Source organism: Streptomyces xylophagus, assembly GCF_000716435.1.
Classification (GTDB): domain Bacteria; phylum Actinomycetota; class Actinomycetes; order Streptomycetales; family Streptomycetaceae; genus Streptomyces; species Streptomyces xylophagus.
The window spans coordinates 1-57,671 of the sequence record NZ_JNWO01000039.1 but is presented as its reverse complement, the minus strand read 5'-3'; the positions used below and the strand labels follow the sequence as shown (position 1 = coordinate 57,671).

Genomic DNA, 57,671 nt, shown 5'->3' with positions numbered 1-57,671 from the left:
TGACGTTGGTGTACGCCCGCTCGTTCGCGCCGCACGAGGACCGATACGGTGACGGGCATGAGCGGGCGCGCACAGCTGATGTGGGACGAGGCAGTAACGGGCTATGACTTCGGTCCGGACCATCCGATGGATCCGGTCCGGCTCGACCTGACCCGGAGACTCGTCGACGCCTTCGGGCTCGACAAGGACGTGGATGTCGTAGCGGCGAAGGCTGCTGGTGATTCGACGCTGCGGCTCGTCCACCGGGAGGACTACGTCGAGGCGGTGAAGGCGGCCTCGGCTGATCCTGAGTCGGCGGACGGGGCGTATGGGCTCGGGACCATGGATGATCCTGCCTTTGCCGGGATGCATGAGGTGTCGGCGTTGATTGCCGGGCAGTCGGTGGGGGCGGCTGAGGCTGTTTGGGCCGGGGATGTGTCGCATGCCGTGAACTTCTCTGGTGGGCTGCATCATGCGATGCCGGGGGCTGCCTCAGGGTTCTGTATCTACAACGACGCCTCGCTGGCTATTGCCCGGCTGTTGGAGCTGGGGGCCGAGCGGGTCGCGTATGTCGATGTGGACGTGCATCACGGGGACGGGGTCCAGGCGGCGTTCTGGGAGGACCCCCGGGTGTTGACGATCTCCCTGCACGAGCATCCTCGGACGCTGTTCCCGCAGACCGGGTGGCCGGAGGAGACCGGGGCGGGGGCGGGGGAGGGTTCGGCGGTCAATGTGGCGTTGCCTGCCGGGACCGGGGACGCGGGGTGGTTGCGGGCCTTTCACGCTGTCGTACCGGAGTTGATCGCGGACTTTCGGCCGCAGGTGTTGGTGACGCAGCACGGGGCCGATACGCATTTCGAGGACCCGCTCGCGCATCTCGCGGTGTCGTTGGACGCGCAGCGGGCCGTGCAGGTCGCGTGTCATGAGCTGGCGCACGAGTACGCCGACGGGAAGTGGGTCGCGCTCGGTGGGGGCGGTTATGCCGTGGTGGAGGTGGTGCCGCGGTCGTGGACGCATCTTGTCGCTATTGCCGCGGGGCGGGAGATCGCGCCGGAGGCGGTGATTCCCGAGGGGTGGCGGCAGGAAGTGTTCGCGCGGACGCGGCAGTTGGGGCCGCAGCGGATGACTGATGGGCGGTGGCCGGTGGCCTACGGCGACTGGGAGTCGGGGTATGACCCCGCCGATCGTCTTGACCAGGCGGTGTTGGCTACTCGGCGGGCGGTGTTTCCGTTGCGTGGGCTGTTGGCGTAGGTGGGTGGGGGTGGACGTCCCTGGGTGCTGTGCCCCCCCCGTGCCGCCTCTCGTTTTCCGGTCGGGGCCTCCCGCAGCGGCTGCCCGGACGAGGTAGGTGTTTGCCTACCTCAGAAGTAGGTTTCGGCCCATGGTGTCTGTTGGTCCCCTCGCAGCAGCATGATCTCCAGGACACGGGGCGTGGCCTGGAGGACGAGACGAGGGGCTGATATGTGGCCGTTTCCGGTGGGCGGGTCGCTCTGGCCGCAGGGCGTGATCGGGGCTTTCATCGCGGTCTGCGCCGTGCTGGCCTTCAGAGCGGAGCAGTCGCGGGACCGGCCGGCGCGTACCGGGCGGCCGGCCGAGTGGATCGGCTGGCCGGTCGTGGCGGGGCTGGTGGGTACGGCCGCGTACGGCAGTGTGAGGGTTCTGCTGCTCGCCCTGCACAGCTCGGCCGGGTTGCCCGGCTACGTCGTCACCCTGCCGGACATGGAACCCGTCGGTCTGCCCGTGGCGTCGCTGCTGATGGCCGGCCTGCTGGCCACCGTGCTGCTCAACTCGGCGCGGGCGCCCGGACGGTGGGTGCTGCCCGTGGTCGCGGGGGTGACGGGTGAACTGCTCGAATGGACGTACTGGCTCACGTACCCCGCTGCTTCCTCCGGGCGGACACCGCTGAATGTCCTGGTGGGCAGTGTGGGTGTCCCCCTTCTCGCCGCCCTCGCTGCTACGGGTCTGGTCCGTCTGGCGAACGGCAGACCCGTACGGCTGGCCGGAGCCGACGCGGTGAGGTCCGCGCGCTGGGCCCTGCTGCTGCCCGCGGTCGTGGTGATGACAGGTCCCCTGCTCGGCCTCGATCTGTGGCAGTCCGTGCCGCCGGACGCCGGGACCGGGCCGGCAGTGGTGGCTTACCTGGCGGGGCTGGCGCTGCTGGCGGCCGTCGTGGTCGGGCTGACGCGGTGGCCGAGGGCGGCGGCGGACCTGGCGGCCCTGGGGCTGGTGGGGATCGGGGCGCACAACGTCGTGCAGAGCGGGTTCGGGCGTTACCTGGTGGTGGTGCGGAAGGTCGGCGACCCGCACGGACCGGCGCCGTCCCTCCCCGCTGAGGTGGCTCACCATGCGTCGGTCCTCGGTGGGATCGAGGGGGTGGTGCTGCTGGCCCTGGGGCTCTGGCTGCTGCCACTGACCGTACTGCCGGACGCCAGGCGGCTGTTGGGGCGGGAGCCGGATCCGGCGCTGACCCGGCGGGTGCGGGAGCTGACCGAGACACGGGCCGAGGCGGTCAACTCCGCGGCTGCGGAGCTGCGCCGGATCGAGCGCGATCTGCACGACGGCGCGCAGGGACGGCTCGTCACGATCGGGATGAACCTCAGGGTCGCCGAGGAGATGATCCACAGCAGTCCGCACGAAGCCGCCGCACTGGTCGTGGAGGCCCGCGTCGCCTCGGCGTCGGCGCTGGAGGAACTGCGCGGCCTGATCAGGGGGATGCACCCGCCGATGCTGGCCGACCGGGGCCTGGGGGAAGCGGTCCGGGCGCTGGCACTGGACCTGCCCCTGCCGTGCGAGACCGAGATCGAGCTGCCCGAACGGCTCGACGCCCCGCTGGAATCGGCCTGCTATTTCGCCGTCGCCGAGGTGGTCACCAACGCCGTCCGGCACGCCTCGGCGCGCGGCCTCCAGATCCGGATGGCCCAGGCGGACGGGCTGCTGCGCATCGAGGTGGTCGACGACGGGATGGGCGGCGCGGATCCCGCCCGGGGCAGCGGACTGGCCGGGGTGGAACGACGGCTCGCGGCCTTCGACGGCATCCTCGCGGTCAGCAGCCCGCCCGGAGGGCCGACGATCGTGGTCATGGAGGTACCGTGCGGATAGTCGTCGCGGAAGATCTCTTTCTGCTCCGGGAGGGGCTGGTCCGGCTTCTCAAGGCGCGCGGGTTCGAGATCGCGGCGGCCACCGACAGCGCGCCGGGCCTGCTCGACGCGCTGCTGGAATTCCGGCCGGACCTCGCGATCGTGGACATCAGGCTGCCGCCCACCCACACCGACGACGGACTCCGTGCGGCACTCGCCGCCCGGGAACGGATACCCGGACTGCCGATCCTGCTGCTCTCCCAGTACGTCGAGCAGATCTACGCTCAGGAACTCCTCGCCGACCAGGCGGGCGGGGTCGGCTACCTGCTCAAGGACCGGGTGTTCAGCGACGACCAGTTCGTCGACGTGATCCGTACGGTCGCCGCGGGCGGCACGGTCATGGACCCCGAAGTGGTCACCAAGCTGCTCGGCCGCCGCGGCCGTGGCGCACGCGAACCCCTCTCCAGACTGACCGAGCGGGAACGCCAGGTCTTGGAGCTCATGGCCGAGGGACGCTCCAACAGCGCCATCGCGAACCGGCTCTTCATCAGCGAGAAGGCCGTGTCCAAGCACAGCACCAGCATCTTCACCAAGCTGGAGCTCGCTCCTTCCGACGACGACAACCGGCGCGTGCTGGCCGTGCTCGCCCACCTCATGTCCGTACCGCGTGCAGACCGCTCAAGGACCGGGCGGGGCCCGGCAGTTCAGAAAACAGGGGAGGGTCCGTGACCACCACACCGTTCACGAGCCGAGACGGAATGACGCGCCGTCGCATGGTCGGGGCCGCGCTGGCAGTCGGGGCCGCCGTGCCGACCGGGGTCGCGGGCCGGGCGTGGGCGGCTTCGCCCGCCTCGGGCCCGGTGCGGCTTACCCTGCCGGCGCCCACCGGACCGTACCCGGTGGGCACGGTACCTCTGCACCTCGTCGATACTTCACGTACGGATCCCGTACTCGGCCCCGGGCATCACCGCGAGTTGATGGCCGGCGTCTGGTACCCCGCGCGTGACGTCCGGCGGTTTCCGCGGGCGCGCTGGACGTCACCCGCCGTGCTCCGGCCGCTCCTCGTGTCGGGGGGCTTCCCGGCCGATGTGGCGGTGGCGCCGCTCACGGCCGGACACGAGGGCGCACCCGTGCGGCGGCGACCGGTCGACGAACGGCTGCCCGTCGTCGTGTTCTCGCACGGCGCGCACGATCACCGGGCGGACACCACCATCGTGGTGCAGGAACTTGCCGGCCACGGGTTCGTGGTGGTCACGGTGGACCACACCTACGACGCGTTCAGCGAGATCCCCGACGGCCGGCTGACCGTCCCGGTCGACGTCCCGGCGTTGGGAGCACGCGACTTCGCCACGGACATCCTGTTCGTCCTGGACCGCGTCGACGACCTCGCAGCCGGACGCAACCCCGACGCCGAGCACAGACCGTTGCCGGCCGGCCTGCTCGGTGCCCTCGACCCCCGTCGCATCGGCATGTTCGGCTGGTCGAAGGGCGCGACGGCGACCGCCCTCGTCATGAGCGAGGACCTACGTGTCCGGGCCGGGCTGAGCCTCGACGGCCCCATGCAACCGACGGTCACCACCGACCTGGACCGGCCGTTCATGCTGATGACCGCCGCGTTCCCCCGTGCCGAGGAGCCGAGCGTCGCCGAGTTCTGGTCGCACCTGCGGGGCCGGCGGCTCAACGTCCAGGCCGACGGCGCCGTCCACTCGTCGTACGGCGACTACCAGGTGCTGATCCCGCAACTGGCGAAAGCGGTCGGGATGAGCGACGAGGACCTCCGGAGCTGGATCGGAACCCTCGCCCCGGCCCGGGCGGCACGGATCCAGCAGGCGTATCCACTCGCGTTCTTCGACCTGCACCTCCGGCACCGTCAGGGGCGCCTGCTCGACGGCCCGAACGCGGCGTTCCCAGAGGTCACGTTCATTCCATGAAGTTCAACTCGGCGCCGTCGGCGTGCTGGCTCACCAGCCCAAACGCCGGACGGGCTGGATGTGCCCGTCCGGCGTTGGATGCTTGGCCCGGTGGGTCAGCCGCAGTGGCCGGCGTCGCCGCCCGAGGCCGAGCCGATGGTGCCGTACCACTCGGCGCAGTGGCCGCGGCCGTTGATGTAGACGGGGCCGGCGTACGACGTGTACTGGCCGTTGTCGCGGACCGGGGTGCTCTCGTGGTCGGAACTGACGTTGAGTTCGACGGCCATGTAGATCTTGGCGCCGGGGGTGTTGCGGATGGTCACGGCGCAGTTCTTGCCGGTGGACTCGTTCCAGGTCAGGAAGACCTTGCCGACGTTGCCGACCGGCGTGGAGTCGATGACCTTGTAGCCGGTGCCGCAGACGCCGTTGTAGGTGGCGGCGGCTGCCGCCCTGGTGGTGGCCGCCGAGGCCGGAGCCGTGGCGGCGACCGTGCCGCCGAGCGCCAGGACGGTGAGTGCGGCAGCGGTCGTGGTGCGACGGGACAGCTTGATCATGATGTGTTCCCCCAGTTGATGACGCGTTGGTCAACTCGCTTGGGACGGTTGGTCGTTCCGTCCACGCAAGATGAGACCCGGGAACCCGTACGACAGTTGTGGTCGCTTTTGTCACTGTCCTGTCACCGGTGTTACGCCAACGGTGCGGTGTTTCCCGCATTTCCGCAGTGCACGGTGCCGGGGTCCGTCACCATCGCTCCCGTGTTGACCACCGGCGCGCTTCGCGCGCATCTGCTGGCCGCTCGGCTGGCCGGACCCGTGGCGACCTCGCGGGAGGAGAGCCTGCGGAGTTATCGGGCCTTTGCTGCCCGTGATCCCCGGGTGCTGATCGGACTCGATCCCGAATGGACGTGGGGACAGCGGGACTTGATCGAGTTGATGGCGGATAAGTGTGGGGTTTCGGCCGATCCCTCGCACACTTCCGGGCATGATGTGATCGATCCTGAGCGGACGTTGACCGCTCTGGATGCCTTCGCCGACCGGTTGGGCGCGGTAGCGCAGCGCAGCGGGCCCGTGCTCCTCGGTACCGGGCATCCGCATCGACTGCTCGGGTTCTACGCCGCGTTGGCGGACGCGCTGTCGGCGGCGGGGTGTGCTGTTCTCACCCCTGCGCATGGTCGCTGTGTCGACATAACGACCCGGTTCGGTCTACGCACCTACAACCTTGCCTACGTACGAGGTGTCGCGCTCGTCCGCGATCCGGGCCCCGAACGCCCCGGTTGTGAGCCCGGCGCACACACGCACTCACCGCTCCCGGTTCGTACCGTGCTGGGTGCGGCGGCGGAGGCCGGCGGGGTGCTTCCGGAGCTGGTGATCGGGGACCACGGATGGGTCTGCGGAGCAGGTCAGCTGGGGTTTGAGGCCATTGGGCTGGCGGATACCGACGACCCCGCGCTGTTCGTGGGGGAGGCCGAGGGGTCGGTGTCCGTCGTCGTTCCACTTGATGACGCCGTGCGGTCCGATTACTACCGGCCGCTTACCCGCTACGTACTCAATCGAGCGTGTCTGTCACAGTAGGCCGCCGATGGTCGCCGATGGGTGCACCTCTTCCCCACTCGCATCACACGCCCCTACATTGGGGAGTGAGCACGCAACGACGAAGAGTCACCGGAAGGGGAAGCCGGTGACCGTCGAGTGCGGAAGGTTCAGGTGTGTCATGGCTGCAGCTGGCGAGAGGCCTCTGAACGAGGTTCAGTTCCTTACCGTGGCGGAGGTCGCCTCGGTGATGCGAGTGTCGAAGATGACCGTGTACCGGTTGGTGCACAGCGGTCATCTGCCCGCTATCCGGGTGGGGCGGTCCTTCCGCGTCCCCGAGCAAGCGGTACACGAGTACCTTCGCGAGAGTTATGTGGGGGTGGAGACAGCCTGAGGCGATCCCTCGATTACGACCTCAGCGCTCGGACGGGTAGGCTGGCCCCTTGTAGGTCGTATGGGCCCATGATGCCCAGCACCGAGTGATGAGAAGTGAGCGAGGGTAGTCGTGGGCTCTGTTATCAAGAAGCGGCGCAAGCGGATGGCTAAGAAGAAGCACCGCAAGCTGCTGAAGCGCACGCGCGTTCAGCGTCGCAACAAGAAGTAGGCGACGCAGCGCCGCGAGAGCGTCTCCTGTGGCCCCCCACCGAATTCGGTGGGGGGCCACAGTTATGCCCGTGTCCGTGTCATGTGCCGAATGTGGGTACTCGGGTTCTCGTGCGTCAGGCGGTCATCACAGCGCAACACCCAACCGCTAGGTTGGCCGCATACGGGTAACTCAAAAGGAAGGCGCTGATCTTGGGGAAGGTCGTGCTCGTGACCGGAGCGGCCCGTCAGTTGGGGGGCCGGTTCGTACGACGCATTCAGCGTGACCCGGAGGTCGACCGGGTGATCGCCGTGGACGCGGTCGTGCCCGGGCACCATCTCGGGGGCGCGGAGTTCATCCAGGCCGACATCCGGCAGCCCACCATCGCGCGCGTGCTCGCCGAGTCGGGCGCCGACACGGTCGTCCACATGGACGTGACGGGCACCGCGCTGGGCAGCGGCAGCCGGACCACGGTCAAGGAGACCAACGTCATCGGCACCATGCAGCTCCTCGGCGCCTGCCAGAAGTCGCCGGTGGTGAAGCGGCTGGTGGTGAAGTCCAGTACGAACGTCTACGGCTCGGCACCGCGCGACCCGGCCGTCTTCACCGAGGGCACCCCGCCGAAGTCCCTGCCGAGCGGCGGCTTCGCGAAGGACACCGTCGAGGTCGAGGGATATGTGCGCGGCTTCGCCCGCCGCCGGCCCGACGTCGCGGTGTGCGTGCTGCGGTTCGCCAACATCCTTGGTCCTACGGCGGATTCGCCGCTCGCGTCGTACTTCTCGCTGCCGGTCCTGCCGACGGTGTTCGGCTACGACCCGCGGCTGCAGTTCGTCCACGAGGACGATGTGATCGAGGTGTTGCGGATCGCCTCGCACGACCCGGAGCGGGGCACGCTCAACAGCGGCACCTTCAACATCGCCGGGGACGGCGTCCTGTTGCTCTCCCAGTGCTCGCGGCGCCTGGGCCGCCCGACGGTGCCGCTGCTGCTTCCCGCGGTCACCTGGGCCGGTTCCCTGGTGCGTACGCTGGGGATGACGGACTTCTCCCCCGAACAGATCCGGTTGCTCACCCACGGCCGGGTCGTCTCGACGGTCCAGATGCGCGAGACGCTGGGGTACGGGCCGAAGTACACGACCGCCGAGACCTTCGCGGACTTCGCGCGCAGCCAGGGCCCGGGGCTGCTGCCGCCGCAGGTCCTCGCGGGGGCCGTCGACCGGATCGCCGCGCTGTCCCGGCCGGGCAGTGGCCACCCCCCGACGCCGAGCGCCAACTGAGGAGCGCATCAACGATGGCGGATGCCAAGGTCATTCCGTTCGACGACGACCGGTCCCGTGCGAACAACGTGCAGCGGCCGCAGCGGCGCCGGAGCGCGGGGAACCGACGCAAGAACGGCGAGCCCGCGCTGGTCCGTGAGGTCCAGCCCCTGCCCGGCCAGCACTTCGCGCAGGATGATGTTCCTGTGACGCGTGAGGAGCAGGAGCCGGAGCAGGCCCCGGACGACGAGGTCGGCCAGGGCGGGCAGAGCGGCCTGGAGCGCCGTATCGCCCACGGCCTGTCCTTCCTGCGCCGCCGGCTGACCGGGGACTACGACGTCGACGACTTCGGCTACGACGAGGAGCTCACCGACGAGGTCCTGATGCCGGCGCTGCGCCCGGTGTACGAGAAGTACTTCCGGGTCGAGGTCAAGGGCATCGAGAACATCCCGGCGGAGGGCGGCGCGCTGATCGTCGCCAACCACTCCGGGACGCTGCCGCTGGACGGCGTGATGATGCAGATCGCCGTCCACGACAACCACCCCGCGGCCCGTCACCTCCGCCTCCTCGCGGCGGACCTCGTCTTCATGCTGCCGGTGGTCAACGAACTCGCCCGCAAGGCCGGTCACACGCTCGCCTGCGCGGAGGACGCCGAGCGCCTGCTCGCGCGCGGCGAACTTGTCGGTGTGATGCCGGAGGGCTTCAAGGGCATCGGCAAGCCGTTCAGCGAGCGCTACAAGCTCCAGCGGTTCGGCCGGGGCGGCTTCGTCTCCACGGCCCTGCGCCAGGGCACGCCGATCATCCCGTGCTCGATCGTGGGCGCGGAGGAGATCTACCCGATGATCGGCAACTCGAAGACCCTGGCCCGCATCCTGGGCTTCCCGTACTTCCCGATCACGCCCACGTTCCCCTGGCTGGGCCCGTTGGGCGCGATCCCGCTCCCCACGAAGTGGACCATCCAGTTCGGCGAGCCGATCCCCACGGACGGCTACCCGCCGGAGGCGGCCGAGGACCCGATGCTGATGTTCAACCTCACGGACCAGGTGAGGGAGCAGATCCAGCACACGCTGTACAAGTTGCTGGTGCAGCGGCGGTCGGTGTTCTTCTAGAGTTTTTTGGCTGCGGGCCGGTGGGGGCTTGTCGCGCAGTTCCCCGCGCCCCTAAAAGCAAAGACGATGGGCGCCCCTCGCTAGAGGGGCGCCCCAACTTGCCTTTACGTACTGCTAGTTCGCGTCCTCGCTGTCGATGCCCAAGCCCGGCAGCAACCCCGGGAGCAGCGGCGGCAGTGTGACGTCCGGTTCTGTGATCGAGGGCTTGCTCGTGGACGGGGACGCCGTGCCCGAGGACTTCGGGGGGTCCAGGAGGCCGCCCGTGTTGCCGTCGAGGAGGCCGTCGCCGGTGGTGGACTCGCTGGGGGTGCTGGAGTGGCCGGTCTCCGCGGAGCCGTCGGTCGTGCTCGGGGGCGTCGAGCGGTGGGAGCCCGTCGAGCCGCCCGTGGACGTCGTACCGGGAGCGCGGTGTTTGCCTGTTCCACCGCCGCTGGTCTTCGCCGGAGGCTGGGGGAGCAGGGACTGGAGCGGGGCGACCTCTTCGTCTATGGCGTCGAAGACCGAGGAGACCTGGTCGCTGACGTCGCCGAGCTGGACGGGGAGGCGGTCGCGCAGGGCGCCCCAGGCCTCGCGGTGCGAGCGGGAGAACGCGGAGAGGGCCTGGATGGGGCCCAGCGAGTTCGGGTCCTGCTCGTACGCCTCGTGCAGCAGGCGGTGGCCCTCGGACGCGTCGTGCGTCATCCCGGACAGCGTGCGGCGGATCTCGCCGAGCTGCTCGTGGTCGAGGTGGCCGCCGCGGTCCCGCTCGATCAGCCGGCGTGCCTCGCTCAGGCGGTTGGACGCCTGGTCGAGGTAGGCCACACCGCGCTGGTCGTCGCCGTCGGACAGGTAGTTGAGCTTGAAGTCCTCGATGCCGCGCTTCAGGCCGTAGAGCGAGTCGCCGGGCAGGGCACCCGAGCTCGCCGCGGCCACTCCGCCGAAGGCACCCGCGGCGACCCCGACACTCAGGCCGCCGGCCGCGAGGCCCTTGCTGAGCCGGGACCGCGGTCGCAGCTTGCCCAGACCGGTGGCCCGGTGAGCGCCCCGGGACCGGTGGGAACGCTGCTCCGGTACCGAAGGTTCTGGTGCCTCGCCTTGCAGCATGGCCTCGAACGCGGCGACCAGCTGGGCCCGCTGGACGACCTTGACCTCGGGGTCCAGTACGGGTTTGGGCAGCTCGCCGAGACCGGTGGCGAAGGCCAGCATGCGGCCCTGCTCGGTCTGTTCCGCAGCAGTCGGGGCCGGGGCCGGTCCTTCGGACTGCTCGGCCGCCGTACCCCGGTCGGACTGCTCCTCATCCAGGGCCTGGGCGAAGGCGTTCGCCCGCCGGTGCGCCGATACGTTCGCGATCACTGGCGGCACCTCCTCTCGTCATGACGGTCGACTCCCCAGGGGGTCCTGAGGGTTGCACAGCCTGACCGCATCCACACGATCGAGTGATCGGGGTGGGTCAGGTCGTGACCACAGGGAGCCTGTATCCCGCACAACGAGTGGCGCGGCACTTGGGTTACGGACGACGGATGATCCGACCGCGAACTCAACGGACTTTCACTGAGCGCGAGTTGGGCGCTACCGAACGTGTGCCGTCAGCGGGCGTCGTCCGGGAGGAGCCGCGCGAGAGTGCGCACGGCCCGGTACTGGAGGGTCTTGATCGCACCCTCGTTCTTGCCCATCACCCGGGCGGTCTCCGCGACGGAGAGGCCCTGCAGGAAGCGGAGCGTGACGCACTCCTGCTGCTGGGGGTTGAGCCGTCGTACGGCGTCGAGCAGGGCCGCGTTCGACAGGGACTCCAGGACGGAGTCCTCGGGGGAGCGCTCGACCTCGTTGGCGTCGAGCATCTCGCCGGTGGTCACTTCCAGCCGGAAGCGGCTCGACTTGAAGTGGTCGGCGACCAGGTTGCGGGCGATCGTCACGAGCCAGGCGCCGAAATCCCGACCCTGATAGGTGAACGTGCCGATGCGGCGCAGGGCGCGCAGAAAGGTCTCGCTGGTGAGGTCCTCGGCGGTGGCTTTGCCTCCCACTCGGTAGTAGATGTACCGGTACACAGTGTCGCTGTACTGGTCGTAGAGGCGGCCGAAGGCGTCGGCTTCGCCGGCCTGGGCACGCTCCACGAGGTCCATCATCCGGGCGCTGTCGCTGTCAGCGGCCGGACGGCGTGCGGTGGCGGCGCCGGCCGAGCGCCCTCGTCTGCCCACCGCGGCGCCACCGTCGGCCAGTGCGTAGCACGGACCGACGGGTGCGGTGGTGGCGAAGGCGGCGGGGACGGCGTACGCGGTGGGGACGAAGCCGCGCAACAGGTCTTGGACCGTTGCGCGCAGCGTAGCCAGGCCCGAGGCGTCAACCCCGACGTGTGGGTACACGGGACTCCCAGAGGCAGAGCTTCCATCACGTGCAGTACCGGAACATTCACCCGTCGTAGCGACGGAGGGGTACCGGATTGCGTCTGAGGAGAATAACGCTTCGTGCAGGCACTGCTACACCCAGTTGCTCAAATCATCGATTACGTCGCTTCTGTAACCGGTTGACGCCCGATCAAGTACCGCAGAGTGACCGGTTGTTGATCAGAACGGTCCGAATTCAGTCAGGGACCGGGGCGTGTTGTGGCCGTGTGCAGCCAACGTGACTGGACAGGGGGTTACGCGGGTACGACCCGTGGATTGGCTGTGTTTACCGCGTCACCGGCGTCGGCGGTGCAATGCGATCGCCGCGGCCGTGCCACCGGCCACCGCGCCCACGCCTGCCGCCGCCGGGATGCCGACCTTGGCCGCCTTGCGGGCCGTTCGGTAGTCGCGCAGCCGCCAGTCCAGCTCGCGCGCGTGCTTGCGCAGCTTGGAGTCCGGGTTGATGGCGTAGGGGTGGCCGACCAGCGAGAGCATCGGGATGTCGTTGTGCGAGTCGCTGTACGCGGCGCAGCGGGACAGGTCCAGGCCCTCCGCCGCCGCCAACGCCCTTACGGCCTCCGCCTTCGCGGGGCCGTGCAGCGGTTCGCCGACCAACTTGCCGGTGTAGACGCCGTCGACGGACTCGGCGACCGTGCCGAGCGCGCCGGTGAGGCCGAGGCGGCGGGCGATCACATTGGCGATCTCCACCGGGGCGGCTGTGACGAGCCACACCTTCTGACCCGCGGCGAGGTGCGCCTCGGCGAGGGCGCGGGTGCCGGGCCAGATGCGCTCGGCCATGTACTCGTCGTAGATCTCCTCGCCGATCGACTGGAGTTCGGCGACGCGGTGGCCCTTGACGATGGACAGCGCGGAGTCGCGCGCCTCCTGCATGTGCTCGGGGTCCTCGGAGCCGGCGAGCCTGAACCACGCCTGCTGCCAGGCGAACTTGAGGAGGTCGCGGGTCTCGAAGAACTTCCGTTTGTGCAGGCCGCGGCCGAAGTGGAAGATCGACGCGCCCTGCATGACGGTGTTGTCGAGGTCGAAGAAGGCCGCGGCTCTGTCGTCGCCGAGGACAGGGAACTCCGGTTCCTGCGCGTCTTTGGAGAGCGCATCGGCGTCCTGTATGTCCTGGACGTCCTGCGACGACTTGCGCGCTGCCTCCGCAGAGGCCTCGCCTGCCAACACACTGCGCGCCGTGGCGGAGCGCCTACGGGGAGTGAGCCATCCGAGAGCGGCCATGTCGTGAGCATAGCCAGTTTGTTCGGTGGTTCCGGAGCCGAGAGGTTCGGAGGCTGTGAACTCTCCGCGACCGGGCCGTTAAAGAAGTCCTCGGACGGCGTGAGAATGGTGCGCATGAGTCATCTCGTCACCCTCATCCAGAAGCCCGGCTGTCATCTGTGCGAGGACGCGCAGCTCGTCGTCGAGAAGGTGTGCGCCGACCTCGGAGTCCCCTGGGAACAGAAGGACATCACCGAGGACCAGCGTCTCCACGACGAGTACTGGGAGCAGATTCCGGTCGTTCTCGTCGATGGCAAACAACACACGTTCTGGCGGGTGGACGAGGGGCGGTTGCGCCGGGAACTGACCAAGTAGTTCAACGCGCACCGGAACGTCGCTTAGGATCGACGGCGGTTTGGTCTCGGGGGCGGGAATTACGAGGAGTGTGGCGGTTTTGCCCCCTGGAATGCGCCTGGGACGCGTGTGCGTGACCCCGGTCACGTTGGCCGGGCAAATCGGACACCATCTTTGTGCACGCGTTCACAAAGACATAGCCTGCTTCCGACGGGGCGGTCTGGGTACGTGTGACCGCCCACAGCCCCGCTCTACCCGCAGGAGCACCGTGGCAACTGGCCGAACTCACCGACCGGCGAGCCGTAGCCGAGGGATTCCCGAGGCCACCGTCGCCCGTCTCCCGCTGTACCTCCGCGCGCTGACCGGACTCTCGGAGCGCTCGGTACCCACGGTCTCCTCCGAGGAGCTCGCGGCCGCCGCCGGGGTCAACTCCGCGAAGCTGCGCAAGGACTTCTCCTACCTCGGTTCCTACGGCACCCGCGGTGTGGGCTACGACGTCGAGTACCTCGTCTACCAGATCTCCCGCGAACTGGGCCTGACCCAGGACTGGCCGGTCGTGATCGTCGGCATCGGAAACCTCGGCGCCGCCCTCGCCAACTACGGCGGGTTCGCCTCCCGCGGCTTCCGCGTCGCCGCCCTCATCGACGCCGACCCGGCGATGGCCGGCAAGCCCGTCGCGGGCATCCCGGTGCAGCACTCGGACGAGCTCGAGAAGATCGTCAGCGACAACGGCGTCTCCATCGGCGTCATCGCCACCCCCGCCGGTGCCGCCCAGCCGGTCTGCGACCGGCTCGTGGCCGCCGGTGTCACGTCCATCCTGAACTTCGCGCCGACCGTGCTGACCGTCCCGGACGGCGTCGACGTCCGCAAGGTCGACCTCTCCATCGAGCTGCAGATCCTCGCCTTCCACGAGCAGCGCAAGGCCGGCGAGGAGGCCGCGGCGGCAGCCGACGGCGCGCACGCGGCCGCCGCGCACCGGGGCGACTCCGCCGAGCAGGGCCCTGACGGGGACGTCCCCGCCGTGATGCCGGCATGAGTCTCCTCGTCGTCGGGCTGAGCCATCGCAGCGCGCCGGTCAGTGTCCTGGAGCGGGCGACGCTGAACGCGGACGCCCAGTTCAAGCTTCTCCAGGACACGGTCGCCGCCGAACCGGCCGCCGAGGCCGCGGTGTTGGCCACCTGCAACCGCATCGAGCTCTACGCCGACGTGGACAAGTTCCACGCGGGTGTCGCCGAGTTGTCCACGCTGCTGGCCCAGCACAGCGGGGTCGGCCTGGACGAGCTCACTCCTTATCTCTACGTGCACTACGAGGACCGGGCCGTCCACCACCTCTTCTCGGTGGCCTGCGGTCTCGACTCGATGGTGGTCGGCGAGGGCCAGATCCTCGGCCAGATCAAGGACTCGCTGGCCAAGGCGCAGGAACTGCACTCCGCCGGGCGGCTGTTGAACGAGCTGTTCCAGCAGGCCCTCAGAGTCGGCAAGCGCGCCCACTCCGAGACCGGCATCGACCGTGCGGGCCAGTCCCTGGTCACCTTCGGCCTTCAACAGCTCTCTTCCGGTACGGCAGTTGAGGCCTGGGCGAAGGGGAAACGCGCCCTGGTGATCGGCGCCGGCTCCATGTCGTCGCTGGCCGCCGCGACCCTCGCCCGCGCCGGGGTCGCCGAGATCGTCGTCGCCAACCGCACGTCCGACCGCGCCGAGCGCCTCGCCCAGATCATCACCGAGAGCCCCGAAACGGACGTGTCGGCCCGCGCGGTACCGATGGATTCGGTGCCGTTCGAGCTGACACGTGCCGATGTGGCCGTGTCCTGCACGGGCGCGACGGGGCTGGTCCTGGCGGCCGAGACGGTCGCCGGAGCGGTCGAGGGCCGGGTGTCGCAGGACGCGACGGTCGGTCGGACGGCGGTGAAGGACGACGTACGCGAAACGCTTCCGCCGACCTCCGTCGGGGCCGAGGACGGCTGTCCGCTGGACCTTTCCGCGGTGCAGGGGGCGACCGGCTTCTCCGTGATGGGGGAGGCCGCCGTGGCCGGGATGGACGCGGCGACGCTCGAGCAGCACGCGGCCTGGGCCGGGGGTACCGCCCTTGACCGGCGTGAGGCGGCCCGGCGTACGCCCGAGGCCGAGGCGGAGACCATCGCCGAACTCGCCGCCATGGCCGCGACCGTCGGACGCATTCCCGAGCGGCGCAGGCCCGAGCCCGTCGCCCAGATCCCGCGCCCCGCGCCGGTGTTGTCGTTCCTCGACCTCGCGATGCCGCGTGACGTCGACGCGGCCGTGCACCGGCTGGCCGGGGTGCGGCTGGTGGACATCGAGTCGCTCGCCGAGGCCTCGGCGGACGCACCGATGGCGGCGGACGTGGACGCGGTCCGGCGTATCGTCTCCGACGAGGTCGCGGCCTTCGGGGCAGCCCAGCGGGCCGCGCACATCACGCCGACCGTGGTCGCCCTGCGCGCCATGGCCGCCGAGGTCGTGGCGGGCGAGATCGCCCGGCTCGACGGACGGCTGCCCGGCCTCGACGACAAGCACCGCGCCGAGATCACGCAGACCGTACGACGGGTCGTCGACAAGCTGCTGCACGCGCCGACCGTACGGGTCAAGCAGCTCGCGGCCGAGCCCGGCGGCGCCGGGTACGCGGACGCGCTGCGCACCCTGTTCGACCTCGACCAGGAGACGGTGGCCTCCGTCTCCCGGGCCGAAGAAGACTCTGAGAACGAGAACAGCAAGAACCGAGGGCTCGCATGAGTAGCAAGACACTGAGACTGGGGACGAGGCGAAGCAGACTCGCCCTGGCCCAGTCCGGGTTGGTGGCGGACGCCGTGAGCCAGGTGACCGGACGGCCCGTCGAGCTCGTCGAGATCACCACCTACGGCGACACCTCCCGCGAACACCTCGCGCAGATCGGCGGCACGGGAGTCTTCGTGACCGCGCTGCGCGACGCGCTGCTCGGCGGTGAGGTCGACTTCGCGGTTCATTCGCTGAAGGACCTGCCGACCGCGCAGCACCCGGAACTGGCGCTCGCCGCCGTCCCGGAGCGCGAGGACCCGAGGGACGTGCTCGTCGCCCGGGACGCCCTGAAGTTCACCGACCTGCCCCGCGGGGCACGCATCGGTACGGGCTCCCCGCGCCGCACGGCCCAGCTGAACGCGTACGCGCGCAGCCACGGCCTCGACATCGAGACGGTCCCGATCCGCGGGAACATCGACACCCGGATCGGCTTCATACGGGACGGTGAGCTGGACGCCGTAGTCCTGGCCGCCGCCGGACTGAGCCGGATCGGCCGGCTCGACGAAGTGACCGACTTCCTGTCGGTCGACACGGTTTTGCCCGCCCCCGGCCAGGGGGCCCTGGCGATCGAGTGTGCCGCGGACAACGCGGACCTCATCGCGGCGCTCGGTGAGCTCGACGACCCGTTCACGCGGGTCGCCGTGACCGCCGAACGGTCCCTGCTCGCCGCCCTGGAGGCCGGCTGCTCCGCCCCTGTGGGCGCGCTGGCCGACCTTCTGGCCGACGGGCAGATTGTCAAGGAAATGCGCCTGCGCGGGATAGTCGGCACGACCGACGGTTCGCGTACGGTGCAGCTGTCCACCACCGGTCCCGTGCCCGAGACGCATGACCAAGCACTGGCGCTCGGTCGCGAACTCGCCGCCGAGATGCTTGCCCAGGGCGCGGCCGGTCTGATGGGGGAGCAAGCCAAGTGAGCCCCACCACTCTTCCCGCCGGTCCTGAACACGGGCACGTCACCTTCCTGGGTGCCGGACCCGGAGATCCGGGACTGCTCACACTGCGCGCCGTAGAGGCGCTGGCGAACGCGGACGTCCTCGTCGCCGAGCACGAGGTGCTCGACGTCGTACGTCCGCACGCCCGACCCGGCGTTGCCGTCGTGCATCCGGATCCGAGTCCCTCTTCGGACTCGTTCCCGGGCACAGGCACGCCTCAACTAACGGTTGTTGACGGTGCGTCAACAACCGTTGGCCTACCCGCTGTGCGGGATGCGGCACATCTTGTCATGGAGGCCGCGAGGGGCGGCAGGCGGGTCGTGCGTGCGGTGTCCGGGGACCCCGGACTAGATACGTACGCCGCCGAGGAAATGCTCGCCTGCGTCGCCGCGGGTGTGCCTTTCGAGGTCGTCCCCGGTGTCGCCGCGGCCGTCGGCGTCCCCGCGTACGCCGGTGTCCCGCTGCGGGACGCGCAGGGTGCGGACGTCCGGTTCGTCGACGCCCGTACCGCGTCGGACCGCTGTTGGACGGAGGTGGGGGCGTCGGACGGCACGGTGGTCGTGTCGACGTCCCTGGACTCCGTGGCTTCGGCCGCCGGCGAGCTGGTGGCTGCGGGCCGTAAGCCCGATACGCCCATGACCGTCACAGTGGCTGGTACGACCACTCGTCAGCGGACCTGGTCCGCGACGCTCGGCACCATCGCGCAGACGCTGAAGCAGGCGAAGGTGCTGCCCTCGCCTGAAGGTGGCCGGCCGGTGATAGCCGTGGTCGGTGAGCGTTCCGCCGCCGCCCAGCGCGACCAGTTGTCGTGGTTCGAGTCCAAGCCGCTGTTCGGCTGGAAGGTCCTCGTCCCGCGTACGAAGGAGCAGGGGGCTGCGCTCTCCGACCAGCTGCGTTCGTACGGGGCCGTGCCGCACGAGGTGCCGACGATCGCCGTCGAGCCGCCGCGGACGCCTCAGCAGATGGAGCGGGCGGTCAAGGGGCTCGTGACCGGGCGGTACGAGTGGATCGCCTTCACCTCGGTGAACGCGGTCAAGGCCGTGCGGGAGAAGTTCGAGGAGTACGGGCTCGATGCGCGGGCGTTCGCCGGCATCAAGGTTGCTGCTGTGGGTGAGCAGACGGCCAAGGCGCTCGTTGCCTTCGGCGTGAAGCCGGATCTTGTGCCGAGCGGGGAGCAGTCTGCGGCCGGGTTGCTTGAGGACTGGCCTCCGTACGACCCCGTTTTCGATCCGATCGACCGGGTGTTCCTGCCCCGTGCGGACATCGCTACGGAGACGTTGGTCGCCGGGCTCATCGAGCTCGGGTGGGAGGTCGATGACGTGACCGCCTACCGGACCGTGCGGGCCTCGCCGCCGCCTGCGGATACGCGGGAGGCGATCAAGGGGGGTGGCTTTGATGCCGTTCTCTTTACGTCGTCTTCTACGGTGCGGAACCTGGTGGGTATCGCCGGGAAGCCGCACAACGTCACGGTCATCGCGTGCATCGGTCCTGCTACGGCGAAGACCGCTGAGGAGCATGGGCTGCGGGTGGATGTGATGGCTCCGGAGCCGTCTGTGCAGAAGTTGGCTGAGGCGTTGGCGAACTTTGGGTTGCGGAGGCGCGCGGCGGCTCAGGAGGCGGGCGATCCTGTTACGCGGCCGAGTGAGCGTCGGCCGGGGGCTCGGCGGCGTCGGACGACCTGAGGTTGTGGAGTGAGGTTGCGGTGAGTGGGGGCGTGGGTCCGTGGGGGCTGCGCCCCCACACCCCGCTTCGGCCCTGAAGGGGCCTCGTCCTCAAACGCCGGACGGGCTGAGATATAGCGGCCGGTGTTTGCAGGGCGCCGGATGGGCTGGGTGTGGTGGCGTGCGCTGGAAAGGGATCGGACGGGCTGGATGATGCCGACCGGGGCTGGAAAGTGCACGAAGTGCGTCGAGATGTGCACCGACTTGGCGCGCCCCGATCACCGACTCCCCGTCGGCAAATGCGCCCCCGCCCCAGGCGTAGCGTAGATGTCATGACGACGTACGGATCCTTCCCCGGCTCGCGGCCCCGGCGGCTGCGGACCACCCCCGTCATGCGGCGCATGGTCGCTGAGACGCGGTTGCATCCTGCTGACTTCATCCTCCCGGCGTTCGTGCGCGAGGGTGTGTCCGAGCCGGTGCCGATCTCCTCGATGCCCGGGGTCGTGCAGCACACGCGGGACAGTCTGAAGAAGGCTGCCGCTGAGGCGGTGGCCGCCGGGATCTCCGGGATCATGCTGTTCGGGGTGCCGGAGGAGAGCAAGAAGGACGCCCTCGGGACGGCGGGGACCGACCCGGACGGGATTCTGCAGGTCGCCCTTCGCGATGTGCGGGCCGAGGTCGGGGACGAACTCCTCGTCATGTCCGATCTGTGTCTCGACGAGACCACCGACCACGGGCATTGCGGCGTGCTTGATGAGCACGGGCGCGTCGACAATGACGCCACCCTTGAGCGGTATGCCGAGATGGCCCAGGTGCAGGCCGACGCGGGGGCCCATGTCGTGGGGCCGAGCGGGATGATGGACGGGCAGATCGGGGTCGTCCGGGACGCGCTCGACCAGATCGGGCGTGAGGACGTCGCGATCCTCGCCTACACCGTCAAGTACTCGTCCGTGTTCTTCGGCCCGTTCCGCGAGGCCGTCGGTTCCTCGCTCAAGGGGGACCGTAAGACGTACCAGCAGGACCCGGCCAACGCCCGTGACGCGCTGCGGGAGTTGGCGCTCGACCTGGAGGAGGGCGCCGACATGGTGATGGTGAAGCCGGCGGGACCCTATCTGGACATCCTGGCCAAGGTCGCCGAGGTCTCGGACGTGCCCGTCGCCGCCTACCAGATCTCCGGCGAGTACTCGATGGTCGAGGCCGCCGCCGAGAAGGGCTGGGTCGACCGGGACCGCGCGATCTTCGAGACGCTGACCGGGATCAAGCGGGCCGGGGCGCGGAACATCCTGACGTACTGGGCGGTGGAGGCGGCGCAGAAGCTGCGCGACTGAGGCCCGCCGATCGCCGGTCGGTCGGCAACGCTTCGAGATCGTTCCGGCGTCGGGGCGATCTCGGTCGGGGGCGTGAAGGGGCCTTGGCTCGAATTCGTTGGTGGTCATGGGCTGTTGTGTCCCGATAGGGCCGCTCGTGTCCCGCGCTTATATGGATTTGACGCGTCCGCATCAGTGTCCTTACCTTCTGCGCCTGGCCTGATCCGTTCTGGATGGTCCGAACGTCGATCCCTGGGGGACACCATGAGCTGGTACATCGAGGCACTGAAGAAGTACGCGGTATTCAGCGGGCGCGCGCGTCGTAAGGAGTACTGGCTGTTCGGCCTGTTCTCCGGGCTCATCGCCCTCGTGCTGGTCGTCGTCGCCCTGGTGGCCCAGTCGTCGGCCCTCTTCGCCCTCGTGGGCGTCTACTACCTCGGCACCCTGCTGCCCAGCCTGGGCGTCAGCGTCCGTCGCCTGCACGACACGGGCCACTCCGGCTGGTGGCTGTTCTTCTACCTCGTCCCGATCGCCGGCCCGATCACGCTGCTGGTCTTCAACTGCACCGACAGCGCGCCCGGCCCCAACGCGTACGGCCCGAACCCGAAGGAAGCCGCCGCGATTCCGGCGCACGTCTGATCGCACGCGCTCCGAGGCCCGTCAGGGCGTGGACCCCGCTGAGGTGGGGTTCACGCCCGACGGGCCTTCGTCGCGTACGCCCATGCCGTCCTTGCATCCCGAGAGCAGCAGTGCCGCGGTGAGCACGGCCGTCGTGGTGGCCAGGACACGGACGCGGATACGGGTGCGGGTGCGGGTGTGGATGCGGGTGTGGATGCGGGTGGTGCGGGCCGGCATGGGTCTCCCCTGTGGAAGCGAAGCGTCATCGGGTGCAGCTTGGGTCGTCGTGCCGGGTGGGCGCTACGGCTGTTACCGGATTCGGGACGCCGGGACCGTCCCGCTCGCGCTGACCTGCGGGGATGCCGGGTCTCCCGGGCACGTCGCGGGACGCCGGGAAGGGGGCCGTCGCCCGTCCCTCCGACTTGGGCACCATCAAGTCCCGGTGGGAGTTAGGTTGTTGACCACTGCACTTGATGAACACTGCTCCGGTTGTCCTTCGAACGACCCACTCTTCCGGGAGACGCCCATGTCCGGTGACGCCCTCAGCCAAGACCCCGCCGAGCTGAGAAGGAGGATCGACACCACCAAGGCGCACCCGGCCCGTGTCTACGACGTCTTCCTCGGCGGCAAGGACAACTACCCCGTCGACCGCGAGGCCGCGGCCGCCGCGCTCGCCGCCAACCCGCGCGGCTATCTCGACGTACGGCACAACCGGGACTTCATGCGCCGCGCGGTCACCCGGCTGTCGCAGGAGCACGGGGTGCGCCAGTTCCTCGACATCGGCACCGGGCTGCCCACCGCGGAGAACGTGCACCAGATCGCCCAGGGCATCGACCCCGAGTCGCGGATCGTCTACGTCGACAACGACCCGGTGGTCCTCGCGCACGCCCGCGCGCTGCTGACCAGCAGCCCCGAGGGCCGTACCGACTACATCGACGCCGACCTGCGCCGCCCGGACGACATCCTCGAACAGGCCGCCAAGACCCTCGACTTCAACGAGCCGATCGCCCTGCTGCTGGTGGCGATCCTGCACTTCGTCGAGGACGAGGAGGCGTACCCGCTGGTGCGGGAGCTGGTGGACGTGCTGCCCGCCGGCAGCCACGTGGTGCTCAGTCATCTCACCGACGAGATGCATCCGATCCCGACCCGTGCGGTCCAACGGACGTACACGGAGCGGGGGTTCACCTTCGTGTTCCGTACTAAGGACGAGGTCGAGCGGTTCTTCACCGAGACCCCGGGCATCACGTTGGACGAGCCCGGCGTGGTCCCGGCCCACCAGTGGTACCCCGGTCCGGCGCCCGCCCCGCCGGTGGTGGACCAGGCGTACTTCGAGAGTCTCGACGACATCGAGAAGATCACCTACCGGGACATCAATGATGTGACGGACGACGACATCAACGTCTATGGGGCGACCGGCAAGAAGGCCTGAGCAGACCGGTGGAGGCCGTCCGGATCGCGGAAAGGTGTTTGTAGGCGGCAGGTATCTTCCTACGCTGCGGGGCATGACTGTCACCGAGCCGACCCTCAGCGCCCTGCCCCCGCTCGCCGCCCGCTCCCGCGCCATCGGCGGTTCGCCGGTGCGGGACATCCTCGCCGTCACCGCCCGCCCCGAGGTGATCAACTTCGCGGGCGGGCTGCCGGCCCCCGAACTCTTCGACGCGACCGGCATTGCCGCCGCGTACCAGGCGGTCCTCACCGAGACGCCCGCGCGGGCGCTCCAGTACGCGACGACCGAGGGCGAGCCGGTGCTTCGGGCCGCGCTCGCCGCGCGGACCTCCGTCCGCGGGCTGGCCACCGACGTCGACGACCTTCTCGTCACCACCGGATCGCAGCAGGCGCTCTCGCTGCTGGCGACCGCTCTGCTGGAGCCGGGGGACGTCGTCCTGGTCGAAAGTCCCTGTTATCTGGCGGCACTTCAGGTCTTCGCGTTCGCCGGTGCGCGGGTCGTCGGTGTGTCCGGCGACTCCGACGGGCTGGACCCGGAGGCGCTGGACGAACTGGTCGTGCGGGAGCGGCCGAAGCTGCTCTACACCGTGCCGACCTTTCAGAACCCCACCGGCCGCACCCTGCCCGCCGACCGCCGGGCCGCGGTCGCCGCCGTCGCCGCGCGGCGCGGGCTGTGGATCGTGGAGGACGATCCGTACGGTGAACTCCGTTTCGAGGGCGAGCGGTTGCCGTGGATCGCCGCGCAGGAGGGCGCGGCGGACCGTACGGTCCTGCTCGGCTCCTTCTCGAAGGTGATGGCCCCCGGGTTGCGACTCGGGTGGCTGCGCGCGCCGGCCGAGCTGCTGCGGGCCTGTGTCGTCGCCAAACAGGCCGCCGACCTGCACACCCCGACCGTCAACCAGCTTGCCGCCGCACGGTACTTGGCGGACAACGACCTCGACGCCCATGTGGCGCGGGTGGCCGGTGTGTACCGGGAGCGGCGTGACGCCATGCTCGGCGGTCTTGCCAACTCGCTGCCGGAGGGGTCCAGTTGGGAGCGACCCGAGGGCGGGATGTTCCTGTGGGCGCGGCTCCCGGAGTCGTACGACACGACGGAACTGCTGTCACGGGTGGTGCGGCAGGACGTGGCCTATGTGCCGGGGGCGCCCTTCTACGCGGGGGAGCCCGACCGGTCGACGATGCGGTTGTGCTTTGTGACGCAGACGCCGGAGGAGATCCGGGAGGGGCTCAGGAGGCTGGGGGAGGGGCTGCGGGACGGACTCGGGGCGGGCGGCTGAATCCCCTTGGTAACGGGTCGAGTTGGCCTCTGGAATACTTGATCACGCAAGCATAGAGTCGAAGTGTCTCAGCGCTGCTGATGTCATCACCCCTGAACATCCTGAAAATCCTGGTAGTCCGGGAAGTCCTGGAAGGAAGTGCCATGGCACCGGTGCTCGTCGGACGCGAAGGCCTGCTCGCGGGAGAGCGCATCCCGATCGTCGACACCCGCGTCACCTTCGGACGCAACGCGGGGAACACGGTCGTCATCGCCAGTCCGAGTGTCTCCCGCTTCCACGCGGAGATCGTCTTCGACCAGGACACGGGATACGTCCTGAGCGACCTCGGCAGCAGCAACGGCACGGAGGTCAACGGGGAAGAGGTGGAGTCCCGGCTGCTGCAGCCCGGCGACGAAATCACCATCGGCGACCAGGAGTTCCGCTTCGAGGTCGCGGACGCCATGCAGACCCTGATGGCGCTCAACCTGCCCCGGTCCGTGACCCATCCGGAGGAGGGCGAGGACGGGTCGGTGCTGCGCGTCACCGTCGTGGGCGGGGGTCCCGTCGGGCTGACCACCGCCCTGCTGCTCGAGCACTTCCTCGGCGCCCAGGTGAAGGTCACCGTCTACGAGGGCCGGTGGCGCAGGGCCGGCCGGACCGTCGTCTGGAAGAGCCAGGAGGAGGGCAATGTGCGGCGCCAGCAGGTGGTGACCGTGCAGAGCCGGCAGTACCTCGCCTGGCCGCAGTACGTGCAGGACCGGCTCTTCGACCCGGAGCACTACACCGAGATGTGGCCCTCGGGCCCCGACTCGATCGGCGACCATCATCCGCGCAACATGCGGATCGCCTACATCGAGGACAAGCTGCTGGAGCTGGCGAACGAGAAGCGGGACCGGATCCGGCTCATCCCCGCCAAGTTCGACCCGGCGGACCAGCGGGACGAACTCGCCTCGCAGCATGTGCTCGCCATCTGCGACGGCGGACGCTCGCGCACGCGGGAGCACTTCGCGGCCCGGTTCGGCAAGGCCGACGAGTCCATCTACTCCCTCGACGGCGTCCATCTGCGGGACGTGGTCCTCGGCCTGAGGGTCAAGTCGGAACTGCCCGACCCCATGGCGATCCTGTTGACGGTCGCTCAGAACCGGTTCCTGCTCAACTCGTTGCGCGGCGAGGGCTTCCTCAACATGCGGCTCACCGACAGCGAGTTGACGGAGGTCATCGGCATCGACCCGGTGCGTCGCGTCTTCGAGGAGTGCATCGCCTCGCGGCCCTGCCTGATGAACCGCGACGAGCACGGCGACTTCCAGTGCGCCACCCACGGCACGCTGTTCCTGCCCGCCCTCATCAAGGGTTCGCCCTTGTGGAAGCGCGTGCACGAGGGGCTGCGGCTGTTCAACGTCTCGGACCAGGACCTGTCCGCGGTCACCAGTTTCCGCCTGGACATGGTGCAACGCCCGCGTTTCTCCGCCGAGTTGCTGCCCCCGACCGTCAACACCCCCGGCACCTACGGCTTTCTCCTCGGCGACGCGGCCAACGCCATCCACTTCTGGCCGGGCCGGGGCCTCAACAGCGGCCTGGCGTCGGCCATTTCACTGGCCCGCTCCCTCAACAGCGCCTGGAACGGCCGCCCCTTCCGGGACGCCGACTTCCTACGGCACGAGGCCGCCATGTCGATGCTCCAGTACCGGCACAAGAGCCGCGCCTGGAAGGCCATGGTCACCACCGACGACCAGGGCGTCACCTGGGCGATCAAGGACATCATCGACCACGGCATCGACGGCATCACCGAGGAACCCGACCGCGAGGCGGACACCGCGACCCTGCTGGCACGCATGGGCGCCATCCGCGACCGGCTCGCCGCCCGCCTCCCCGGAATGCCGGACGACGAGGCGATCCTGGAACGCCTCCAGACCCTGGAGTCCCGAACCCTGCGCATGCTCGTCCTCAGCGGCGCCTGGGACACCCTGACCATGGGCGGCGAGGAGGTCGACATCGACATCTTCTACGGCCCCGACTCGTCGGCGGCGGCAGCGGCGGTGGAGGCGCTGGAACCGGCCACGCAGCAGTGAGCCGCTGAGGGTTTCGGCGGGTGATTCCGTGAGGTGATTTCGTAGGGTGGGGCCATGTCCGACAGCGATGCTTCCGCCCCCGACCTGGCCCCCGACCTGGCCCTCGACCTCGACGACTACCTCGCGCACATCGGTTGGGTGGAGGAGCGGCGGCCCGACCTGGCGACGCTGCGGGGGGTGCACCTCGCGCACATGCGAGGCATCCCCTTCGAGAACCTGGACGCACTCCGTCGTACGGCCCCCTCCCTCGAACTCCCGGACCTGATGGCCAAGTTGGTGCACAGCCGGCGCGGCGGCTACTGCTACGAGCAGAACACGCTGCTGGCGACCGTGCTGAGGGCGCTGGGCTTCGGGGTGACGCTGCTGGCGGCGCGGGTCGTCGTGGGCGCGGCCGATATCGCGTCCCGCCCCCGCACCCATATGACGCTCCTCGTCGAGGTACCGGGCGACCCGCAGCCGTATCTGGCCGACGTCGGGTTCGGGGCGATCGGGGCGCTGCTGGAACCGGTGCCGTTGAAGGTCGGCGCGGAGTTCGAGGACGCGGGGCGCCGGCACCGGTTCGTCCAGGTGCCGCACCGGGGGCCGCTGGAGCTGTGGGTGCTGGAGGCGCACGTCGGGGACAAGAACGGGGGTTCCTGGGATGCGCAGTACGCCTTCACCCTGGAGCCCTACGAGCACGTCGACTTCGACGTCATCAACTGGCACATCGCCACGAACCCGCGCTCACCCTTCACCCAGCGCCTCTTCGTCCAGCGTGTCACCCCCGAACGCCATCTCCTGCTCCACGGCCGCAAGTTGACCGACACACGGGCCGACGGCGAGGTGCACGAGCGGGAGTTGGTGGACGAGGGGGACGCGCGGCTGGTGCTGGAGGTGGAGTTCGGGATCGAGGCGCCGGAGGGGATGACACTGCTGAGCTGACGTGACCTCATCGGTCAGGACAGCAACTGCTGACCGCCGTCGATGTCGTACGTCGCGCCCGTCAGCGCCTCGTTGCGCATGATGTGTACGGCAAGAGCGGCGACGTCCTCCGGGCCGACGACCCGGCGGATGGGGAGCGAGGAGCGGAGCTCTTCCCGCCGTGCGTCGATCTGGTCGCCCAGGAGCGAGGCCGACAAAGGGGTGTCGACGAACCCGGCGGCGATGAGGTTGACGCGGATCGGTGCCAGCTCGAGTGCGAGGTTCGCGGTGAGGGCGGGAAGGGCCGCGGTCATCGCCCCGGTGACGGACCTGCCGATGCCGGGCCGGCGACCGCCCGTACCGCCGATGAACAGCAGCGTTCCCGCGTCCCGGACTCTGCCCCGGCTGTACTTCGCTATCCCGAGGGTCATGGCGAGGCGTTCGCCGAAGTGCCGGCTGGTCTCCGCCAGGTCCATGTCGGCCAGGGGCGCGTACAACGGGCCCCCGGCCGTCGAGATGACGTGATCGACCACGTACGGCAGGTCACCGAAGAACTGCTGGAGCCGCTCCGTGTCGGTGGCGTCGAGGACGGCGGTGCTCCGGGGCCGGACTTCCTCGGCCGCCGCCTCCAGCCGCTTCGGATCGCGCGCGACCATGACCACCTGGCCACCGGCGGCGCGGACCTGACGTGCGGTTTCGAGTCCGATTCCCGAGCTCGCGCCGATCACGACGACGGTCTGGTCGGCCAGGTCCTGGTGGTGGGTCGGCTCGCTTCCGCTCATCATTGCCTCCCGCGGGCGCCCCATGCGACGGGCCTTCCGAACGTACCTCGGGCGGCCCGCCCCCACCACCGGGAGTGCGTTCACGTCCCAGGTGTCAGTCCCACCAGAAGGTCCAGGTGGGCTGGTCGATCAGCTTCTGGGCGTACGTCTCCAGGTCGCCGATGTCGTCCGGGCAGAAGGCGAAGTGCTCGGCGGCCACTTCCTCGGCCTCGTCGAGGTCGGCGGGCGGCGCTGCCACGGACACGGTCAACCGGTCGAAGCCGAGTGCCACGAGCCGTACGCCGAAGCGGTCCTCCCAGGAACGGAGAACCGCGCAGAGGCGAGCCGTGTCGTTCTCGTGGTTGGCGGGGCCCATCCAGCCGATGGCCGCCGGGATGTCCGCGCTGCGGCGGGCCGGTACCAGGGAGATGTGCGGTGCCTTGAACCCCGGCCTGCCGCCCGCCAGGGAGTCAGCGACCTCGGCGGCTCGCTCGTCGGGATCGGCGACCAGGGTGAGCGGTTCGGCGAGACCTGGCCACTCGTTTCCCGCCTCGGTGTACGCCTCCCAGAATTCCTCCAACACCTCATCGGCGTCGTGGTCCCCGGGATACGACATCTCGTCGGGGCTCAACTCCCATTCGTCCGGGCCGCCTTGGGGGCCGCTCACGTCCAACAGCACAGGGAGCAGTCCGGCGGCCCGGCGTGCGGGCTGGAGCGCGTCGTAGTCACCGGGCCTCGCGGGCCCGTCCGCACACCACAACAACGGTTCGTCCGACGGGCCTTCGGCGGTCACGTCGATCAGTCTCCCGGCAGGGAGTTCAAGCCCGAACGAACTACCGCTCGGGTCGGCCGCCAGCTTCGGCAGCGGGTTGGGAAGGGTCGCCATGCCAGAAACTCTAGAGGCGACCACTGACACTCACCGGCTGGCGGTGAACGCGGCCCAGGCGGTGGGGGTGAGTTGGAGCGTGGGGCCGCTGGCTTCCGGGTTCTTGGAGTCGCGGATGTGGATCGTGTGGGGGCAGGCGGCGACCTCGAGGCACTGGCCGCCTTCACTGCTGCTGTAGCTCGACTTGAACCACTGAAGTCCGGTGCTCATTGATCTCCTAGCAGACGGTCCAACAGGCTTCGTGAGTCCTCGATCGTGAGGGCCTGCGTCCGCAGCATCGCATATTTGCGGGTCAGGATGGACACCTCATCCGGGTCGGAAACCCACTGGCTGCCGCGCTGAGATTCGGTGTAGGCGAGGTGCTGGTGATCGGGCGTTTCCAGCAGGGTGAAGGGTCCCGCGTCTCCTGCATGCGAGGTTCGATTCAGCGGAAGGATCTGGAAGGACAGGCCTGGGAGTTCGGAGTACTCGCGCAGCGCGCGCAGTTGGGCGTGGTGCGTCTCTCGGCCTCCGTTGGGCCAGAGCAGTGCGGGCTCCCAGACCACGAAGCTCATCGTCGGCGGCACCTTGCGCTGCATGATCTCCTGGCGACTGAGGCGACCTGCAAGCTTCGTCTCCAACTCCTCGTCGTCGTAGGCCGGAATGCGACTGCTCAGCAGTGCGCGGGCGTACGCCTCGGTCTGCAGCAGGCCAGGGACAACCAGCGCGTCGTACCAGGACAGGGCGATGGCCTCCCGCTCATGCAGCATGCACTCCTCCGCGAACAGCGGGAATTGGTCGATCTCGGGGAGGTTGTCGACGCCCGCCTCCAACGTCCCCTTCGTGTCGAGGATGACGTCGAGCGACCTGGAGAGGGGCATCATCAGTCGCCGCCTGCCCTGTTCGATCGACGCGATGGTCTCCTCGTCGACCAACGCCGTTTCCGCGAGGACGCGTTGAGTGAAACCGGCCCTCATCCGGGCCGCCTTCAACTGCGCGCCCAGCATCCGCATCGTCGAGCGGTTCTTCTTGGAGTTCATTCTGTGGTGCTCCCCACATCCACCCGTTCCGGACCCCGCACGCACCCGTACTCCACCCGTACAAAATCGGGAGCAGGGCTCACGCCCTGTCAACAGTAGTGACGCTGCGCAACTCTTGTCCCGTGAACCCGAGTGAGAAGTTCTTCCGGCGCGAACGCCGGTCCGTGCCCGCCGCCAGGCGCTTCGCGCACGCGTTCCTCGTCGAGTGGGGGCTCGCGGAGGCCGAGCGCAGCGGCGATGTGCTGCTGTGCGTCAGCGAGTTGGCGACCAACGCGTTGGTGCACGGGGTGCCGGCGGGGCGGCAGTTCAGGGTGTTCCTGCGGTACGACGGTCATGTGCTGCGGGTCGAGGTGCACGACAGCGGTGGGGGTGTTCCGCGCGTCGACGTCCACCCCGAGGACACCGACGAGGGCGGGCGCGGACTGCTGCTGGTGTCGGCGCTGGCCGACAAGTGGGGTGTGGGGGAACGGGAGTTGGGCAAGGTGGTGTGGGCCGATTTCGGGTGCGAGGGCGGCGCGTTTTCAGCCTGTGGAAGGCAGCGGTCGTTGTCAGAATGAGTGGCCCACTCGACGTATCCACGGGGAGCCGACCATGCGTAGACCCGCTGTCCTGCTGGCTGTTGCCGCCGCGCTGAGCGTCCCGCTGACGGCGCCGGCCGCCACCGCCTCGGCCGCTGCCCCGATCACCGAGGTCGTCTGCCAGGACATGTCCATTTTCCCGCAGTACATCCGCCACATCTACCTCAGCACGGACAACCCCACGGCGGTCAGGGACTTCGACGAGGACCCGGTGTACCTCGACTGCTACGAGTGGTCGGGTTCGACCCCGGCCACGGTCTCGTACACCATCAGCTACGTCATGAACGACGTGGACCATCCCGACGGATACACCGACATCCTCACCATGGGGCACGGCTTCGCCTGGACACCCGTCATGCCGGGCTATGTCTACCGGGCGAGTTTCACGCTCGTCCCCTGACGAGTCGAACGGACGCGATGAAGCTTCTCCTCACCGACTCCGGCGTCAGGAACGCGAGCATCCTGGCCGCGCTGGTCGATCTCCTGGGCAAGCCGGTCGCCGAGGCCAGCGCCCTCTGCATTCCCACCGCGGGGTACGGGGGGCCGTACGCCGAGCCGGGCGGGCCATGGCGTTTCATCAGCGGACAGGCGGCCGGTCCCATGACCGGGCTGGGATGGAAGTCGGTGGGCGTGCTGGAGCTCACCGCGCTGCCCGGCATCGACAAGGAACGCTGGGTCTCCTGGGTCCGGGAGGCGGACGCCCTGCTGGTGAACGGCGGCGACGCGCTGTACCTGGCCCACTGGATGCGGGAGTCCGGACTGGCCGATCTCTTCCCGTCGTTGCGGGACACGGTCTACGTGGGGATCAGTGCCGGGAGCATGGTGCTGACCCCGCGCATCGGGGAGGCCTTCGTCGACTGGACGCCGCCCTCCGGTGACGACCGCACGCTGGGAGTCGTCGACTTCTTCCTCTTCCCGCACCTCGACAGCCCGGGTCGTCCGGAGAACACCATGGCCGAGGCGGAACGGTGGGCCGCCGGGATGGCGGGTCCGGCGTACGCCATCGACGCCCAGACCGCCGTCAAGGTGACGGACGACGGCGGCGTCGAGGTCGTCTCCGAGGGGCACTGGAGGCTGTTCGACCCGGCATGACGTACGTCGCGGCGGCGTCGCTGAACACTGCCCCACGGAACCATGAACTCCGCAGGCAGGCGCACAACCTCCCCTACGCACCGGCGGTCACTCGTGACAGTCGGAATGCCCTGCGTTGTACGGAGGTTGCGCCATGCCCACGTTCCCTATCGGCCGAAGAACGGCCCTGAGCCTCGCCCTCGGCACGGCGCTGGCCATGCCGGTCGCCCTGCCCGGTACGGCGAGTGCCGCGACCGCACCGGCGACCGTCAAGAGCCGGGCCGCCGCGGGGACGTTCGAGTACGACGCGGCACCCGGCCAGACCAACCACGTGAGCGTCGTCGCGAAGTCGAGCGACGGCGTTCACCTCACCTACGCCATCGACGACCTGGTCCCGATCACTATCGCGCCGGGAGCCCCCTGCACCCACCCCGACAGCGCGGACCTCACGAGAATCTCCTGCACGGGCACCGGCAGGACGAGCGGCCACCGCTTCACCGTCCTGGCCGTGGTCCTCGGCGACGGCGACGACTACTTCACCTACGACAACGGCACCGGCCAGGTCCGCAACTCGGTCTTTCTGAGCCTGGGTTCCGGCAATGACGGCGCGATCGACTCCGGCGAGATCGACGGCAACGAGATCGACGGCGGGGCGGGCAACGACAGCGTCTTCGCCGGCACCGACGCGCTCGTCTTCGGCGACGAAGGCAGTGACACGATCTATGTCGGTGCCCGGTCCAACGCGTTGGGCGGGACCGGTTCCGATGTGTTCTACCCCAGCGGTGACGGCAGCCGCGTGGACGCGGGCGCGGGCGACGACCTCATCTACGGCGGCGGGGGCCGACAGACCCTGATCGGCGAGGCCGGCAACGACGAGATCCGCGGCGGCGCCGGCAACGACCTCATGTACGGCGGCGCCGGCAACGACACCCTGCTGGGCAGCTACGGCAACGACCTCATGTACGGCAACCAGGGCAACGACACCCTCTACGGCAACAGCGGCAACGACAAGCTCTACGGCGGCCCGGGCCGCGACACGCTCTCGGGCGGGCCGGGGCGGAACGTCGTACGCCAGGACTGACCTAGCCGAACTCCCGTACTCGCGAGCCTCCGTACTCCCGAGCCCCCGAACTCCCGAGCCTCGGAACCCCCTAACTCCCGTACTCCTGAAGAAGGTTGAGCCACGCGCATGCCCGATTCCACGTCCCGCATCAGCCGAAGAACCGCCCTGAGCCTCGCCCTCGGCACGGCGCTGGCCGCGTCGCTCGCCCTGCCCGCCACCGCCGGAGCCGCGACCAAGTCGGCCACCGTGGCGGTCGAACCCCTCGGCTGGACGATCGACTACACGGCGGCGCCGGGCCAGATCAACAAGGCGGTCCTCAACGAGGCCTTGTACGACCACGGGAAGGTCACCTTCGTCATCGATGACGTGGTCCCGATGAGCATCCAGCCGGGAACTCCCTGCACCTATCCCGTCAGCAGGGACCACACCAAGGTCTCCTGCACGGTGCCCGGCCAGCAGACCGAACTCACCTACAGCGTCGTGAAGTTGGACCTCGGTGACGGCAACGACACCGTCACCTACAACAACTCCAACACTCTGCCCACCTACCACGCCACGCTGATCCTGGGCGACGGCAAGGACACCGCGACCAACACCGGCAGCTTCGACGGCAACGAGATCGAGGGCGGGCCGAACGCCGACACCATCAGGGCGGGCCGCGAAGCGGTCGTCAACGGCCAGGGCGGCAACGACGTGATCCACGGCGGTGCCCTGGCCGCCCTGCAGGGCGGCAAAGACGCCGACCATGTCTACGCCGACGGCAGCGACAGCCGCGCCGACGGCGGCGCCGGCAACGACTTCGTCTACGGCGGCGCGGGCCCGCAGACACTCCTCGGCGGCACCGACGCCGGCAAGGACACCATCCTCGGCGGCCCCGGCAACGACACGATCTTCGGCCAGCCGGGCGACGACATCCTGTACGGCAACAGCGGCGTCGACACGATCTTCGGCAACGACGGCAACGACAAGCTGTACGGCGGCCCAGGCAAGGACACGCTCGACGGCGGGCTGGGGCGGAACGTCGTACACCAGGACTGAGCCGAGCCGTACTTCCGTACTTCCGAACTCCCGTACTCCTGAAGAAGGTTGAGCCATGCCTACGCTCCGCACCAGTCGAACAACAGCCCTGAGCCTCGCCCTCGGTACCGCGCTGGCCGCGTCGGTCGCCCTGCCCGTCACCGCCTCGGCCGCGACGGCGCCGGCCACGATGACACGCGGTGACGGTGGCAGGTCGGTCATCTACACGGCGGCGCCCGGCCAGACCAACAAGGCGACCGTCACCGCGACGGTGACCGACGGACTGCACTTCACCTACCTCATCGACGACGTGGTCCCGATCACCATCGATTCGGGGACTCCCTGCACCCGCCCCGACAGCGCGGACCTCACCAAGATCTCCTGCACGCAGACAGGCCAGGGCAGCGACTTCGGCTACGACAAGCTGTGGATGTACCTCGGCGACGGCAACGACACCCTCGCCTACCACAACGCCACCGGCCAGTCCCTCTACATGGCCGTGCTGTTCATGGGCGACGGCAACGACCGCCTGATCGACACGGGTGCCTTCGACGGCAACGAGGTGGAGGGCGGAGCGGGCGCCGACACCCTCACAATGGGCGACGACGCGATTGCCGCCGGCCAGGCGGGCAAGGACGTGATCACCGCCGGCGCCAGGTCCCAGGTGTCGGGCGGCAGTGACTCCGACACGATCTACTCCAACGGCGAGGGGAGCCGCGCGGACGGCGGCACGGGCAGCGACTTCCTCTACGGAGGCGCGGGCCGCCAGATGCTGGACGGCGGCATGGGTACCGGCAACGACACGATCCGCGGTGGCACCGGCAACGACACGATCTTCGGCCAGCAGGGCAACGACATCCTGTACGGCAACAGCGGCGACGACACGATCTACGGCAACAGCGGCAACGACAAGTTGTACGGCGGCCCGGGCCGCGACACGCTCTCGGGCGGCCCGGGGCGGAACGTCGTACACCAGGACTGAACCGGACCGCCTTGATCCGCCCTGTCAGCCGAACGCCAGCTTGCCCGTCCAGCTGCCGACCACCGTCGTATAGCCGCCGATCGCCGCCTTGCCGCCGGAGTAGAGGCGGACGCTGCCGTCGCTCATGTGGGCCCACAGGTCGGGGATCGCGTCGCCGGTGACGTCCGGGATGGCGAAGAAGCGGGGCACGCTGGTGGAACTCCAGCCGCTGGCCGCGTACTCGCCGTCGCCGGCGTCCGCACTCGCCGCCGCGGTCGCGAGGGAGAGGAGGTCGACCCCGGTGCCCGCGGCGTTCGGCTTGCCCTTGCGCAGCAGCATCCGGCCGGAGACCGAGCGGTAGACCATGTCGGGGATGCCGTCGCCGCTGATGTCCGCGACGGTGACGAGGTCGCGGTCCGGCCAGGCGGAACCGGTGTTCAGCAGCGTCGCGTCGGAGAACGAGCCGCCGGTGTAACCGGTGAACGCCCAGTACTGGGTGCCGGAGGTCATGAACAGGTCCGGCTTCCCGTCACCCGTGACGTCCCCGACGGCCAGGATCTGGTCGAACGCGGACGCGGCCGGGACGGTGACGTTCGCCCCGCCGGTGTCCGTGCCCGTGGCGGGCAGCAGGATCGGCATCCGGGCGCAGGTGTTGAAGCCGCCGAAGCCGTCGCCCGGGTAGACGTAGAGCGTGCCGTCGTTCATGCGGGCCACCAGGTCCTGGAGGCCGTCACCGGGGTAGTAGTCGCCCCCGTGCGTGATGAGCGCGTCCTTCCAGTCCACGGCGGTGCTCGTGCAGCCGTCGGCGTACGCGGTGTTCTTGGTCGACTCGCCGTAGGACGGGCTCATGCCGACGAACAGGTCGCCCTTGGTGCCCGAGGGGTAGTTGCGCAGGCCGTAGCTGGTGACGCCGTCGTCGTCCGTGGCCGTGGTGATGGTCAGCAGGTCCGGCTTGTCGTCACCGGTGAGGTCGGCCGCGGCCTCGTCGCGGTCCTTGGGGCTGACGAAGATCTTGTACGCGTTCGGGGTCACCGACTCGTTGCCGGCCGCGTCGACGGCCTTCACGTAGAGGAACGCCGGTCCGGCGAGCGGCGGGGTGACGGAGACGACCGACGTGGTGGAGGTGCCGGTGATCACCGTGCCCGCCTTGGTGGTGCAGCTGTTCAGGTCGGTGAGCTTGGTCGACTTGTCGTACGCCGTGGAGTTCCAGCTGTAGGCGTACGAAGTGACCTTCTCCGCCGCCGCGTTGGAGAACTTCATGCAGCCGGACTGGCCGAAGGTGGCCTTGGACCACTGGTCATCGCCGCTGTCGTTGTCGTCGTCCGCCTCGTCGAAGTCGGCCGACGTCACCGTCGGGGTCTTCGGGGCGACCGTGTCGAGTTTGAAGTAGCAGCTGTAACTGGTCGCGGACTGCGCCGGATAGTCGTCCTTGACGTACATGTTCCAGTGGTACGTGCCGTCCTTGAGGCCGCCGCTGTCGAACAGGACGCTCGCCGTGGTCTTGCCGGAGGCGCTCGCCTCGCGGTTGTAGTACGTGCCCGTCGTGTCGTTCTTCAGGTACAGGTGCACGACGTCCAGGTCGTCCTTGCCGTCCGGGTCGGAGACCGCCGCGGAGAAGGTGATCTGGTCGTTGGCGCCGATGGTGACGTAGGGCGCGGCGGTGGTGCACTTGCCCGGGCTCATCTTGAGCTTGGCGGGCTTGTTCGGCTTGGTGTTGAAGGTGACGTCGACGTTCGGGCCCGCGTTGTCGTTGGTCGCCTGGAACTTCTTCCAGGAGTACTGGTCGTCCTCGTTGCTCGCCTGGATGCCCAGCGTCCAGTGGTTCAGGCTGTTGTCGGCCGCGTACTGGGCGGCCTCCTTCACGTTGAAGGTCGTGTTCCCGGCCGCACAGCTCTTCTTGTAGCCCTTGGCGTACGACTTGGTGTCCTGGCGGGCGTTCCAGCCGGGCTGGTTGCTCCAGCTGGTCTTCTTGTCGATGTCACCGGTGCGCCAGACCTCGACGTCCTTCTTGGTGCAGGACCAGGAGTACGTCTCCTTCATGTTGAGCGTGGCCTCCTTGATGGAGGTCGTGCGCACCGCGTTCGGCCACGCCATCGTGAAGAAGGAACGGCTGCTGCCGAAGGTGTCCGACTCGTAGCCGGCGCGGGCCTCGTTGGTGCCCTTGTTGAAGCCGCGCCCGTTGAAGAACGTGGCGGTGGCCCAGCTGCCACGCTTGTAGGCGGTGGTCCAGTTGCCCGCGTCGGTGTTGGTGCTGGGGTCGATGAAGACCGGGTACGTGGTGCCCGACCCGGTCAGCAGGTCCTGGTCCGGGGTGATGGTGACCGTGCCGTCGGCGGCCAGCTCCGGGTCCGTGCGGGCGGAGTGGGTGCCGGGCTGGGGGCCGCTCAGGCCCGGGAACTCGCCGTCGATGGCGGTGGTTTCGGGGGTGACCACGGAGTCCTCGTCGCCCGCGGGCTGGGTCGCCACGGGGTCGGCGGAAGCGGCCGCCGGGCTCGCCGTCGCGTCGCCGTCGGTCTCGGTGGTGGCGGTGGGCGCGGCCGACGCCGTACCGAAGTCGGTGTCGGCGTTCTGGTCGTCGGCGCCGCGTTCCCGGGCCGCGTCGTCGGAGTCCGCGGGCTGCGGTGTCTCGCTCGCGGTGTCCGTGGCGGTCGGGGTCGGGTCGGGGTCGTCCGTGCCGCCGTCCCCGTGGGTGAGGTTGTCGGTGACGGCCTCCTTGCCGGCCGAGTCCCACATCAGGAGGGTCGGCGTGGCCGCCACGTCGTTGCCGTCGGCGTCGTAGGCGTGGATGGAGCCGCTGCGCGAGTCCAGCTTCATCGTCAGGTCGGGTGAGGTCATGCCGTACGAGATGGTCTTCAGCGCCGGATTCGCCGCCGCCTGGGCCGACTTGACGACCAGGACCTCGGAGAAGCCGCCGTCGTTCGCCGCGAGGACGAGGTCCACGCCGGGCAGCACCTCGCGGTACAGGGCCTCGTTGCTCTCGACCTCGGGGGCGGGGAGGGTGCCGGGCCAGGTGAGGTCGATCGTGTGGCCGGCGGTGGTGAGGGTGACGAGGGTGGTGGCGGTGTCGGCGGCCGTGTCCGCCGCGGTTTCGGTGGTGGCGTTCGCGCGGTAACTCGCCGGATGTACGTAACTCGCCTTGTTCGCAGTCGACTTGGCCTTGCTTCCGCCGGAGAACACCACCGGCGTCGTCGTGGCCTTCGGGGTCCAGTCGCCGTTCGCGGTGCGGCGCAGCGTCGGGTCGATGGCCCGCCAGGTGCCGCCGACCTTGGTGCGCACCGGTGAGACATGGATGCGGGTGGTCAGCGTGCGGTCGGGGTTGGCCCAGGTGGTGGTCGTCGCGGTGCGGGCCGTGACGATCTCGACGCGCTTGCCGGAACTCGTGGCCAGGGTGCGGGCCTCGGTCTCCGTGCGGGGGTGGGGCTTCGCGTCGCCCTTCTTCGCCGTGCCGCCGCCGGAGTCGTGGTCCGGCAGCAGTACCCAGGCAGTCCCGGCGGCCAGGATCAGCGCCAACAGCCCTGCGAGCAGGCGCATATGACGTGGGCTCAGCCTGTGCGGCCAAGAAGCGGAGGACACCGAACCGTTTCCCCTCTGACGGTGGCGACATGACGGTGGAGACATGACATGGCGGCATGACGTGGCGGCATGCGACCGCCCTCCTCCGCCCGCCCGATGGTCCGCGCTGAGGGCATGGAGGAGATGTGTGCAGATGATGGAGGGGCGAGGTGCCCGAAACAAGACCCGACAGGCGCAGGGGGACTCCCCGGGCGGCCGGAATCACTCATTCCGGTGCTATTCGGGGCTCAACACCCTTGAATCTGACCGGAGTTGGGCCTTCTTGTCATGTTTCCGTCAGTGATCAATGCCACACAAGACCAAACAGTCTGGCGCAGAACTCGACCGCTGACCAATAATCCGGGCTGTTTTCACCTTCTCTTTTTCCTTCTCTTACTTCTCTCTTTCTCCATCGCGTCTTCACGGCCGGGGTGACTGCCCCGCCGGGCTCACCGGGGGGTCCTTCCGTGTTCCGTCGCTCACGTCCGAGCGCGCATCCGCGCCGCAGAGCCTGGCGCCGCAGAGCCGTGCCCGGTGTCGTCCTGCTGCTGTCCCTCGCGCTGTCGGTCGGGGCCCTGGAGGGCCAGGCCTTCGCCGAGCCGCCGCCGGACGACGACGTCGCCGCGATGGTGGACGTGCCGGCCACCGACCCGGTGGACGGCACCGACCAGTCCCTGACCGGGTACGCACGGCAGTACGCGATCGACGCCGCGCAGGACGACACCGACCCCCCGGACGGCAGCACCGCGATCCCGGCCGCCGGTCCCGACGGCACCGCCGACATCACCCCGGAGAAGCTGGCCGCCGCCGAGGACGGGCTGATCCAGGTCGGCGGCGGAGTACCGGTGAAGATCGGCGCCGCCTCCGACGACACGACCCAACAGCCCGTCGGAACCTGGTCAGTTGATGTGCTGAGCCAGACGGACACCACCGCCGCCGGTGTCAACGGCCTGCTCATGCAGGTCACCACCAGCGACACCACCCCGGCGCCGGCCCGACTCCAGGTCGACTACACCGACTTCAAGAACTACTTCGGCGCCCAGTGGTCCGACCGGCTCCAACTGGTCCGCTACCCCGAGTGCTTCCTCACCGACCCCAACGACGAGGCGTGCGCCACCCCGGAGCCGCTGGACAACTCGGCCGACCTGCGCGCCGACACCACGACCACGGACGCCGACGGCAACGAGACCACCGACCTGGGCGCCACCAAGGTCGAGGCCACCGTCGACCTGTCCACCCCGATGGACGCCGACACCGCGACCGGCACCACCAGCGCCGACGCGACGGCCGCCCTGGACAAGGGCAGTGTGCAGTCGGCGGTCTACCACGGCTCCGCCGCGAAGGCCGTCTCCGCCGCCGCGTCCTCGGGAGCCGGTGGCGTCCTCGGCGTGACCGACTCCGGCAACGGCGCCGGCGGCTCCTTCCGGGCCACCCCCCTTTCCTCGGCGGGCAGTTGGGCCGCCGGATCGTCCTCGGGCGGCTTCGCGTACACGTACGCCGTCGACACCCCGCCGGTCTCCGCGGGCCCCACGCCGAGCATCGCGTTCTCGTACAACTCCCAGGCCGTGGACGGCAAGACGTCCACCGCCAACCCGCAGACCTCGTGGATCGGCGAGGGCTGGTCCTACGACACCGGGCACATCGAGCGCTCGTACCGTGGCTGCGGTCAGGACCAGGACGGCGACGACGCCAACAACAAGGGCAAGAAAAAGAAGACCGGCGACCTGTGCTGGGCCTCCCAGAACGCGGTGATGACCCTCGGCGGCACCACCGTCGAACTGGTCCGTGACGACACCAGCGGCGAATGGCACCCGCGCTCCGACGACGGAACGAAGATCGAGCACAAGACCGGCGCGGACAACGGCGACGGCGGCGACACCGACGACAAGGGCGAGTACTGGATCGCCACCACCCGCGACGGCACCAAGTACTACTTCGGCCTGGACAAGGTCGGCAACGGCCACGCCGACACCGACTCCGTCTCCACCGTCCCCGTCTTCGGCAACGACCCGAAGGAACCGTGCCACGCGGACGCCTTCAAGGACTCCTCCTGCACCCAGGCCTGGTCCTGGCAGCTCGACGAGGTCGTCGACCTGCACGGCAACGCCATGGTGATCACCTACCAGCAGGAGGACAACTACTACGCCAAGAACAAGTCGACCAAGACGAACGTCAAGTACCAGCGCGGCTCCTACCCGCTGACCATCGAGTACGGCCTGAACAAGGACGACCTCGGCGCGGTCCCGGCCGCCAAGGTGCAGTTCAAGACCGACGAGCGCTGCCTCGCCGCGTCCGCCAGCAAGTGCGACGCCGACAACTTCACGTCGGGCGACCCGGAGAAGTACCGCGTCTGGTACGACACCCCGGCCACCCTCAACTGCAAGTCGGACACCGCCAAACAGTGCCCGACGTTCCCCTCCTTCTGGACCCGCAAGCGTCTGGAGAAGGTCGTCACCTGGGCCCACCGGGACGGCACCAGCACCCTGTACCCGATCGACGAGTGGACCCTCAACCACGCCTTCGAGTCCGGCTGGTACCAGACCTCCCCGGGCCTGTGGCTGTCCTCCGTCCAGCACGGCGCCTACGACACCGACACTACCGACCCGGACGACGCCCCCGGCCAGACCCTGCCGGCGGTCGTCTTCGACGGCACCGCCTACCCCAACCGGGTCCGCACCAACAGCGACGACATCGAGCTGACGTACTGGCACCCGCGCATCACCGGGATCACGGACGAGAACGGCAAGAAGACGGTCGTCGACTACAACAAGGGCTGCACCTACGCCCCGGCGACCACCGACATCGCCGACAACACGGCCGCCTGCTACCCCGTGCACTGGTCGCCCGACGAGAACCTCGACAACCCGCCGCTGGCCTGGTTCAACAAGTACACCGTCGGCAAGGTCACCGAGCAGGACACGGTCGTCACCACGACCGCGCTCGCCTCACCCGACGTCGTCACGACGTACGAGTACGGGGGCGGCGGCTACTGGGCCAAGACCGACGCCGAGTTCACCAAGCCCTCGCAGCGCACCCACAGCGAATGGCGTGGCTACGCCTCCGTCACCACCAGGGTCGGCGACCCCGACGGCTCCGCCGCCACCCGCTCGAAGACGACCACCTACTACCTGCGCGGCTCCGGCACGACCCTCAAGGACGACACCGGCGCCACCCTCTCCGCCGACGACGCCGACGAGAACGCGGGCCAGTCCGCCGAGACCGTCACCTACGTCTCCAGCGAGAGCGCGGCGGCGGCACACAGCCGGGTGATCACCCTCCCCGGCACCAGCACGGTCACGGCCACCCGCAAGCGCACCGGCGACAGCGACCTCGTGGCGAAGCGGACGTACGTCAAGCGCGTCGACGACCTGACCGCCTACAACGGCAAGTGGCGCGGCACCCGCACCACCACCGCCATGGACGACGACGGCCTGCCGAAGCTGAGCGAGGTCGCGACCGTCACCCTGGCGAGCCCCGGCGACACCACACCCACGGTCGGCGACAGAACCTGCACCCTCACCACCTTCGACAACAGGGCGTCCACGAACCTCTACGGCCTGCCCAAGCGGACGTTGACCACCGCGACCGACTGCGACGACGTGTCGAGCGCGGCCACCGCCGCGGTCGTCTCCGACGTCACCGCCGGCTACAACGACGCCGGCGACGCCACCAGCGAGAAGTCCCTCGACGGCGAGGGCACCGGCACGATCACCGGCTCCCTCACCGAGTACGACGTCTACGGCCGCGCCAACAAGGTCACCGACGCCGGGAAGAACGTCACCAGGACCGCCTACAACCCCGGCAGCAGCCCGTACGTCATCACCGGCACCACCATCACCAACGCCAAGTCGCAGGCGACGATCACCACGATCGACCCGGCCCGCGGCCTGACCACGCTCACCACCGACCCCAACGGCAACAAGACCCGCTACGAGTACGACCTCCTCGGCCGCCTGGTCAAGGGCTGGCAGCCCGGCGACGCCGACGACCTGCCCTCCACGACGATCAGCTACGCGCTGGGCACCAAGACCCCGACCCGGGTCATCACCAAGAGCCTGAAGGACAACGGGAGTTACACCCAGTCCGTCACCTTCTACGACGGCATGGGCCGCACCGTGCAGACCCAGGCACCGGACGCCACCGGCCTCGGCCGCCTGGTCACCTCGGTCCGCTACAACGACCACGGCGCCCCCGTCCGCACCGACAACGGCTACTACGTCCTCGGCCTGCCGGCCACCACGCCGTACATCCCCACCAGCCAGCAGTCGATCCCCAACTCGACGAGGGCGACCTACGACGGCCTCGGCCGCCCGCTCACCTCGACGACCCTGCACCACAACGCGGACTTCGCCACCGCCACCAACACCTACAGCGACACCGACGCCTCCGTCACCGTCGTCCCGCCCACCGGCGCCACCGCCACGAAGACCCTCGGCGACGCGCTGGGCCGCGCGGTCAAGGCGATCACGTACACCAACGCCGACCGCAGCACGAACACCTACACCGAGACCACCTACGACGCGCTCGGCAACCGCACCCAGGTCAAGGACAAGTCGGGCCACCTCTGGACCTGGACCTACGACTCCCGGCACCGCGTGCGCCTCAGCACCGACCCGGACTCCGGCACCAGCCAGACCTGGTACGACGACGCCGACCACGTCACCCAGACCAAGGACGCCACCGGCAAGATCCTGCACTACGGCTACGACCCGCTGGGCCGCAAGAGCACCCTCACCGTCGGCTCCGACGCGTTCCCGACCGACGAGTGGACCTACGACACCGCCACCAAGGGCATCGGCCTGCCCGCCAAGTCGATCCGCCACACCACGCTCGGCTCCACCACCGGCGACATCGTCAGCGAGGCCACCGGCTACACCGAGGACGGGCAGCTGACCGGCAAGACGGTCACCGTCCCGGCGGTCAGCGGCTCCACCGACAACCTCTCGGGCTCGTACCACTGGTCGTACACCTACACCCGCACCGGCAAGCCGCTCACCACCACACTCCCCGCCACCCCCGGCGGCATGACCACCGCCGAGAAGGTCGTCACCCGCTACAACACCCAGGACCTGCCCGTCTCCACCTCCGGCTGGGACTGGTACACCACCGGCGCGGTCTACAACCCGTACGGCCAGATCACCCGCTCCACCAGCGGCAAGAACCCCTACCGGGTGTGGACCAGCGCCCTCTACGACGACTCCACCGGCCTCCTCCTCCACTCCTACGCGGCCACCCAGACGGCGAGCGGCCTGGTCTCCCAGTCGGCCTACGCCTACGACCAGGCCGGCAACACCAGCCTGGTGGCGACGGGTTCGACCACCTCGGGCACCACCACGTGGGACAACCAGTGCTTCACCTACGACGCCCGCGGCCAGCTCGTCGAGGCCTGGACCGGCGCGACGACGAAGTCCTGCACGGACTCCGCCGGCACCACCTGGAAGGCGACCGACACCTCGGCGACCGCCTCCGGCACGGTCGGCGGCACCCCGTCCACCTCCACCATCGCCACCGGCACGGCGGCCTACGGCAGCCTCCCGTACTGGCAGTCGTACCGCTACGACGACCTCGGCAACCGCTCCACCCTCACCGACCACAGCACCCAGCGCACCTCCACCGGCGCCCTCAACACCGCGCTGGACGGCTCGACTTCGTACGCCTACGGGGACACCGGCCAGCCGGACACCCTCACCGGCTGGACGCAGAAGACGGTCACGGCGGCGGACTCCGGCACGAAGACCGTCACCGAGACGAACTCGGCGACCTTCGACGACGCGGGCCGCACGGGCACCCGCACCATCAACGGCGACACCCAGTCCTTCGTCTACGACGGTGAAGGCCTGCTGAAGACGGTCACCGGGTTCGGCGCCGGCTCGGGCGCGATCACCGGCCCCGGCGGCCTGTGCATGGACGACGCCGGCGGCCACACGACCGACGGCAACGTCATCCAGATCTACACCTGCAACGGCACGGCAGGACAGAAGTTCACCGCCAACGGCGGCAAGTTGACGGTCCTCGGCAAGTGCGCCACGGCATCGGGCACGACGACCGGTTCGACGATCACGCTGAAGACCTGCGTACCGGACGCGACGACCCAGTCATTCACGCTCAGGTCCGACGGCACCTTCTACAACACGGCGTCCAAGCTCTGCCTGAACGTGGCGAGCGCCACCGTCAGCGCCGACCTGACCCTGGCCGCGTGCACGGCGAGCGCCGACACCCAGAAGTTCACCCTCGCCGCGAGCACGTCGTACCTCTACGACGCGGACGGCAACCGCATCTCCAAGACCACCGGCGGCTGGACCACCCTCTACCTCGGCGAGACCGAGGTGATGGGCTCCCAGACCTCCACCGCCACCAAGGCGATGCGCAGCTACGCCCAGGCCGGCGCCCCCACCGTCGTCCGCTACACCTCCAGCGCCACCAGCGCCCACACCCTGGTCGCCCAGGTCACCAACCCCCAGGGCACGGCCACCGTCCAGATCAAACTGGCCTCCGGAATGGCGGTCCAGACCCGGTCCTACGACGCCTGGGGCAACCTGCGCGGCGACCTCGAGACGTCGCTGACGGGCTGGGCGGGCTCCCGCGCGTACATCGGCGGCGCGGACGAGTCGAGCACGGGCCTGATCCACCTGGGCGCACGCGACTACGACCCGGTGACAGGCCGCTTCACGTCACTGGACCCGGTGATGGACTTCTCCGATCTCCTCCAACTGGGCGGCTACGCGTACGCGGACAACAGCCCGGTGACGAAGGAGGACCCCAACGGCCAGATGTGGGGCTGGTCCCAGATCAAGCACGCGGCCTGGTCCGCCACCAAGACGGTCGCGCACGTGGCGTACGAGTACTCGGGCCTCGCCGACATCGTCAGCTGCGCCACCAACCCGACCCTCGGCACCTGCCTGATGGCGGCGGCCACGATCATCATCACGGTCGCGACCTTCGGGGAAGGGGGCGTGGCCCTGGCCGCGGCCCGCGGCGGAATGCGCTTCGGCGGCGGAGTGCTGGCGCGGGGCGCGGAACAGGCTGCGGTGAAGACGGCGGAAAAGACGGCCGTGAAGACCGCGACCAAGGCCGTCGAGAAGAAGGTCGTCAAGACGGCCGAGGAGAAGGCGGCCAAGGCGACGGAGAAATCCGCGGCCAAGGCGTCGGAGAAGTCGGCGGCGAAGACGGGCGAGAAGGACGCCGGCAAGGCGTCGGATGCCGGCGAGGACGCGGTCGAGTCGGGCGGCAAGTGCAACAGCTTCACGCCGAACACGCGGGTGCTGCTGGCCAACGGCAAGACCAAGGCGATCAAGGACCTGCGCCCCGGCGACAAGGTCAGGTCGACGGACCCGATCCTCGGCACGACGGCGTCCCGCACGGTGACAGCCACGATCGAGGGCCACGGCACCAAGCACCTCGTCCGCCTGACCCTGGCCAACGGCAAGTCGATCACCGCGACGGACGGCCACCCGATCTGGCTGCCGAAGCTGCACCGCTGGGCGAAGGCGAGCGAACTCCGGTCGGGTGACTGGCTGCAGACGTCGGCCGGGACGTACGTCCAGGTCAAGGCGGTACGGGCGTGGACGCAGACGGCTACGGTCAACAACCTGACCGTGTCCGGGACGCATACGTATTATGCGCTCGCCGGGGCTACGGCGGTGCTGGTCCACAACTGCGGCGATGCGGAATCGGCAGCGACCTGGGTCGAGGAGGGCGGCGACCTCAGCAAGGGTCGCAGGGGAATGCCGAGCAATGCGTACGAGTATCAGTCGGGCACCACGGGAGCTCGTTCCAGCGTGGCCAGCAGACGTGCCCTCGCGCCGCAGCTGGAAATGCCCGCCGCAGACGGAACGGTCGTCACCGCGAAGTTCGACGGCGTGAACGGCAGTGAGATAATCGACCGGAAGCTGAATCCCATGTTCACGGAGAAGTCCGTTGATCAGGCGAGAAGACAGGCGGCCACGGCGGCCTACCATGGCCTCACTGCCGTGTATGAGGTCCCTGACGAAGCAGCGCTCGCGGCGATGAACCGGTTTATGACGTTCGCGGATGTTTCGACGATAGTCGTGAGGATTGGGCTGTAAAATGAATGCGGAACCCCTGATCAGGGCGGTTGTCGCCGCAATGATGCTGTTGGAGGAATCCGAGCCGGACGAAGTGGACCCGGATACAGCTGTCCGCGGCCTGGAAAGCATGGGATACGAACTGCTCAAGCTCACGCAGGCGGAGCGGCTCGAATTCATGCAACTACTGGACAGAGTGGCCTCGGCTGAATCCGATCCGCATTCTGCGGAATTCATCCGAAGGGTTCCTTTCAGTATTGGAATGACCGAAAGCGAGTGAGGCGCGGGTTGGGCGGCCCCTCACTGGCGCCCTAACCGCTCCCGCCGCGCCTGCCGGTTGTCCGTGACCGAGTCCAGGGTCCGGCGATCCGTGCCGGGTTCCGCCGACGGCCCGCCGAGCAACAGCACAGGAAGAAACGCATGTTCAGACGCACGACCTCCCGTATCGCCCTCGCGACGGCCGTTGCCGCCGCGCTCATCGGCGGGCTGGTCACCCTCTCGGTCGGCGCCGCGAGTGCCGCCACCCCCGCCAAGTACGCCGATGACTTCAACGGTGACGGCTACCGCGACTACGTGGTGGGTGACAGTGGTTCGTTCACTGTGACGTACGGGACGGCGAGCGGGCCCGGGAGCATGAGCAGGACGATCACGCAGAACAGCCCGGGGATACCCGGGAAGTCCGGAGACGCCGGGGGATACGTCGACGCGTTCGGCGAGTCGCTGGCCACCGCCGACTTCAACCGGGACGGGTACGCCGACCTCGCCGTCGCCGACAAGACCGAGAAGGTCGCCACGCGGGCCGCGCAGGGCACCGTCACCATCGTGTGGGGATCGAGGTCCGGCCTGTCGTCCAGTGCGACCCGGCTCCCCCTCAGGTCACCCCACGCCGACTACGAGTTCGGCTGGTCCCTCGCGGCCGGCGACTTCGACGGCGACGGCAAGCCGGACCTCGCGGTCAGCGACATCGAGAAGGTGTACGTCTACCGGGGCGGCTTCTCGAAGTCCGGCACCACCGGCAAGGTCACCACACACCGTCCCCAGCCGAGCGTCACCCACGTGTTCGAGCCGACCGGCCTGGTCGCCGGCAAAGTGACCAAGGACAAGGCCACCGACCTGTACGTGCTCGGCCAGGGCGAGAAGAACGGCCGTATGACGCAGGCCGCGTGGTTCCTGCAGGGCGGTTCCACCATCAAGGCGGGCACGTTCACGACGTACGACACGACCGCACCGGACTGGAGCCCGACCGGCGTCATCGCCGACTTCGACAAGAACGGCTACGGCGACCTCGCCGTCAGCGACACCCCGTACAACAAGCACGCCGGATCGGTCGTCGTGCTGCGCGGTGGAACGAGGGGAGCCGCGAGTTCATACCGTCTCAGCCAGTCCACCGCCGGTGTCGCCACCGCCGCCGCCAAGGACGAGCAGTTCGGTGTCTCCGTCTCGGCGGGCGACACCGACCACGACGGCTACCCGGACCTCGCGGTCGGCGTGCCGTACGAGAAAGTGGGCTCCGCGAACGGGGCGGGCGGCGTCCACGTCCTGCGCGGCGGCCGGAGCGGTCTGACCGGCGCGGGTTCGCGGTGGTTCAGCCGTGCGACAGCGGGTGTGCCGGGCAACGCCGTGTCGCAGGCGGCCTTCGGTATCCACGTCCGACTCCGCGATGTGAACCGGGACGGCTACGCCGACCTCCTGATCTCGGACCAGTACGAGAACTACGACACCAGCGTTCTGCTCCCCGCCGGGACGACCGGCGTGACGGCGTCCGACGCCCGGGAACTGTCCGTGCGCGCGGACTTCCCGCAGTAACTGCCCGAAGCCGACTACCGACTACCGGCTGGCGGTGAACGCGGCCCAGGCGGTGACCTCGACGCAGGCGCCGCCCTCGTCGTTGCTGTAGCTCGACTTGAACCACTGAAGTCCGGTGCTCATTGGTCTCCTGGCTATTGCCCGACTGAAAGCTGCGAAGGGGCCGAACTGATATGGCGGATGTGCGGGTTACCTATGACCCGGTGGTCAATGCGGCCTATGTCTACTTCACGGAGCCGCAGGTGACCGTCCCGTCCGCGCGCATGTATCCGTGCGATCCGATCGACGTGGACGGGATGATCAATTTGGATTTCGATGCGGAAGGGCGACTCATCGGCATCGAAATCCTGGCGGCCGACACAAAACTTCCCCGATACATGCTGGACGGCGCGGAGCGTTTGGAGCGGCCTTGAACCGACCCTGCCGGACAGGGGCCTAGCGGCCCAACCGCCCCCGCACCCGCCGCACTTGACGGTTGTCCGCGAGCGCGTCCAGGAAGCGCCGGCCGCCCCCGCCCTCGTACGCCGGGCCCTCCAGCCGGAGCACCGTGCCGTTGCGGACGACCGCGTACGCGATCGGGCCGGTTGTCTTCGGGAGGGTGACCGGGTGGCGGCCGGACGGGAGCTTCAGGCGGGTGGGGAGGCGGAGTTGGGCCGTGGGGGTGCCGGGGAGCAACTCGGCTTCCACTGCCAGCGTCCTGACGGTGACCTTTACCCGGGCCGGGGTGCCGTCCGCCGTCGCCGCCAAGTACGAGAGGGGCAGGGTCTGTTCACCCCGTTCGGCGTTCGTCGCGGCGGCCGTCGCCGTGTCCGGGCCGAACTTGCGCTGCCGTTGGTCGACATCGAGGGCGAGTTGACCGCTGCCCGTCCAGTACGGGAGTGAGAGTCTGCCGCCGGTGAGGGCCGGGGCCGCCGCCGGGGCACCTGCCGTACCTGTCCCCGTCAACCTCACCATCCGGTCCACGCCCAGCAGTTGGACGAACGCCCACACGTCGTGCACCCCGCGCTCCAGCGGACCGCCGCCCGCCAGCCGCTCCGGGTCGAGGCGCAGTTGCCCGGAGGCGACGAGCTGGGAACGGCCTTCGCCCAGCGGTCGTAGGTCGAGAGACAGGTCGCCCTCCGGGTACCACCAGTCCTCGCGGTCCCGGTCCTTCACCACCAGTTCCGCGTACGCCAGCCGGAAGGGGTCGGGGACCTCCCAGCCGTTCTCCGTCCCCGGTACGCCGTCCAACAGTTCGGGGTCGAGGCACTGCTTGCCGTCCCGTTCGACGAGGACCAGCGGTTCGCCGTCGCCGCGCAGCAGGTCCAGGGTGACGTCCGCGACCAGGCGGCCGTCCTCCCAGCGCAGGTCGCCGACCTCGCTGCGGGCCTTCACCTCGCGGATGCGTTCCGCGAGCGTCACCGCGCCGTCGAAGTCGCCGGACTCCAGCAGCTCGGCGCGCAGCCGGGACACCGCGGGCAGACCCTCCCGTACGGCCGGCGGGAACTCCTCCCGCGCCACTTCCCGCGCCGCCTCGAACCGCTGCCGCTGCTCGGCCGGGTCCTCGCGCAGGATCTCGGGCTCACGGGCCCGGGACAGGATCTCGACGTGGTACAGGCGGTGGAGCAGGCGGTTCTGGAGGGCGTCGATGTCCTCGGAGGGAGCGGTGCCCTCCTTGATCTGGCCGATGATCGTGCGGGTGTTGGCCCAGAAACCGTGCCGGGGGTCGAAACGGTGCCGGGTGTTGTTGCCGCCGTCGTCCCGCTTCATCCAGTAGTAGACGGGATAGTCCGCGAGGATCGCGATCCGCTCCGCCGCCAGATAGGCCGCGCTCACGAACGCCAGGTCCTCGAGAATCCACGGCCCCTCGGGGAACCGCAGCCCGTGCTCCTCGACGAACGCCCGCCGGAACATCTTGTGCGGCGACATGCTCTGCATCAGCTCGTCGTTCTCGATCGTGCAGGCGTCCACCGTGTGCCGGAACAGCCGCCGGGGCCGCACCATCGTGCTGGACATCTTGCCGAGGACGACGTCCGCGTCGTTCCGCTTCGCGTGCTCGTACAGCCGCTCCAGGGCCTCGGGCCCGAGCGTGTCGTCGTGGTCGACGAACTGGATGTACTCGCCCTTGGCGTGCCGCATGCCGAGATTGCGCGGGGCGCCCGGCCAGCCCGAGTTCGGCTGGGTGTGGACCTGGACGTTCGGGTGCCCGGCGGCGATCTTCCGCAGCCGGCTCAGCGTGTCGTCGGTCGAACCGTCGTCGACGTAGACGACCTCGTACTCGTCGGCCGGCAGGCTCTGCCCCAGCAGCGACGGCGCGCACTCGTCGACGTACTTCCCGGTGTTGTAGACGGGAACGATCACGCTGACCTTGACTCTCGGCATTCAAGGACCCTACACACCTACCTGACACGCCCGTCAAAGCACTTCTTCGTTCCCCACCTCGGCCCCATGCACCGCGCCCGCCCGGCCGGGCACGCTCATCTCGATCCGGTCCCCGATCCGCCCGCACCACGTCCGTGCCCAGGTCGTCCCGCACTCCCTGCTGTGCCGTAGCTCCATCCAGGCTCCGGTGGTCGTCCGGTGAGTGGCGAGGGTGTCCAGCTGGGGGGCGCAGCACATGGTCATCGGGTCCTTGCCTTCGCACGCCGAGCCGCAGCAGCAACAGGGCGACCACCACGCCGCCTGTCGCCACGGCGCAGACCGACGCGAGCACTGCCGGCGCGGCCACACCTCGGTGCCCGGCTCGCTTGCTCTCCGATACCGGTACGGAAGTCGAGGGCGCAGCCGGGGCCGGGAGTTGCGGCCGCGGCGGTGTCCGCCGCGCCCCCGCCGCCCGTCCGGAGGGCGAGTTCTTCGACCTGATCCTCGAACTCGGAGACTCCGCCGCCATAGGCTGTGGCACCGTGCTAGCGGGCAGGGCCCGTCACCTACCCCCGTGGTGACGGGCCCTGCCCGTGTCAGTGGGCGAGGACGACTCTGACCGGGACGTCGCGCGAGTTGGCGAGCGTCGGGCGCAGGGCGGCTTCCTCACTCGCATCGACCGAGAGCTGGTAGCGGGTCTTGTCGGCCACCCGGTTGGTGACGTATCGACACCAGTAGCCGGCCGATGGCGGCAGCCAGGTGGGACGGGGCCTGGTCGGCCTTGGACCGGTTCGAGGAAGCCGACGCCGCGATCAGCCCGCGTGGGCGCATGCCCTGCGCGCAGTCGCTGACGGCGGGGAAGACGAGGTGCAGTTGCCCCAGCCGGTGTGAACGACGGTTGGCCGTGCGGCAACACCGGGGTCGCGATCTGTTCGGCGAGCCGCGCCGGTGAGGTCGGGTGATCGAGCCCTGCACGGCCTGTGTCTGGAGGCTCCACGCACAGGCCGTAATCGTCGGACCGTCGGGTCAGACGCAGTCCTTCTTCAGTTCCGACCAGGTGTCGTAGCTGCAACTGGCATCGTCCTTGTAGTAGGTGGAGTACCAGTTGCTGCCCTTCTTGATCTGGCCGAACGCCAAGACAATGCCGTTGTCGTAGTCCTCGGCGGGCCCGGCGTTCACGCGGTACTTGGTGCTGAAGTCCACGGCGTCCCAGCCGTTCTTCCACTGTGTCTTGGTCGGCTCGGGCGAGCCCTTGCCCTGGTCGTGCTTGTTGTCCAGCCCGTCGGCCATGAAGGCGCCGATGCCCTTGGTGTTGGTCTTGCTCTTGGCGGTCACGTAGACGCAGACAAGTCGGTCGGTGTTGTAGACGTCGAGGTAGCCGATGGTCGTCTTGCCCTTTTTGATGGCTTTGTGGGCCACGTGCTTGGTGTACGGACTATCGCACTTGACGGCTGCGCTCGCCTCGGGTGCCGCCGCGACATTCAAGCCCGCCACCACCCCGAGAATGGCCAGTCCAGCCGCTGCTGGGCTACGAAACTTCACGCGAGGATCTCCTGTTGCAGAAGCGACAAAGGTGCATTAATCGACGTAAGCGGCGGAAATAGGGTCCATGGCCATCGGCATCTGTCAATCCGGAGCAACAGCTCGGAGTCAGTGGGACAGGGGTTCCGAGGCGACATGCTCGCCCCACTCCTTCGCGAACGTATGACTTCGCCAGGATGCGGGACTGCCCGCGTACCAGTCATCGCCAACGCGTACATACAAGTCTCGCCATTGCGTCTACACGATGACGGGGCATTCCTTGCTGCGGTACTCCCGCGGCGTCATCGCGTATTCACGGCGGAAGGTCCGGCTGAAGTGGGCGGTGTCCGTGAAACCCCACCGGGAGGCGACGGTGTGGACGGGCACGGTGGCCGTCGCGGGGTCGGCCAGGTCGGCGCAAACGTGCTGAAGGCGCCGGCGGCGGATCGACGCGGCCACCGAGATGCCCCGTTCCTGGAAGAGTCGGTGCAGATGGCTGACGGATATGTGGTGGGCAGCCGCCACCGTCTCCGGCGTGAGTCGGGGATCGCGCAGGTTCTGCTGGATGAAGGCCTCGATATGCAGCGTCAGCGTCCGCCGGCGGGCCTCTGGAGTGAGGCTGTTCTCCATCTCCAGCACCTGGGCAAGAGCCGCCGACAACAGATCCACCACGACGGTCCCCAGCCTGGGACCGTCGGCCGGTCCGTATGAGGCGGTGTCCGTGGTCAGTTGGGTGATGAACCCGAAGAGCAGGGCGATGATTCCCTCGCCGCCGGGCATACGCCGCGCGAGGAGCCTGTCGACGCTGTCCGGCGGCACCGACAGCAGAGCCTTGGGAACAAGGACCGAGAACCCGGTCAGGCTCCCCTTGCCCTCGTCGGTCTTGACCCGCGATTCGTTGGGCTGCGAGGTATCCAGGAGTACGAGATCGTACGGGTGGTGCGTCGCGCGGCGATCGGTTCGGCCCTGCTGCTGGATGACGTCAATGCTGCCCTGGCAAAGGAGCGATACCTGGTACGCCTCGGGATCGGACTGCCGGACGAGCTTCGGTGTCCGCCGTACGGTCACCGGTGGGGCATGCATTGACCTGACCGCCACGCTCCCGAGGCTCAGGACGCGATCGGTCACGCGGAAGTCGGACGCATGCTCGCTCGAGAGCTCCACAGGCACATGGGTCTTGAGGAGATATTCACGCCAGGCCTCGAACCGGTCCGCCACCGGTAGGTCCTCGGTCCGGAGCACCGTCTCATGCATCGCTTTCCTCCGCTTGCCATGCCGCTCCTGTCACGGTCCGGAGCTCAGCATCACAGGAGGATTGAACACCAACGTCAGCGTGGCGACTTTGCCGGGAGCCACTGGAGCCCCCGCTGGACGGGGGAGACCAGCCGGGGCCGTGTGCGGAGGGCGGTCGCCTCTCGGCGGGAGGCCCCACGGGGCTGAAGACGAGCTGGAACCAGTCCATCGACACCTGGAGAAGGCCCCGCTTGCCGACGAGCTGAGCGGGCTGAGCGGGCTGAGTGCCAGCAGGTGGGGTCGTGCCAGGAGATGGTGGACTCACTCGGTATGGGGGTGAAAACCCTGGCCCCGGGGGCGCGTTGGACGATTTCCATGTCGATGCCGAGAGTGGCGGCCACGTGGTCGATCATCTGGGTGCCGGCGGCGGAGTCCTGGACGCCGGCCGCGCCTCCGAGCCAACAGGCATCCGAAGTCACCGCCGTTGACGACCGCGGCCCGTTCTCTCGGGGGGAGAGGGCGGGCCGCGATGCGTGACCACGAACGAGTGTGCCTAGAGCTTCTCGGGCGTCCGGATACCCAGCAGATCCATCCCCCGGTGCAGCGTCCGGGCCGTGAGGTCCACCAACAGCAGCCGGTTCTCCTGCTGTTCCGGCGTCTCGGCCTTGAGGACCGGACACTGGTCGTAGAACGTCGTGAGCGTGGACGCCAGTTGGTACAGGTACGCCGTCAGCTTGTGCGGGGCGTACTCCGTCGCCGCCTCCGCGACCACCTCGCTGAACTGGTCCAGGTGCAGGCCCAACGCCCGCTCCGCCGGGGCCAGTTCGAGCTCCGGGTGGGCCAGCGGACGGGCCTCGCCCGCCTTGCGGAGGATCGACTGGATACGGGCGTACGCGTACTGCAGGTACACCGACGTGTCGCCGCTCAGCGAGACCATCTGGTCCAGGTCGAACTTGTAGTCCCGCACGGCGGACGTCGACAGGTCGGCGTACTTCACCGCGCCGATGCCCACGTACCGGCCGTTCTCGACGATCTCCTGCTCGGACAGGCCCACCTTCTCGGCCTTCTCCCGTACGACCGCGGTGGCGCGCTGCACCGCCTCGTCGAGGAGGTCCTCCAGCTTCACCGACACGCCCTCACGCGTCTTGAACGGCTTGCCGTCCTTGCCGAGGATCGTGCCGAACGCCAGCTGGTACGCCGTCACGTCGTCGTTCAGCCAGCCGGCCCGCCGCGCGGTCTCGAAGACCATCTTGAAGTGCAGGGACTGACGGACGTCGACGACGTAGAGGAGCGAGGTCGCCTTGAGGTGGAAGACCCGGTCCCTGATCGCGGACAGGTCGGTGGCCGCGTAGCCGTAGCCGCCGTCCGACTTGCGGACGATCAGCGGGACGCGGTTGCCGTCCGGGCCCTTGATGTCGTCGAAGAACACGCACAGCGCGCCGTCCGAGATCTCCGCGACGCCGGACTCCTCCAGCAGGCGGCACGTCTCGTCCAGCATGTCGTTGTAACCCGACTCGCCGACGATGTCCGGGTCCCGGATCTCCATGTCCAGCTTCTCGAAGACGGAGAAGAAGTAGATCTTCGACTCGTCCACGAACTTCTGCCACGCGGCGAGGGTTTGGGGGTCACCCGCCTGGAGGTCCACGACCCGGCGCCGGGCCCGCGTCTTGAACTCCTCGTCGGAGTCGAAGAGTTTGCGTGCCGCCTTGTAGAGCCGGTCGAGGTTCGACATCGCCTCCTCGCCGCTGATCTCCGCGCCGCCGTGGTCCAACTCGCCCGGGTGCTCGTCCAGATGCTGGATGAGCATCCCGAACTGCGTTCCCCAGTCGCCGATGTGGTGCCGCCGGACCACCGACTCGCCGGTGAACTCCAGGAGTTGGACGAGCGCGTCGCCGATCACCGCGGAGCGGAGGTGGCCGACGTGCATCTCCTTCGCCACGTTCGGCTGGGCGTAGTCGATGACCGTCGTACCCGGGTGCGCGGCGAGGGGCACGCCGAGGCGGGCCGTGTCGTCGGCGTAGCGCGCGGCCAGGTTCTCGGTGATCGCCTTGTCGGTGATCGTGATGTTCAGGAAGCCGGGGCCGGAGACCTCGATGTCCTTGATCACGTCACCGGTGGTGATGTGCGAGACGACCTGCGTCGCCAGCTCCCGGGGGTTGGCCTTGGCCTTCTTCGCGAGGGCGAGGATGCCGTTCGCCTGGAAGTCCGCTCGGTCACTCCGTCGCAGCAGGGGGTCCGCGTCCGCCTCCGGCAGGGTGGCCGAGAGGGCGTTCGCGAGGCGCTGGTGGACTAGGTCGGTGAGCGACGTGACCGGAGCCATGGGGTGGGAGCCGTTCTCCTCGTGGGTTTGGTAGACACGGTCAGTATCCCACGGGGGGTGAAGCGGTTTTTTGGCTGCGGGCCGGTGGGGGCTGGTCGCGCAGTTCCCCGCGCCCCTTGAAGGCGGCTGCGCCGCCATCCAAGGGCCGTGGGGGGGCTTGAGGCCTGGATGGCGGCGCAGCCGCCTCTCAGGGGCGCGGGGAACTGCGCGACCAGCCCCCACCGGCCCGCACCCGAAAACCCCGCCACCCCCAGGGCCCGCTTCAGAGTCACGGCCTTGGAAAAGCCGTTTTCGTGGATGTCGGGTCGCCTGGGACAATGGCAGGGTCAGTCGTGCGACCGTACCGGCTGCCCCGTGTCAGAAAGAAGGACGTGCCGATCGTGGCTCAGAGCACCGAGACCACCGACTGGGTCTCCCGTTTCGCGGATGAGGTCATCGAGGAGTCGGAGCGTCGGGCCCCCGGCAAACCTGTCGTCGTCGCGTCCGGACTGTCCCCCTCCGGGCCCATCCACCTCGGCAACCTGCGCGAGGTCATGACCCCGCACCTCGTCGCCGACGAGATCCGCCGCCGAGGGCACGAGGTCCGGCACCTCATCTCCTGGGACGACTACGACCGCTACCGCAAGGTGCCGAACGGGGTGGAGGGGACGGACGCGAGCTGGGCCGAGCACATCGGCAAGCCGCTGACCTCCGTGCCCGCCCCGGCCGGATCGGCGTATCCGAACTGGGCCGAACACTTCAAGGCCGCCATGGTCGCCTCCCTCGCCGAGCTGGGCGTGGAGTTCGACGGGATCAGCCAGACCGCGCAGTACACCTCCGGGGTGTACCGCGAGCAGATCCTCCACGCCATGAAGCACCGCGCCGACATCGACGCGATCCTCGAGCAGTACCGCACCAAGAAGGCCCCGGCCAAGAAGCAGCAGCAGAAGGCCGTCGACGCGGCCGAGTTGGAGGCCGAGGAAGGGTCGGGCGCGGCCGAGGAGGACGACGGCAGCTCCGGTTCCGCCGGCTACTTCCCGTACAAGCCCTTCTGCGGCGCCTGCGGCAAGGACCTCACCACCGTCACGGCGTACGACGACGACACCACCGAGCTGACGTACGTCTGCACCGAGGACGGCTTCACCGAGACCGTCCTCCTCAGCGAGTTCAACCGCGGCAAGCTGGTGTGGAAGGTCGACTGGCCGATGCGCTGGGCCTACGAGGGGGTTGTTTTCGAGCCCTCCGGCGTCGACCACTCGTCTCCGGGGTCCTCCTTCCAGGTCGGCGGGCAGATCGTCGGGATCTTCGGCGGCGAACGGCCCATCGGGCCCATGTACGCCTTCGTCGGCATCAGCGGCATGGCCAAGATGTCCAGCAGCAAGGGCGGGGTCCCCACCCCGGCCGACGCGCTCCAGATCATGGAACCGCAGCTCCTGCGCTGGCTCTACGCCCGCCGCCGCCCCAACCAGTCCTTCAAGATCGCCTTCGACCAGGAGATCCAGCGCCTCTACGACGAGTGGGACAAGCTGGACGCCAAGGTCGCCGACGGGTCCGCCCTGCCGGCCGACATCGCCGCGCACTCGCGTGCCGTACGCACCGCCGAGGGTGAACTCCCGCGCACACCCCGCCCGTTGCCGTACCGGACCCTCGCGTCCGTCGCCGACATCACCGCCGGAGCCGAGGACCAGACGCTGCGCATCCTCAGCGAACTCGACCCGGCCAACCCCCTGTCCACCCTCGACGAGGTCCGCCCCCGGCTGGACAAGGCCGAGGCCTGGATCAACATGCACGTCCCCGCCGACCAGCGGACCATCGTGCGCGACGAACCCGACACCGAACTCCTCAAGTCCCTCGACGAGCCCGCCCGGCAGTCCCTGCGACTGCTCAGCGACGGACTCGCCGACCACTGGTCCCTGGACGGCCTGAGTCACCTCGTCTACGGCGTCCCGAAGGTCCAGGCCGGCTTCTCCGCCGACGCGACCGCGAAGGAACTCCCGCCGGAGATCAAGACCGCCCAGCGGACCTTCTTCGCCCTCCTCTACCACCTGCTCGTCAGCCGCGACACCGGCCCCCGCCTGCCCACGCTGCTGCTCGCGGTAGGACAGGAGCGGGTGCGCAGGCTCCTGGGGGAGTAGACCCGGCCGGCTCTACGACGACGGGGGCGCCCGGTGCTCGATGGCACCGGGCGCCCCCGTCGTCGTAGCGGAAACGCTCTACGCGATGTGGTCTTCCTGGAGTTCCGCCGTGTGGCGGTTGGTGAAGCGGTTGACCATGCGGTCGGCCTCGCGCTGCGGGAGCGTGATGCCGTACGTGGCCTCCACGTCACCCCTGAACTGGCCCGACGTCGGATAGCTGCCGTCTATCGACTTCTTGAAGACGAGGTAGTAGTCCTCCTCGGTCAGCTCCGTGCCGCCGCCCTCACCCAGCTCACGGGTACGGCCGGGACCCGCCGGGATCGGGAACGTACCCGTGTCCTCGGGCGAGGGCTCCGTGACCGGCGGCTCCTCGAACTGCTGCTGAGGGAACTGCTGTTGCGGGAAAGGCTGCTGCTCGAACTGCTGCCGCTGCTCGAACCGCTGCTGCTCCTCCTCGTACTGCTGGAACTGCTCGGCCTGCTGCTGCTCCGCGTACCACTCCTGGTACGCGGCATCCGGGTCGTACGTCGGGTCGTAGCCGCCCTGGTACGCGACGGTCTGCGGGTCCCGCGCCTGGAGCCACGGGCTCTGCTGCTCGACGTAGTCCGGCTGCCGGGGCGGCTCGTTCGCGCCGGGAGCGGGGAGCTGCTCGCGGACAGGTGCCGGGTTGTTCTGCAGGGCCGGTGCCGTCGGCTCCGGCTCGCGGGACACCTCCAACTGCGGTGCCGGAGGCAGCAGTACGGGCTCGATGCCCGCCGCCGCCAGGCCCGAGGGGGCCGTCTCCGCGAGCGGGACGCCGTAGCGGGCCAGGCGCAGCGGCATCATGGACTCCACCGGGGCCTTGCGGCGCCAGGCGCGGCCGAAGCGGGAGTGCAGACGGGCCTGGTAGACGAGGCGGTCCTGCTCCAGCTTGATGACCTGCTCGTAGGAACGGAGTTCCCACAGCTTCATGCGGCGCCAGAGCAGGAACGTCGGGATCGGGGAGAGCAGCCAGCGGGTGAGGCGGACGCCCTCCATGTGCTTGTCGGCGGTGATG

General features: G+C 69.1%; 49 protein-coding genes (1 of these 49 running past the window's edge). 32 read left to right on the top strand and 17 right to left on the bottom strand.

What is annotated here, in order from left to right:
- From OO70_RS46495 to OO70_RS46475, 5 genes are all read left to right on the top strand, one after another.
- A protein-coding gene (locus OO70_RS46495; RefSeq protein ID WP_106971899.1) for an MFS transporter crosses the window boundary here: on the top strand, window positions 1-107 show its 3' end. 1,105 nt of this gene lie to the left of the window's left edge; 107 of the gene's 1,212 nt are visible here — the last part of the coding sequence; the start codon falls outside the window, past its left edge; its stop codon occupies window positions 105-107.
- A complete protein-coding gene (locus OO70_RS46490; RefSeq protein WP_043686422.1) occupies window positions 58-1,230 on the top strand; it encodes an acetoin utilization protein AcuC in 1,173 nt (390 codons plus the stop codon). The genes OO70_RS46495 and OO70_RS46490 overlap by 50 nt, the downstream gene beginning before the upstream one ends.
- A gap of 210 nt (window positions 1,231-1,440) precedes the next feature.
- Window positions 1,441-3,078 (top strand): sensor histidine kinase, encoded by a 1,638-nt coding sequence (locus OO70_RS56415; protein ID WP_051742296.1) that lies wholly within the window; start codon window positions 1,441-1,443, stop codon window positions 3,076-3,078.
- The gene (locus tag OO70_RS46480; RefSeq protein ID WP_043686394.1) at window positions 3,069-3,785 is read left to right on the top strand and encodes a LuxR C-terminal-related transcriptional regulator; all 717 of its coding nucleotides are present in this window, start codon (window positions 3,069-3,071) and stop codon (window positions 3,783-3,785) included. The genes OO70_RS56415 and OO70_RS46480 overlap by 10 nt, the downstream gene beginning before the upstream one ends.
- Window positions 3,782-4,987, top strand: a complete 1,206-nt coding sequence (locus OO70_RS46475; protein ID WP_043686392.1) for an alpha/beta hydrolase family protein — start codon at window positions 3,782-3,784, stop codon at window positions 4,985-4,987. Before OO70_RS46480 ends, OO70_RS46475 begins: the two co-directional genes overlap by 4 nt.
- A 95-nt stretch (window positions 4,988-5,082) precedes the next feature.
- Here the strand turns inward: OO70_RS46475 and OO70_RS46470 are convergent, their stop codons facing one another.
- Entirely contained in the window at window positions 5,083-5,520 is a 438-nt protein-coding gene (locus tag OO70_RS46470) for a hypothetical protein (RefSeq protein ID WP_043686389.1), read from the bottom strand.
- Window positions 5,521-5,721: 201 nt separating this feature from the next.
- On the opposite strand from OO70_RS46470, the gene OO70_RS46465 reads away from it, so the two are divergent.
- The 5 genes from OO70_RS46465 to OO70_RS46450 all read left to right on the top strand — a co-directional run bounded on the left by OO70_RS46465 (window position 5,722) and on the right by OO70_RS46450 (window position 9,440).
- Window positions 5,722-6,537: a phosphatase gene (locus OO70_RS46465; protein ID WP_043686416.1), complete on the top strand. Its 816-nt coding sequence runs from the start codon at window positions 5,722-5,724 to the stop codon at window positions 6,535-6,537.
- A 139-nt stretch (window positions 6,538-6,676) separates the two neighbouring features.
- Window positions 6,677-6,889, top strand: coding sequence for a helix-turn-helix domain-containing protein (locus tag OO70_RS46460; protein WP_004984898.1), 213 nt, complete (start codon window positions 6,677-6,679; stop codon window positions 6,887-6,889).
- Between the two features lie 111 nt (window positions 6,890-7,000).
- Window positions 7,001-7,099 (top strand): 30S ribosomal protein bS22, encoded by a 99-nt coding sequence (locus OO70_RS53270; RefSeq protein WP_003948845.1) that lies wholly within the window; start codon window positions 7,001-7,003, stop codon window positions 7,097-7,099.
- A gap of 191 nt (window positions 7,100-7,290) precedes the next feature.
- Window positions 7,291-8,352, top strand: coding sequence for an NAD-dependent epimerase/dehydratase family protein (locus tag OO70_RS46455; protein WP_043686386.1), 1,062 nt, complete (start codon window positions 7,291-7,293; stop codon window positions 8,350-8,352).
- A gap of 14 nt (window positions 8,353-8,366) precedes the next feature.
- The gene (locus OO70_RS46450) at window positions 8,367-9,440 is read left to right on the top strand and encodes a lysophospholipid acyltransferase family protein (protein WP_043686382.1); all 1,074 of its coding nucleotides are present in this window, start codon (window positions 8,367-8,369) and stop codon (window positions 9,438-9,440) included.
- Between the two features lie 114 nt (window positions 9,441-9,554).
- On the opposite strand, the gene OO70_RS46445 is transcribed toward OO70_RS46450, so the two are convergent.
- The 3 genes from OO70_RS46445 to OO70_RS46435 all read right to left on the bottom strand — a co-directional run bounded on the left by OO70_RS46445 (window position 9,555) and on the right by OO70_RS46435 (window position 13,039).
- Window positions 9,555-10,772, bottom strand: a complete 1,218-nt coding sequence (locus OO70_RS46445; protein ID WP_043686379.1) for a DUF5667 domain-containing protein — start codon at window positions 10,770-10,772, stop codon at window positions 9,555-9,557.
- Between the two features lie 233 nt (window positions 10,773-11,005).
- Complete coding sequence (locus tag OO70_RS46440) at window positions 11,006-11,779, bottom strand: ECF subfamily RNA polymerase sigma factor, BldN family (protein ID WP_026151088.1); 774 nt, start codon at window positions 11,777-11,779, stop codon at window positions 11,006-11,008.
- A 315-nt stretch (window positions 11,780-12,094) separates the two neighbouring features.
- Window positions 12,095-13,039 carry an HAD family hydrolase gene (locus OO70_RS46435; protein ID WP_043686376.1) on the bottom strand — a complete coding sequence of 315 codons (945 nt, stop codon included), beginning with the start codon at window positions 13,037-13,039 and terminating at the stop codon, window positions 12,095-12,097.
- Window positions 13,040-13,153: 114 nt separating this feature from the next.
- Between OO70_RS46435 and OO70_RS46430 the strand changes: the two genes are divergently transcribed.
- From OO70_RS46430 to OO70_RS46400, 7 genes are all read left to right on the top strand, one after another.
- On the top strand, window positions 13,154-13,393 hold the full coding sequence (locus OO70_RS46430; protein ID WP_234337102.1) for a glutaredoxin family protein: 240 nt from the start codon (window positions 13,154-13,156) through the stop codon (window positions 13,391-13,393).
- Window positions 13,394-13,640: 247 nt separating this feature from the next.
- Window positions 13,641-14,408 (top strand): redox-sensing transcriptional repressor Rex, encoded by a 768-nt coding sequence (locus tag OO70_RS46425; protein WP_043686374.1) that lies wholly within the window; start codon window positions 13,641-13,643, stop codon window positions 14,406-14,408.
- The gene (locus OO70_RS46420) at window positions 14,405-16,117 is read left to right on the top strand and encodes a glutamyl-tRNA reductase (RefSeq protein ID WP_043686372.1); all 1,713 of its coding nucleotides are present in this window, start codon (window positions 14,405-14,407) and stop codon (window positions 16,115-16,117) included. The genes OO70_RS46425 and OO70_RS46420 overlap by 4 nt, the downstream gene beginning before the upstream one ends.
- Window positions 16,114-17,073, top strand: coding sequence for a hydroxymethylbilane synthase (hemC, locus tag OO70_RS46415; RefSeq protein WP_043686370.1), 960 nt, complete (start codon window positions 16,114-16,116; stop codon window positions 17,071-17,073). The genes OO70_RS46420 and hemC overlap by 4 nt, the downstream gene beginning before the upstream one ends.
- Window positions 17,070-18,773: a bifunctional uroporphyrinogen-III C-methyltransferase/uroporphyrinogen-III synthase gene (locus OO70_RS46410; protein WP_043686368.1), complete on the top strand. Its 1,704-nt coding sequence runs from the start codon at window positions 17,070-17,072 to the stop codon at window positions 18,771-18,773. Before hemC ends, OO70_RS46410 begins: the two co-directional genes overlap by 4 nt.
- A 311-nt stretch (window positions 18,774-19,084) precedes the next feature.
- Window positions 19,085-20,080, top strand: coding sequence for a porphobilinogen synthase (gene hemB / locus OO70_RS46405; protein ID WP_043686367.1), 996 nt, complete (start codon window positions 19,085-19,087; stop codon window positions 20,078-20,080).
- 243 nt (window positions 20,081-20,323) lie between these two features.
- On the top strand, window positions 20,324-20,698 hold the full coding sequence (locus OO70_RS46400) for a DUF805 domain-containing protein (protein WP_043686364.1): 375 nt from the start codon (window positions 20,324-20,326) through the stop codon (window positions 20,696-20,698).
- 21 nt (window positions 20,699-20,719) lie between these two features.
- Here OO70_RS46400 and OO70_RS46395 read toward each other — a convergent pair whose 3' ends face one another.
- Window positions 20,720-20,914, bottom strand: a complete 195-nt coding sequence (locus OO70_RS46395; RefSeq protein WP_043686362.1) for a hypothetical protein — start codon at window positions 20,912-20,914, stop codon at window positions 20,720-20,722.
- 289 nt (window positions 20,915-21,203) lie between these two features.
- Here OO70_RS46395 and OO70_RS46390 point away from each other — a divergent pair, with 289 nt between their 5' ends.
- The 4 genes from OO70_RS46390 to OO70_RS46375 all read left to right on the top strand — a co-directional run bounded on the left by OO70_RS46390 (window position 21,204) and on the right by OO70_RS46375 (window position 26,369).
- Entirely contained in the window at window positions 21,204-22,106 is a 903-nt protein-coding gene (locus OO70_RS46390; protein WP_043686359.1) for an SAM-dependent methyltransferase, read from the top strand.
- A gap of 73 nt (window positions 22,107-22,179) precedes the next feature.
- On the top strand, window positions 22,180-23,400 hold the full coding sequence (locus OO70_RS46385) for an aminotransferase-like domain-containing protein (protein WP_043686356.1): 1,221 nt from the start codon (window positions 22,180-22,182) through the stop codon (window positions 23,398-23,400).
- Window positions 23,401-23,543: 143 nt separating this feature from the next.
- A complete protein-coding gene (locus OO70_RS46380) occupies window positions 23,544-25,448 on the top strand; it encodes an FHA domain-containing protein (RefSeq protein ID WP_051742292.1) in 1,905 nt (634 codons plus the stop codon).
- A 54-nt stretch (window positions 25,449-25,502) separates the two neighbouring features.
- Complete coding sequence (locus OO70_RS46375; protein ID WP_043686353.1) at window positions 25,503-26,369, top strand: arylamine N-acetyltransferase family protein; 867 nt, start codon at window positions 25,503-25,505, stop codon at window positions 26,367-26,369.
- Between the two features lie 14 nt (window positions 26,370-26,383).
- On the opposite strand, the gene OO70_RS46370 is transcribed toward OO70_RS46375, so the two are convergent.
- From OO70_RS46370 to OO70_RS46355, 4 genes are all read right to left on the bottom strand, one after another.
- Entirely contained in the window at window positions 26,384-27,130 is a 747-nt protein-coding gene (locus tag OO70_RS46370) for an SDR family oxidoreductase (RefSeq protein WP_106971897.1), read from the bottom strand.
- Window positions 27,131-27,224: 94 nt separating this feature from the next.
- A complete protein-coding gene (locus OO70_RS46365) occupies window positions 27,225-27,995 on the bottom strand; it encodes a DUF4253 domain-containing protein (protein ID WP_043686347.1) in 771 nt (256 codons plus the stop codon).
- A gap of 30 nt (window positions 27,996-28,025) precedes the next feature.
- On the bottom strand, window positions 28,026-28,205 hold the full coding sequence (locus tag OO70_RS46360) for a DUF397 domain-containing protein (protein ID WP_043686345.1): 180 nt from the start codon (window positions 28,203-28,205) through the stop codon (window positions 28,026-28,028).
- Window positions 28,202-29,014: a helix-turn-helix domain-containing protein gene (locus OO70_RS46355; protein WP_043686343.1), complete on the bottom strand. Its 813-nt coding sequence runs from the start codon at window positions 29,012-29,014 to the stop codon at window positions 28,202-28,204. Before OO70_RS46355 ends, OO70_RS46360 begins: the two co-directional genes overlap by 4 nt.
- A gap of 122 nt (window positions 29,015-29,136) precedes the next feature.
- Between OO70_RS46355 and OO70_RS46350 the strand changes: the two genes are divergently transcribed.
- The 6 genes from OO70_RS46350 to OO70_RS46325 all read left to right on the top strand — a co-directional run bounded on the left by OO70_RS46350 (window position 29,137) and on the right by OO70_RS46325 (window position 33,725).
- Window positions 29,137-29,571: an ATP-binding protein gene (locus tag OO70_RS46350; protein ID WP_051742290.1), complete on the top strand. Its 435-nt coding sequence runs from the start codon at window positions 29,137-29,139 to the stop codon at window positions 29,569-29,571.
- A 34-nt stretch (window positions 29,572-29,605) separates the two neighbouring features.
- Window positions 29,606-29,992: a hypothetical protein gene (locus tag OO70_RS46345; RefSeq protein WP_043686341.1), complete on the top strand. Its 387-nt coding sequence runs from the start codon at window positions 29,606-29,608 to the stop codon at window positions 29,990-29,992.
- A 17-nt stretch (window positions 29,993-30,009) separates the two neighbouring features.
- Entirely contained in the window at window positions 30,010-30,684 is a 675-nt protein-coding gene (locus OO70_RS46340) for a Type 1 glutamine amidotransferase-like domain-containing protein (RefSeq protein WP_043686339.1), read from the top strand.
- Window positions 30,685-30,817: 133 nt separating this feature from the next.
- Window positions 30,818-31,744 carry a calcium-binding protein gene (locus OO70_RS56735; protein ID WP_043686337.1) on the top strand — a complete coding sequence of 309 codons (927 nt, stop codon included), beginning with the start codon at window positions 30,818-30,820 and terminating at the stop codon, window positions 31,742-31,744.
- Between the two features lie 108 nt (window positions 31,745-31,852).
- Window positions 31,853-32,764 carry a calcium-binding protein gene (locus tag OO70_RS46330; RefSeq protein ID WP_063749785.1) on the top strand — a complete coding sequence of 304 codons (912 nt, stop codon included), beginning with the start codon at window positions 31,853-31,855 and terminating at the stop codon, window positions 32,762-32,764.
- Window positions 32,765-32,819: 55 nt separating this feature from the next.
- Window positions 32,820-33,725 (top strand): calcium-binding protein, encoded by a 906-nt coding sequence (locus OO70_RS46325; RefSeq protein ID WP_043686335.1) that lies wholly within the window; start codon window positions 32,820-32,822, stop codon window positions 33,723-33,725.
- Between the two features lie 24 nt (window positions 33,726-33,749).
- Here the strand turns inward: OO70_RS46325 and OO70_RS46320 are convergent, their stop codons facing one another.
- Window positions 33,750-37,235 (bottom strand): FG-GAP-like repeat-containing protein, encoded by a 3,486-nt coding sequence (locus OO70_RS46320; RefSeq protein ID WP_051742288.1) that lies wholly within the window; start codon window positions 37,233-37,235, stop codon window positions 33,750-33,752.
- Between the two features lie 488 nt (window positions 37,236-37,723).
- Between OO70_RS46320 and OO70_RS46315 the strand changes: the two genes are divergently transcribed.
- The 3 genes from OO70_RS46315 to OO70_RS46305 all read left to right on the top strand — a co-directional run bounded on the left by OO70_RS46315 (window position 37,724) and on the right by OO70_RS46305 (window position 47,107).
- A complete protein-coding gene (locus OO70_RS46315) occupies window positions 37,724-45,322 on the top strand; it encodes a ricin-type beta-trefoil lectin domain protein (protein ID WP_158711610.1) in 7,599 nt (2,532 codons plus the stop codon).
- Window position 45,323: 1 nt separating this feature from the next.
- On the top strand, window positions 45,324-45,581 hold the full coding sequence (locus OO70_RS46310) for a hypothetical protein (RefSeq protein ID WP_051742286.1): 258 nt from the start codon (window positions 45,324-45,326) through the stop codon (window positions 45,579-45,581).
- 140 nt (window positions 45,582-45,721) lie between these two features.
- On the top strand, window positions 45,722-47,107 hold the full coding sequence (locus OO70_RS46305) for an FG-GAP and VCBS repeat-containing protein (protein WP_043686332.1): 1,386 nt from the start codon (window positions 45,722-45,724) through the stop codon (window positions 47,105-47,107).
- Between the two features lie 21 nt (window positions 47,108-47,128).
- Here OO70_RS46305 and OO70_RS53265 read toward each other — a convergent pair whose 3' ends face one another.
- Window positions 47,129-47,230: a DUF397 domain-containing protein gene (locus tag OO70_RS53265; protein WP_078651837.1), complete on the bottom strand. Its 102-nt coding sequence runs from the start codon at window positions 47,228-47,230 to the stop codon at window positions 47,129-47,131.
- Window positions 47,231-47,280: 50 nt separating this feature from the next.
- Here OO70_RS53265 and OO70_RS46300 point away from each other — a divergent pair, with 50 nt between their 5' ends.
- Window positions 47,281-47,520 (top strand): DUF2283 domain-containing protein, encoded by a 240-nt coding sequence (locus OO70_RS46300; RefSeq protein ID WP_043686330.1) that lies wholly within the window; start codon window positions 47,281-47,283, stop codon window positions 47,518-47,520.
- A gap of 22 nt (window positions 47,521-47,542) precedes the next feature.
- On the opposite strand, the gene OO70_RS46295 is transcribed toward OO70_RS46300, so the two are convergent.
- From OO70_RS46295 to argS, 5 genes are all read right to left on the bottom strand, one after another.
- On the bottom strand, window positions 47,543-49,468 hold the full coding sequence (locus OO70_RS46295; RefSeq protein WP_043686327.1) for a glycosyltransferase family 2 protein: 1,926 nt from the start codon (window positions 49,466-49,468) through the stop codon (window positions 47,543-47,545).
- 33 nt (window positions 49,469-49,501) lie between these two features.
- A complete protein-coding gene (locus tag OO70_RS56405) occupies window positions 49,502-49,816 on the bottom strand; it encodes a DUF2690 domain-containing protein (protein WP_407702896.1) in 315 nt (104 codons plus the stop codon).
- Between the two features lie 657 nt (window positions 49,817-50,473).
- Window positions 50,474-50,866: a hypothetical protein gene (locus OO70_RS46285; RefSeq protein ID WP_158711609.1), complete on the bottom strand. Its 393-nt coding sequence runs from the start codon at window positions 50,864-50,866 to the stop codon at window positions 50,474-50,476.
- 360 nt (window positions 50,867-51,226) lie between these two features.
- Window positions 51,227-52,222: a helix-turn-helix domain-containing protein gene (locus tag OO70_RS46280; protein ID WP_043686322.1), complete on the bottom strand. Its 996-nt coding sequence runs from the start codon at window positions 52,220-52,222 to the stop codon at window positions 51,227-51,229.
- A gap of 532 nt (window positions 52,223-52,754) precedes the next feature.
- On the bottom strand, window positions 52,755-54,521 hold the full coding sequence (gene argS / locus OO70_RS46270; RefSeq protein WP_043686318.1) for an arginine--tRNA ligase: 1,767 nt from the start codon (window positions 54,519-54,521) through the stop codon (window positions 52,755-52,757).
- A 371-nt stretch (window positions 54,522-54,892) separates the two neighbouring features.
- Between argS and lysS the strand changes: the two genes are divergently transcribed.
- Window positions 54,893-56,635 carry a lysine--tRNA ligase gene (lysS, locus tag OO70_RS46265; protein WP_043686315.1) on the top strand — a complete coding sequence of 581 codons (1,743 nt, stop codon included), beginning with the start codon at window positions 54,893-54,895 and terminating at the stop codon, window positions 56,633-56,635.
- 78 nt (window positions 56,636-56,713) lie between these two features.
- Here lysS and OO70_RS46260 read toward each other — a convergent pair.
- Window positions 56,714-57,671: DUF2637 domain-containing protein (locus tag OO70_RS46260; RefSeq protein ID WP_043686313.1), on the bottom strand; the 958-nt coding region annotated here is incomplete at its 5' end.

Excerpts from the sequence above, each read along its gene's own strand:
- OO70_RS46430 (WP_234337102.1), top strand. The coding sequence starts at position 13,154 with ATGAGTCATCTCGTCACCCTCATCCAGAAGCCCGGCTGTCATCTGTGC.
- OO70_RS46390 (WP_043686359.1), top strand. The coding sequence starts at position 21,204 with ATGTCCGGTGACGCCCTCAGCCAAGACCCCGCCGAGCTGAGAAGGAGG.
- OO70_RS46305 (WP_043686332.1), top strand. The coding sequence starts at position 45,722 with ATGTTCAGACGCACGACCTCCCGTATCGCCCTCGCGACGGCCGTTGCC.
- OO70_RS46435 (WP_043686376.1), bottom strand. The coding sequence starts at position 13,039 with ATGGCCGCTCTCGGATGGCTCACTCCCCGTAGGCGCTCCGCCACGGCG.
- argS (WP_043686318.1), bottom strand. The coding sequence starts at position 54,521 with ATGGCTCCGGTCACGTCGCTCACCGACCTAGTCCACCAGCGCCTCGCG.
- OO70_RS46370 (WP_106971897.1), bottom strand. The coding sequence starts at position 27,130 with ATGAGCGGAAGCGAGCCGACCCACCACCAGGACCTGGCCGACCAGACC.
- OO70_RS46395 (WP_043686362.1), bottom strand. The coding sequence starts at position 20,914 with ATGCCGGCCCGCACCACCCGCATCCACACCCGCATCCACACCCGCACC.
- OO70_RS46355 (WP_043686343.1), bottom strand. The coding sequence starts at position 29,014 with ATGAACTCCAAGAAGAACCGCTCGACGATGCGGATGCTGGGCGCGCAG.
- OO70_RS46490 (WP_043686422.1), top strand. The coding sequence starts at position 58 with ATGAGCGGGCGCGCACAGCTGATGTGGGACGAGGCAGTAACGGGCTAT.
- OO70_RS56735 (WP_043686337.1), top strand. The coding sequence starts at position 30,818 with ATGCCCACGTTCCCTATCGGCCGAAGAACGGCCCTGAGCCTCGCCCTC.
- OO70_RS46310 (WP_051742286.1), top strand. The coding sequence starts at position 45,324 with ATGAATGCGGAACCCCTGATCAGGGCGGTTGTCGCCGCAATGATGCTG.
- OO70_RS46450 (WP_043686382.1), top strand. The coding sequence starts at position 8,367 with ATGGCGGATGCCAAGGTCATTCCGTTCGACGACGACCGGTCCCGTGCG.
- OO70_RS46460 (WP_004984898.1), top strand. The coding sequence starts at position 6,677 with ATGGCTGCAGCTGGCGAGAGGCCTCTGAACGAGGTTCAGTTCCTTACC.
- OO70_RS46385 (WP_043686356.1), top strand. The coding sequence starts at position 22,180 with ATGACTGTCACCGAGCCGACCCTCAGCGCCCTGCCCCCGCTCGCCGCC.
- OO70_RS46325 (WP_043686335.1), top strand. The coding sequence starts at position 32,820 with ATGCCTACGCTCCGCACCAGTCGAACAACAGCCCTGAGCCTCGCCCTC.
- OO70_RS46340 (WP_043686339.1), top strand. The coding sequence starts at position 30,010 with ATGAAGCTTCTCCTCACCGACTCCGGCGTCAGGAACGCGAGCATCCTG.
- OO70_RS46360 (WP_043686345.1), bottom strand. The coding sequence starts at position 28,205 with ATGAGCACCGGACTTCAGTGGTTCAAGTCGAGCTACAGCAGCAGTGAA.
- OO70_RS56415 (WP_051742296.1), top strand. The coding sequence starts at position 1,441 with ATGTGGCCGTTTCCGGTGGGCGGGTCGCTCTGGCCGCAGGGCGTGATC.
- OO70_RS46330 (WP_063749785.1), top strand. The coding sequence starts at position 31,853 with ATGCCCGATTCCACGTCCCGCATCAGCCGAAGAACCGCCCTGAGCCTC.
- OO70_RS46380 (WP_051742292.1), top strand. The coding sequence starts at position 23,544 with ATGGCACCGGTGCTCGTCGGACGCGAAGGCCTGCTCGCGGGAGAGCGC.
- OO70_RS46320 (WP_051742288.1), bottom strand. The coding sequence starts at position 37,235 with ATGCGCCTGCTCGCAGGGCTGTTGGCGCTGATCCTGGCCGCCGGGACT.
- OO70_RS46280 (WP_043686322.1), bottom strand. The coding sequence starts at position 52,222 with ATGCATGAGACGGTGCTCCGGACCGAGGACCTACCGGTGGCGGACCGG.
- OO70_RS46375 (WP_043686353.1), top strand. The coding sequence starts at position 25,503 with ATGTCCGACAGCGATGCTTCCGCCCCCGACCTGGCCCCCGACCTGGCC.
- hemB (WP_043686367.1), top strand. The coding sequence starts at position 19,085 with ATGACGACGTACGGATCCTTCCCCGGCTCGCGGCCCCGGCGGCTGCGG.
- OO70_RS46295 (WP_043686327.1), bottom strand. The coding sequence starts at position 49,468 with ATGCCGAGAGTCAAGGTCAGCGTGATCGTTCCCGTCTACAACACCGGG.
- hemC (WP_043686370.1), top strand. The coding sequence starts at position 16,114 with ATGAGTAGCAAGACACTGAGACTGGGGACGAGGCGAAGCAGACTCGCC.
- OO70_RS46420 (WP_043686372.1), top strand. The coding sequence starts at position 14,405 with ATGAGTCTCCTCGTCGTCGGGCTGAGCCATCGCAGCGCGCCGGTCAGT.
- OO70_RS46345 (WP_043686341.1), top strand. The coding sequence starts at position 29,606 with ATGCGTAGACCCGCTGTCCTGCTGGCTGTTGCCGCCGCGCTGAGCGTC.
- OO70_RS46470 (WP_043686389.1), bottom strand. The coding sequence starts at position 5,520 with ATGATCAAGCTGTCCCGTCGCACCACGACCGCTGCCGCACTCACCGTC.
- OO70_RS46365 (WP_043686347.1), bottom strand. The coding sequence starts at position 27,995 with ATGGCGACCCTTCCCAACCCGCTGCCGAAGCTGGCGGCCGACCCGAGC.
- OO70_RS53265 (WP_078651837.1), bottom strand. The coding sequence starts at position 47,230 with ATGAGCACCGGACTTCAGTGGTTCAAGTCGAGCTACAGCAACGACGAG.
- OO70_RS46400 (WP_043686364.1), top strand. The coding sequence starts at position 20,324 with ATGAGCTGGTACATCGAGGCACTGAAGAAGTACGCGGTATTCAGCGGG.
- OO70_RS46300 (WP_043686330.1), top strand. The coding sequence starts at position 47,281 with ATGGCGGATGTGCGGGTTACCTATGACCCGGTGGTCAATGCGGCCTAT.